Annotated in this window: 49 protein-coding genes, 1 other RNA gene and 2 pseudogenes (1 of these 52 only partly in view); 33 read left to right on the forward strand and 19 right to left on the reverse strand. The window is 65.3% G+C overall.

The window, feature by feature from the left end:
- The 12 genes from CFY91_RS02780 to CFY91_RS02835 form a co-directional block, all read left to right on the forward strand.
- Positions 1-3,368: Hpt domain-containing protein (locus tag CFY91_RS02780; RefSeq protein ID WP_133063664.1), on the forward strand; the 3,368-nt coding region annotated here is incomplete at its 5' end.
- Positions 3,361-4,380: a chemotaxis protein CheB gene (locus CFY91_RS02785; protein WP_093984823.1), complete on the forward strand. Its 1,020-nt coding sequence runs from the start codon at positions 3,361-3,363 to the stop codon at positions 4,378-4,380. The genes CFY91_RS02780 and CFY91_RS02785, both read left to right, overlap by 8 nt.
- A 16-nt stretch (positions 4,381-4,396) precedes the next feature.
- Positions 4,397-4,873, forward strand: coding sequence for a chemotaxis protein CheW (locus CFY91_RS02790; protein WP_093984824.1), 477 nt, complete (start codon positions 4,397-4,399; stop codon positions 4,871-4,873).
- A 43-nt stretch (positions 4,874-4,916) separates the two neighbouring features.
- Positions 4,917-5,531, forward strand: a complete 615-nt coding sequence (locus tag CFY91_RS02795; protein WP_093984825.1) for a YqiA/YcfP family alpha/beta fold hydrolase — start codon at positions 4,917-4,919, stop codon at positions 5,529-5,531.
- A gap of 15 nt (positions 5,532-5,546) precedes the next feature.
- Positions 5,547-7,436 (forward strand): DNA topoisomerase IV subunit B, encoded by a 1,890-nt coding sequence (gene parE, locus CFY91_RS02800; RefSeq protein ID WP_093984826.1) that lies wholly within the window; start codon positions 5,547-5,549, stop codon positions 7,434-7,436.
- Complete coding sequence (locus CFY91_RS02805; RefSeq protein WP_093984827.1) at positions 7,433-8,422, forward strand: esterase-like activity of phytase family protein; 990 nt, start codon at positions 7,433-7,435, stop codon at positions 8,420-8,422. Before parE ends, CFY91_RS02805 begins: the two co-directional genes overlap by 4 nt.
- Positions 8,419-8,940 carry a retropepsin-like aspartic protease family protein gene (locus tag CFY91_RS02810; protein ID WP_229727134.1) on the forward strand — a complete coding sequence of 174 codons (522 nt, stop codon included), beginning with the start codon at positions 8,419-8,421 and terminating at the stop codon, positions 8,938-8,940. Before CFY91_RS02805 ends, CFY91_RS02810 begins: the two co-directional genes overlap by 4 nt.
- A gap of 7 nt (positions 8,941-8,947) precedes the next feature.
- Positions 8,948-11,206 (forward strand): DNA topoisomerase IV subunit A, encoded by a 2,259-nt coding sequence (parC, locus tag CFY91_RS02815; RefSeq protein WP_093984828.1) that lies wholly within the window; start codon positions 8,948-8,950, stop codon positions 11,204-11,206.
- Positions 11,207-11,209: 3 nt separating this feature from the next.
- The gene (locus tag CFY91_RS02820) at positions 11,210-12,340 is read left to right on the forward strand and encodes an ABC transporter permease (RefSeq protein WP_229727150.1); all 1,131 of its coding nucleotides are present in this window, start codon (positions 11,210-11,212) and stop codon (positions 12,338-12,340) included.
- On the forward strand, positions 12,340-13,110 hold the full coding sequence (locus tag CFY91_RS02825; protein ID WP_093984830.1) for an ABC transporter ATP-binding protein: 771 nt from the start codon (positions 12,340-12,342) through the stop codon (positions 13,108-13,110). The genes CFY91_RS02820 and CFY91_RS02825 overlap by 1 nt, the downstream gene beginning before the upstream one ends.
- Complete coding sequence (locus CFY91_RS02830; protein WP_093984831.1) at positions 13,107-14,063, forward strand: MlaD family protein; 957 nt, start codon at positions 13,107-13,109, stop codon at positions 14,061-14,063. Before CFY91_RS02825 ends, CFY91_RS02830 begins: the two co-directional genes overlap by 4 nt.
- A 6-nt stretch (positions 14,064-14,069) precedes the next feature.
- Entirely contained in the window at positions 14,070-14,756 is a 687-nt protein-coding gene (locus CFY91_RS02835; RefSeq protein ID WP_093984832.1) for a PqiC family protein, read from the forward strand.
- Here CFY91_RS02835 and CFY91_RS02840 read toward each other — a convergent pair.
- Positions 14,746-15,726, reverse strand: a complete 981-nt coding sequence (locus tag CFY91_RS02840; RefSeq protein WP_093984833.1) for an NADPH:quinone oxidoreductase family protein — start codon at positions 15,724-15,726, stop codon at positions 14,746-14,748. The genes CFY91_RS02835 and CFY91_RS02840 overlap by 11 nt on opposite strands.
- 124 nt (positions 15,727-15,850) lie before the next feature.
- Here CFY91_RS02840 and CFY91_RS02845 point away from each other — a divergent pair, with 124 nt between their 5' ends.
- On the forward strand, positions 15,851-16,300 hold the full coding sequence (locus tag CFY91_RS02845; protein WP_093984834.1) for a flagellar basal body-associated FliL family protein: 450 nt from the start codon (positions 15,851-15,853) through the stop codon (positions 16,298-16,300).
- 18 nt (positions 16,301-16,318) lie between these two features.
- Here CFY91_RS02845 and CFY91_RS02850 read toward each other — a convergent pair whose 3' ends face one another.
- The 8 genes from CFY91_RS02850 to CFY91_RS02885 form a co-directional block, all read right to left on the reverse strand.
- Positions 16,319-17,437: an ABC transporter permease gene (locus tag CFY91_RS02850; protein WP_093984835.1), complete on the reverse strand. Its 1,119-nt coding sequence runs from the start codon at positions 17,435-17,437 to the stop codon at positions 16,319-16,321.
- Positions 17,437-20,166, reverse strand: a complete 2,730-nt coding sequence (rbbA, locus tag CFY91_RS02855; RefSeq protein WP_093984836.1) for a ribosome-associated ATPase/putative transporter RbbA — start codon at positions 20,164-20,166, stop codon at positions 17,437-17,439. The genes CFY91_RS02850 and rbbA overlap by 1 nt, the downstream gene beginning before the upstream one ends.
- Entirely contained in the window at positions 20,163-21,239 is a 1,077-nt protein-coding gene (locus CFY91_RS02860; protein WP_093984837.1) for an HlyD family secretion protein, read from the reverse strand. Before CFY91_RS02860 ends, rbbA begins: the two co-directional genes overlap by 4 nt.
- 176 nt (positions 21,240-21,415) lie before the next feature.
- On the reverse strand, positions 21,416-21,889 hold the full coding sequence (locus tag CFY91_RS02865) for an EVE domain-containing protein (protein WP_093984838.1): 474 nt from the start codon (positions 21,887-21,889) through the stop codon (positions 21,416-21,418).
- Positions 21,890-22,286: 397 nt separating this feature from the next.
- Positions 22,287-22,892 (reverse strand): 5-formyltetrahydrofolate cyclo-ligase, encoded by a 606-nt coding sequence (locus CFY91_RS02870; protein ID WP_093984839.1) that lies wholly within the window; start codon positions 22,890-22,892, stop codon positions 22,287-22,289.
- 8 nt (positions 22,893-22,900) lie between these two features.
- Positions 22,901-23,078: non-coding RNA, 6S RNA (gene ssrS, locus CFY91_RS02875), on the reverse strand.
- Positions 23,079-23,129: 51 nt separating this feature from the next.
- The gene (locus tag CFY91_RS02880) at positions 23,130-23,450 is read right to left on the reverse strand and encodes a cell division protein ZapA (RefSeq protein ID WP_093984840.1); all 321 of its coding nucleotides are present in this window, start codon (positions 23,448-23,450) and stop codon (positions 23,130-23,132) included.
- Positions 23,447-23,656: a TIGR02449 family protein gene (locus CFY91_RS02885; RefSeq protein ID WP_093984841.1), complete on the reverse strand. Its 210-nt coding sequence runs from the start codon at positions 23,654-23,656 to the stop codon at positions 23,447-23,449. The genes CFY91_RS02880 and CFY91_RS02885 overlap by 4 nt, the downstream gene beginning before the upstream one ends.
- A gap of 147 nt (positions 23,657-23,803) precedes the next feature.
- Here CFY91_RS02885 and CFY91_RS02890 point away from each other — a divergent pair, with 147 nt between their 5' ends.
- The 11 genes from CFY91_RS02890 to gcvP all read left to right on the forward strand — a co-directional run bounded on the left by CFY91_RS02890 (position 23,804) and on the right by gcvP (position 37,597).
- A complete protein-coding gene (locus CFY91_RS02890; protein WP_093984842.1) occupies positions 23,804-24,358 on the forward strand; it encodes a UPF0149 family protein in 555 nt (184 codons plus the stop codon).
- 10 nt (positions 24,359-24,368) lie between these two features.
- A complete protein-coding gene (gene pepP, locus CFY91_RS02895; RefSeq protein WP_093984843.1) occupies positions 24,369-25,703 on the forward strand; it encodes a Xaa-Pro aminopeptidase in 1,335 nt (444 codons plus the stop codon).
- Position 25,704: 1 nt separating this feature from the next.
- Positions 25,705-26,889: a 2-octaprenyl-6-methoxyphenyl hydroxylase gene (gene ubiH / locus CFY91_RS02900; RefSeq protein ID WP_093984844.1), complete on the forward strand. Its 1,185-nt coding sequence runs from the start codon at positions 25,705-25,707 to the stop codon at positions 26,887-26,889.
- Positions 26,890-26,896: 7 nt separating this feature from the next.
- On the forward strand, positions 26,897-27,379 hold the full coding sequence (locus CFY91_RS02905; RefSeq protein WP_093984845.1) for a DUF4442 domain-containing protein: 483 nt from the start codon (positions 26,897-26,899) through the stop codon (positions 27,377-27,379).
- A 9-nt stretch (positions 27,380-27,388) separates the two neighbouring features.
- Positions 27,389-28,606, forward strand: a complete 1,218-nt coding sequence (locus CFY91_RS02910) for a 2-octaprenyl-3-methyl-6-methoxy-1,4-benzoquinol hydroxylase (RefSeq protein WP_093984846.1) — start codon at positions 27,389-27,391, stop codon at positions 28,604-28,606.
- Between the two features lie 90 nt (positions 28,607-28,696).
- Positions 28,697-30,208 (forward strand): YiiX/YebB-like N1pC/P60 family cysteine hydrolase, encoded by a 1,512-nt coding sequence (locus CFY91_RS02915; protein WP_093984847.1) that lies wholly within the window; start codon positions 28,697-28,699, stop codon positions 30,206-30,208.
- Positions 30,209-30,301: 93 nt separating this feature from the next.
- On the forward strand, positions 30,302-31,303 hold the full coding sequence (locus tag CFY91_RS02920; RefSeq protein WP_093984848.1) for an extracellular solute-binding protein: 1,002 nt from the start codon (positions 30,302-30,304) through the stop codon (positions 31,301-31,303).
- A gap of 140 nt (positions 31,304-31,443) precedes the next feature.
- The gene (locus tag CFY91_RS02925) at positions 31,444-33,051 is read left to right on the forward strand and encodes an ABC transporter permease (RefSeq protein WP_093984849.1); all 1,608 of its coding nucleotides are present in this window, start codon (positions 31,444-31,446) and stop codon (positions 33,049-33,051) included.
- An 84-nt stretch (positions 33,052-33,135) separates the two neighbouring features.
- Positions 33,136-34,218: a glycine cleavage system aminomethyltransferase GcvT gene (gene gcvT / locus CFY91_RS02930; RefSeq protein ID WP_093984850.1), complete on the forward strand. Its 1,083-nt coding sequence runs from the start codon at positions 33,136-33,138 to the stop codon at positions 34,216-34,218.
- 53 nt (positions 34,219-34,271) lie between these two features.
- The gene (gene gcvH, locus CFY91_RS02935) at positions 34,272-34,661 is read left to right on the forward strand and encodes a glycine cleavage system protein GcvH (RefSeq protein ID WP_093984851.1); all 390 of its coding nucleotides are present in this window, start codon (positions 34,272-34,274) and stop codon (positions 34,659-34,661) included.
- 62 nt (positions 34,662-34,723) lie between these two features.
- Positions 34,724-37,597 (forward strand): aminomethyl-transferring glycine dehydrogenase, encoded by a 2,874-nt coding sequence (gcvP, locus tag CFY91_RS02940; RefSeq protein ID WP_093984852.1) that lies wholly within the window; start codon positions 34,724-34,726, stop codon positions 37,595-37,597.
- Between the two features lie 29 nt (positions 37,598-37,626).
- On the opposite strand, the gene CFY91_RS02945 is transcribed toward gcvP, so the two are convergent.
- From CFY91_RS02945 to CFY91_RS02960, 4 genes are all read right to left on the reverse strand, one after another.
- Positions 37,627-37,857, reverse strand: a complete 231-nt coding sequence (locus CFY91_RS02945) for a hypothetical protein (protein WP_093984853.1) — start codon at positions 37,855-37,857, stop codon at positions 37,627-37,629.
- Between the two features lie 28 nt (positions 37,858-37,885).
- Positions 37,886-38,335 (reverse strand): NfeD family protein, encoded by a 450-nt coding sequence (locus CFY91_RS02950; protein ID WP_093984854.1) that lies wholly within the window; start codon positions 38,333-38,335, stop codon positions 37,886-37,888.
- Between the two features lie 2 nt (positions 38,336-38,337).
- The gene (locus CFY91_RS02955) at positions 38,338-39,261 is read right to left on the reverse strand and encodes an SPFH domain-containing protein (RefSeq protein WP_093984855.1); all 924 of its coding nucleotides are present in this window, start codon (positions 39,259-39,261) and stop codon (positions 38,338-38,340) included.
- 82 nt (positions 39,262-39,343) lie between these two features.
- Positions 39,344-40,930, reverse strand: coding sequence for a L,D-transpeptidase family protein (locus CFY91_RS02960; RefSeq protein WP_093984856.1), 1,587 nt, complete (start codon positions 40,928-40,930; stop codon positions 39,344-39,346).
- A 127-nt stretch (positions 40,931-41,057) separates the two neighbouring features.
- On the opposite strand from CFY91_RS02960, the gene CFY91_RS02965 reads away from it, so the two are divergent.
- Together CFY91_RS02965 and CFY91_RS02970 are read left to right on the forward strand one after the other, a co-directional pair.
- Positions 41,058-41,765 (forward strand): murein L,D-transpeptidase catalytic domain family protein, encoded by a 708-nt coding sequence (locus CFY91_RS02965; RefSeq protein ID WP_093984857.1) that lies wholly within the window; start codon positions 41,058-41,060, stop codon positions 41,763-41,765.
- Positions 41,766-41,879: 114 nt separating this feature from the next.
- A pseudogene (locus tag CFY91_RS02970) lies at positions 41,880-42,839 on the forward strand (transporter substrate-binding domain-containing protein); the annotation flags it as partial.
- Between the two features lie 233 nt (positions 42,840-43,072).
- On the opposite strand, the pseudogene CFY91_RS16365 reads toward CFY91_RS02970, so the two are convergent.
- From CFY91_RS16365 to CFY91_RS02990, 4 genes and pseudogenes are all read right to left on the reverse strand, one after another.
- Positions 43,073-43,633, reverse strand: a pseudogene (locus CFY91_RS16365) (7TM-DISM domain-containing protein); the annotation flags it as partial.
- An 8-nt stretch (positions 43,634-43,641) separates the two neighbouring features.
- Positions 43,642-43,941 (reverse strand): hypothetical protein, encoded by a 300-nt coding sequence (locus CFY91_RS02980; RefSeq protein ID WP_093984860.1) that lies wholly within the window; start codon positions 43,939-43,941, stop codon positions 43,642-43,644.
- Between the two features lie 67 nt (positions 43,942-44,008).
- Positions 44,009-45,796 (reverse strand): type IV pilus assembly ATPase TfpB, encoded by a 1,788-nt coding sequence (tfpB, locus tag CFY91_RS02985; RefSeq protein ID WP_093984861.1) that lies wholly within the window; start codon positions 45,794-45,796, stop codon positions 44,009-44,011.
- 32 nt (positions 45,797-45,828) lie between these two features.
- Positions 45,829-47,187, reverse strand: a complete 1,359-nt coding sequence (locus tag CFY91_RS02990; RefSeq protein ID WP_093984862.1) for a CYTH domain-containing protein — start codon at positions 47,185-47,187, stop codon at positions 45,829-45,831.
- Positions 47,188-47,302: 115 nt separating this feature from the next.
- Here CFY91_RS02990 and CFY91_RS02995 point away from each other — a divergent pair, with 115 nt between their 5' ends.
- From CFY91_RS02995 to argA, 4 genes are all read left to right on the forward strand, one after another.
- A complete protein-coding gene (locus CFY91_RS02995) occupies positions 47,303-47,980 on the forward strand; it encodes a TIGR00153 family protein (protein ID WP_093984863.1) in 678 nt (225 codons plus the stop codon).
- 39 nt (positions 47,981-48,019) lie between these two features.
- Positions 48,020-49,282 (forward strand): inorganic phosphate transporter, encoded by a 1,263-nt coding sequence (locus CFY91_RS03000; RefSeq protein ID WP_093984864.1) that lies wholly within the window; start codon positions 48,020-48,022, stop codon positions 49,280-49,282.
- Between the two features lie 62 nt (positions 49,283-49,344).
- Complete coding sequence (gene argE, locus CFY91_RS03005) at positions 49,345-50,514, forward strand: acetylornithine deacetylase (protein WP_093984865.1); 1,170 nt, start codon at positions 49,345-49,347, stop codon at positions 50,512-50,514.
- Positions 50,515-50,582: 68 nt separating this feature from the next.
- Positions 50,583-51,881 carry an amino-acid N-acetyltransferase gene (gene argA / locus CFY91_RS03010; protein WP_093984866.1) on the forward strand — a complete coding sequence of 433 codons (1,299 nt, stop codon included), beginning with the start codon at positions 50,583-50,585 and terminating at the stop codon, positions 51,879-51,881.
- Here the strand turns inward: argA and CFY91_RS03015 are convergent.
- The gene (locus CFY91_RS03015) at positions 51,878-53,251 is read right to left on the reverse strand and encodes a GTPase/DUF3482 domain-containing protein (protein WP_093984867.1); all 1,374 of its coding nucleotides are present in this window, start codon (positions 53,249-53,251) and stop codon (positions 51,878-51,880) included. The genes argA and CFY91_RS03015 overlap by 4 nt on opposite strands.
- Positions 53,244-54,653: a DUF2868 domain-containing protein gene (locus CFY91_RS03020; RefSeq protein WP_093984868.1), complete on the reverse strand. Its 1,410-nt coding sequence runs from the start codon at positions 54,651-54,653 to the stop codon at positions 53,244-53,246. Before CFY91_RS03020 ends, CFY91_RS03015 begins: the two co-directional genes overlap by 8 nt.
- 101 nt (positions 54,654-54,754) lie before the next feature.
- On the opposite strand from CFY91_RS03020, the gene CFY91_RS03025 reads away from it, so the two are divergent.
- The 3 genes from CFY91_RS03025 to CFY91_RS03035 form a co-directional block, all read left to right on the forward strand.
- Positions 54,755-55,915: a GGDEF domain-containing protein gene (locus CFY91_RS03025; protein ID WP_093984869.1), complete on the forward strand. Its 1,161-nt coding sequence runs from the start codon at positions 54,755-54,757 to the stop codon at positions 55,913-55,915.
- A gap of 66 nt (positions 55,916-55,981) precedes the next feature.
- The gene (locus CFY91_RS03030) at positions 55,982-56,470 is read left to right on the forward strand and encodes a dihydrofolate reductase (protein WP_093984973.1); all 489 of its coding nucleotides are present in this window, start codon (positions 55,982-55,984) and stop codon (positions 56,468-56,470) included.
- Between the two features lie 158 nt (positions 56,471-56,628).
- Positions 56,629-56,982, forward strand: partial view of an AAA family ATPase gene (locus CFY91_RS03035; protein WP_165765293.1) — the beginning only. Its footprint extends 4,098 nt past the window's final position; 354 of the gene's 4,452 nt are visible here — the first part of the coding sequence; it begins with the start codon at positions 56,629-56,631; the stop codon falls past the right edge of the window.

Here is a 56,982-nt window from a genome sequence, read left to right on the forward strand (position 1 = left end):
AAGCCGAAGCCGAAGCCGAAGCCGAAGCCGAAGCCGAAGCCGAAGCCGAAGCTTCCCTGCCCCTTGCCGTCGAGGCTCCGGCTGAGGCACTGGAAATGGACTTGGGCGAGCTGCCCTCGGTCGATTTTCAGCTACCCGATCTGCCGGCCGTCGAGCCGGCGCAACCTGCCAGCGAGCCGCTCAACCAGGAGGCTGAGTTCAGCTTGCCGTCGCTCAGCGAAAGCGAGTGGGGTTTGCAGGACGCACTGCCGGAACTGGGCCATGCAGGACTGCAGACAGGCCTGCCAGACGCTGCTGACGTGGCGCCGCTGGGCGATTCAATAGAGATGGATTTGGCTGAGCTGGCGGATGCCGAACTCAGCCTGCCGGATCTGCCGCTGCCTGAAGAAACCGCGCAACCTGCTGCCGAGCTGAGCTTGCCGAACGATGCCAGCATGCCGGCACTGAGCGACAGCGAGTGGGCGATACAGGACAGTCTGCCGCAGCTGGGTGCCGAACAGTTGATGGACGAGATGGCACCTGTTGATGCTGAGCCAGAGCCAGAGCCCATGGCGGCGGCAGCAATGGATGAGCAGGATTTCGAGCTGGTGGAAATCTTCCTTGAGGAAGGTTTCGACATCATCGAAAGTGCGGGTGCAGCGTTGCAACGCTGGATGGCCGATACCGATAACAGCCTGGAACTGGAGTCGCTGCAGCGTGACCTGCATACCCTCAAGGGTGGTGCGCGCATGGCGGAAATCAGTGCCATTGGCGACCTGGCTCATGAGCTGGAGTTCCTCTACGAAGGCCTGGGCAATGGCCGGCTGCGTGCCAGCCCGGCGCTGTTCGGCCTGTTGCAGGACTGCCATGACCGTCTGGAGCAGATGCTCGAAGCCCTGCGTGAGCGGCGCGCGCTGCCTGATGGCCAGGCGCTCATCGAACTGATCCAGCGCTTCCGGGCCAATCCCGACGAGCAGCTGAGCATGCCCACGTCGGTGCACCTGCAACCGGCGAGCGAAGAAGAGCCGCTGGTCGAAGCCGATAGCGATATCCTCGACATCTTCCTCGAAGAAGCTGAAGACCTGCTGGAGTCCATCGAGGCCGCGATCGGTCGGATGAGCGGTGGCTCCGAGGATGGCGAGGCACTGGACGATCTGTTGCGGTTGCTGCACACCCTCAAGGGCGGTGCGCGGCTGGCCGGGCAGAAGCGTCTGGGTAATATCAGTCATGATCTGGAGCAGCATCTGACGGAGGCTCGCCGGCAGGGTCAGCCGTGGCCGGAAAGCCTGCAGGTCGACCTGCAATCGGCCTACGAAGGTTTGCAGGGCGAACTGCAACAGTTGCGCGCGCGTCTGGACGAGCAGGGCGAGCCGCCAGTGCCGGTTGCCGAGGTGGCCGCCGAGCCGTTGCGCAGCCAGCTTGCCCAGCCGATTGTCGCCGCTAGCAGTACCGCGCTGGCCCCTAGCCAGACTGCCAAGGTGCTGCCCTTTGTCCAGCAGGCCCGCGAGGCAGCCCAGGAAGCCCTGGCCCGTCGTGCGCCGCAGGAGCTGGTCAAGGTACCCGCGGAGTTGCTCGAAGGCCTGGTCAACCTGGCGGGGGAAACCTCGATTTTCCGTGGCCGCGTCGAGCAGCAGGTGAGCGACTTCAGCTTCACCCTCAGCGAGATGGAAGCGACTATCGAGCGGGTGCGCGACCAGTTGCGCCGCCTCGATACGGAAACCCAGGCGCAGATTCTCAGCCGTATCCAGGCCGAGGCGGAGCGCGTCGGCTACGAAGATTTCGACCCGCTGGAAATGGACCGCCACTCGCAACTGCAACAGCTGTCGCGTGCGCTGTTCGAATCGGCGTCCGACTTGCTCGACCTCAAGGAAACCCTGGCCACCAAGAACCGCGATGCGGAAACCCTGTTGCTGCAACAGGCACGGGTCAATACCGAGCTGCAGGAAGGCCTGATGCGTACCCGCATGGTGCCTTTTGATCGTCTGGTGCCGCGCCTGCGGCGTATTGTCCGGCAGATCGCTGGCGAACTGGGCAAGCAGGTGGAGTTCCATGTCGGCAACGCCGAAGGGGAAATGGACCGTACCGTGCTTGAACGCATCGTTGCGCCGCTGGAACACATGCTGCGTAATGCCGTCGACCACGGTATCGAGTCACAAGAGCAGCGCCAGGCGGCCGGCAAGCCGGCGGTTGGCAGTATTCGCCTGGAGCTGGGGCGTGAAGGCGGGGATATCGTCCTGACCCTGGCCGACGATGGCGCGGGTATCCGTTTGGATGCGGTCCGCCGCAAGGCCATCGAGCGCGGCCTGATGGATGCCGATGCCAGCTTGTCCGATCAGGAGATCCTCCAGTTCATTCTCGAGGCAGGTTTCTCCACGGCCGAGAAAGTCACGCAGATTTCCGGGCGTGGCGTCGGTATGGACGTGGTGCATTCGGAAGTGAAACAGCTGGGCGGCAGCATGAGCATTGCCTCGCAGCTCGGCCAGGGAACCACCTTCACCATCCGTCTGCCGTTTACCGTGTCGGTGAACCGTGCGCTGATGGTGCTCTCCGGTGAAGACCTGTATGCCATCCCGCTGAACACCATCGAAGGTATCGTGCGGGTCTCGCCCTATGAGCTGGAGGCCTACTACGCGCCTGATGCGCCGCGCTTCGAATACGCCGGACAGGCTTATGAACTCAAGTACCTGGGCGATCTGCTGGGTAACGGCCAGCAACCCAAGCTGGTCGGGCAAAGCCTGCCGCTGCCGGTGATCCTGGTGCGTTCCAAGGAGCATGCCATGGCTGTACAGGTCGACAGCCTGGCCGGCTCCCGGGAAATTGTGGTGAAGAGCCTTGGCCCGCAATTTGCCGGCGTGCACGGCATTTCCGGGGCGACCATCCTCGGTGATGGTCGCGTGGTGGTGATTCTCGATCTGCTGGCGACCATCCGCGCGCTGCATGCGCACCAGGCCAGCCTGCAGGCCCGCACGCGGCCGCAACTGGCGCCTGTGGCGGAGGTCGAGCAGGCCCGTCCGACGCTGGTCATGGTGGTGGATGACTCGGTAACCGTGCGCAAGGTCACCAGCCGTCTGCTGGAACGTAACGGTATGAACGTGCTGACCGCCAAGGACGGGGTGGATGCCATCACCCAGCTGCAGGAACACAAGCCCGACATCATGCTGCTGGATATCGAAATGCCGCGCATGGACGGTTTCGAAGTGGCGACCCTGGTGCGTCACGACGCACATCTCAAGGACCTGCCGATCATCATGATCACTTCGCGAACCGGCGAGAAGCACCGTGAACGCGCCATGGCGATTGGCGTCAACGAATACCTGGGCAAGCCCTATCAGGAAAGCCAGCTGCTTGAAACCATCCAGCAGCTGATCAAGGACCCGCGCAATGTCTGATAAAACCGCTGCACGGATTGCCGTGCTCGCCGACACCTCGCTGCAACGTCATGTGCTGCAACAGGCACTGACCGGCAACGGTTACCAGGTGGTGCTCAACAGCGACCCCGGGAAGATCGACCAGGACAGCCTGGCGGCCTGTGATACGGACCTGTGGCTGGTCGACCTGGCCCAGTCGGAAGACTCGCCACTGGTCGATGAGCTGCTGGAGAATGCCAGTGCTCCGGTGTTGTTCGGCGAGGGGCACGCTCCCGAGCGGCATTCGGAAAACTACCCGCGTTGGGAGCGCAGCCTGTTCAGCAAGGTCAAACGCCTGGTCGGTGATCCTACCGCGGCAGTTGGCCCCAGCTTGCAGGCCCTGCTTGACGAGGGGCAGCGACCGAGCCGCCTGAACCTTCCCGAAGCGTTGGCCGAAGCCCCCTTGCAGGCTGGCGCGCCGGCGCGCCAGGTATGGCTGCTGGCGGCTTCGCTGGGTGGTCCGGTAGCGGTCAAGGCGTTTCTCGATGCCTTGCCCGGTGGTTTGCCGCTGGCCTTTCTGTATGCCCAGCACATCGATGCGGCCTTCGAAGCCAGTCTGCCCCAGGCGGTTGGCCGGCACAGCCAGTGGAGTGTCAACCCGGTACGCCAGGGCGACCAGCCGCGCTGTGGCGAAGTATTGGTGGTGCCGGTCAGTCACGAACTGGCCTTTGGCGACGAGGGCCAGATGCTGGTCACCGAGCGCGCCTGGCAGGAGCCCTACAGCCCGTCCATCGACCAGATGATGCTTAACCTGGCACAGGCCTATGGCAGCCAGTGCGGCGTCATTGTGTTCAGTGGCATGGGCAGTGACGGCAGCGCAGCCGCTGCCTACGTCAAGCGCCAGGGTGGCGAGATCTGGACCCAGCGTTCGGAGAGCTGTATCTGCCCGAGCATGCCCGACAGCCTGCGTGAGGGTGGTTTCAGCAGTTTCAGCGGCGATCCGCGCGAACTGGCTGCTGCCCTTGTCGATCACCTTGCCGCCCAGTGCGCCTGAGCCGGAAACCACGCCCATGAGCCAAGCCGTAGCTACCCGTGACGAGGCCAGCGAAGTCCTGACCGCGCTGCTGATTCCCCTGGCTGACCGCCAGTTGCTGCTGCCCAACACGGCGGTTGCTGAACTGATTGCCTATCGCTCGCCGATTACCAGTGACGGCATGCCTGACTGGTTTCTTGGGCAGATCGCCTGGCGTGACCTGAGTCTGCCCCTGCTGTCCTTCGAGCTGGCCAGTGGGGGTTCGCAACCGCCGCGAGAGGACGTGCGGGTTGCCGTGCTGAACGCGATTGGCGGACGGCCGCTGCTCAAGTTCATTGCCTTGCTGGTGCAGGGTATCCCCCATGCACAGAAGGTTTCCAGCGATCTGCCGCGCGCCGACGTGGCCCTGGCACCCCTGGAGCTGGATGCCGTGCAGCTGGGCGAGCAGGTCGCGCGCATTCCCGATCTGCTGGCGCTGGAGCAGTTGCTGGCGGATGCCGGACTGATCGAATAAGCCGCGCTGCGCGGGTCGTCCGGCGGCCCGTCGCCCCGGGTAGATGACGGTGAGTCCGCTTCTTTATATCCATGGCCTGAACAGTTCTCCGGCTTCCAGCAAGGCGCGTATCCTGCAAGCGGTCATGCAGCGTATTGGTCTGGCCGGGCAATTGCGTATTCCCGCGTTGCATCATCATCCACGCCAGGCCATCGCCCAGTTGCAGCAGGCCATCGCCGAGCTGGGGCGGCCCTTGCTGGTCGGCAGCTCGCTGGGTGGCTACTATGCAACCTTCCTGGCCCGCCAGCACGACCTGCCGATGCTGCTGATCAATCCGGCGGTGTTGCCACACCGGCGTTTTGCCGGGTATCTGGGCGAGCAGTGCAACCATTACACTGGCGAGCGCTGGTGGCTGGATGAAACGCATGTACAGGCGCTGGCCGAGCTGGAGGTGCCGCCGCCCGAGGCGCCGGCGCGTTGCCAGGTCTGGCTGCAGACGGCCGACGAAACCCTCGACTACCGCGAGGCTGAGCGTTACTACCGTGCCTGCGCGCTGACCATCGAGGCCGGCGGTGAGCACGGTTTTGCCGGCTTTGCCCTGCACGTGCCACGCCTGCTGGCATTTGCCGGCATCGCCGCCGAACACTGGCGGCACCTGGATTTTTCCGCGTTCAACTGACAGACAAGAGAGCCCATGACTGCCTACAACGCCGACGCCATTGAAGTCCTCTCCGGTCTCGACCCGGTGCGCAAGCGCCCAGGCATGTACACCGACACCGCGCGGCCCAACCATCTGGCCCAGGAAGTCATCGACAACAGCGTCGACGAGGCCCTGGCCGGTCACGCCAAGGTCATCCAGATCATTCTCTACGAAGACAACTCGCTGGAGGTGCTCGACGACGGGCGTGGCATGCCGGTGGATATCCACCCCGAAGAAGGCATTCCCGGTGTCGAGCTGATCCTCACCAAGCTGCATGCTGGCGGCAAGTTCTCCAACAAGAACTACCAATTCTCCGGCGGCCTGCACGGCGTGGGCATTTCGGTGGTCAATGCGCTGTCCAACCAGGTCGAGGTACGCGTCAAGCGCGACGGCAACGAATACCGCATGACCTTCGCCGATGGCTTCAAGGCCAGTGATCTGGAAGTGGTCGGCACGGTGGGCAAGCGCAACACCGGCACCAGCGTGCGCTTCTGGCCCGATGCGCAGTATTTCGATTCGCCGAAGTTTTCCATCAGCCGTCTCAAACATGTGCTCAAGGCCAAGGCGGTGCTCTGCCCCGGCCTGGATGTCAGCTTCACCGACAAGAACACGGGCGAGACCACCCGCTGGTACTTCGAGGACGGCCTGCGCTCCTACCTGGTGGATGCGGTCAGCGAATGTGCCCGCCTACCCGAGGAGCCGTTCTGCGGCAGCCTGGCCGGTAGCAAGGAGGCGGTCGACTGGGCGCTGCTGTGGTTGCCGGAAGGTGGTGAGTCGCTGCAGGAAAGCTATGTCAACCTGATTCCCACCGCGCAGGGCGGCACGCACGTCAACGGCCTGCGCCAGGGCCTGCTGGATGCCATGCGCGAGTTCTGCGAGTTCCGCAACCTGTTGCCGCGTGGCGTCAAGCTGGCCCCGGAAGACATCTGGGAGCGCATTGCCTTCGTCCTCTCGATGAAGATGCAGGATGCGCAGTTCTCCGGGCAGACCAAGGAGCGCCTGTCCTCGCGCGAGGCCGCGGCCTTCGTCTCCGGCGTGGTCAAGGACGCCTTCAGTCTGTGGCTCAATGCGCACCCGGAGGTCGGTCAACAGCTGGCCGAGCTGGCCATCAGCAACGCCAACCGCCGCCTCAAGGCGGGCAAGAAGGTCGAGCGCAAGAAGATCACTCAGGGCCCGGCGCTGCCCGGCAAGCTGGCTGACTGCGCCGGGCAGGAGCCGATGCGCGCCGAACTGTTCCTGGTCGAGGGTGACTCCGCCGGTGGTTCGGCCAAGCAGGCCCGCGACAAGGAGTTCCAGGCCATCATGCCGTTGCGCGGCAAGATCCTGAATACCTGGGAAGTGGATGGCAGTGAAGTGCTGGCTTCCCAGGAAGTCCACGATATCGCCGTGGCCATTGGCCTTGATCCGGGCTCCAGCGACCTGTCGCAGCTGCGCTACGGCAAGATCTGCATCCTCGCCGACGCCGACTCGGACGGCCTGCACATTGCCACGCTGCTCTGCGCGCTGTTCGTGCGCCACTTCCGCCCGCTGGTGGAAGCAGGGCATGTCTACGTGGCCATGCCGCCGTTGTACCGCATCGACCTCGGTAAGGAGGTGTTCTACGCCCTGGATGATGCCGAGCGCGATGGCATCCTTGAGCGCCTGCTGGCCGAGAAGCGTCGTGGCAAGCCGCAAGTCACCCGCTTCAAGGGCCTTGGCGAGATGAACCCGCCGCAGCTGCGGGAAACCACCATGGACCCCAATACCCGGCGCCTGGTGCAGCTGACCCTGGATGACTTCGAGGGCACCCGGGAAGTCATGGACATGTTGCTGGCCAAGAAGCGCGCCGGCGATCGCAAGAGCTGGCTGGAGAGCAAAGGCGACCTCGCCGAGGTACTGGTGTGAGGGCTGGCCTACTCATTGGCAGCCTGCTGCTGGCTGCCAGCACCTGCGCCAGCGCCGCGCCGGAGCGCATTGCGCCGCTGGTCTTGCTGGCCGAATACCCGGTGCTCGGCATGCCGTCGGGCAACCTGTCGGGGCTGGCGCAGTGTGGTGATGAACTGCTGGCGGTCAGCGACCGCGATGACCGGCATATCTATCGCCTGCAGGTGCATGAGCAGACCCTGCTGGCCGAGGCACTGGCCATTCAGGTGCCGCCCGTACCGCCCAGCGCACTGCCCTGGGGCTTGCTGGCGCGTGCCTGGTTGGCCGGGCCATGGCGCGGTGGCCAGCTGGACTTCGAAGGCATCAGCTGCGATGCCGCCGGCAATCGTTACCTGCTTAGTGAGGCGCGGGCCAGTGTGCTGCGTGTCGATCGCCAGGGCCAGGGCGAGTGGTTGCGTCTGCCGCAGGCGCTGGTACGCCAGGCCCGCGCCAGCGGCATGCTGCTGCAGGCCAACGCCCTGCTCGAAGGCATTGCCGTGGCGGAGGATGGCCAGCGCCTGTGGCTGGCCGCCGAGCGACAGCGCCGGGGGCTGCTGCTGACCCATTGGCAGGGCGGACGCTGGCGTTGCCTGGGCAACTGTGTCCTGCTCAGCGAGAGTGCCCCGCTGCCCGCGCCAGCCGTGTATGGCGAACGCCGCTTGCCGAGCAGCTTCAATGCGCTGAGCCTGCACGGCGAGAAACTGTTTACCCTGGAGGGGCATCACTGGCGACTCTGCCGGCGGCATGCGCAGCGCGCCGAGGTTGAGCGCTGCTGGTCGTACGGCGAGTTTGCCCTGGACGCATCACGCCGCTATCGGCTGCCCTACGGCATGGCCGAAGCACTGCAGGTAGATGCCGAAGGCGCCTGGATCGGCGTAGACAACGGCGGTCAGCCACGCGGCGATGGTGAGCAGCGGCCGATCGTCTGGCGCGTCGCCGCGCCAGCGCACGGCTGGTTGGCGCCATGACGGCGACGACCCTGCGCTACGCCAACCGGGTGATGCTGATCGTTGCCTGGCTGGCCGCCTTGTTGCTGGCGACGCAATTCTTCGCCCGCTGGGAGGAGCGCCGCGAGCATCCCAATCGCGAGCCGCTGTCGCGTCAGGGCGAGGGTTTTGTTGAAGTTCAGCTGGCCAGCAGCCGGGGTGGTCATTACCTGTTGGACGGGCAGATCAATGGTCAGCGCGTGACCCTGTTACTGGATACCGGCGCCACCGCCGTGGCGGTGCCTCAGACGCTGGCCGCAACGCTCGGCCTGCAGCCTGGCGCAACGCTTAGCGTGCGCACGGCTAACGGCACGGTCCAGGCCTGGCGTACGCAGATTGACCGGCTGCAGCTGGGCGCCATCGAGTTACGTGACGTTGCCGCGCTGATCACCCCCGCCATGGAGGGCGATCAGGTGCTGTTGGGCATGAGCGCCCTGAAACGTCTGGAATTTACCCAGCGCGACGGCCAGTTGCTGTTGCGCCAAACCACCTTGCCATGAGGCCCGCATGAGCCAAACCCTCGACCTTAGCCTGGACGGCGTAGAGCGCCGCTCGTTGGCCGACTTTACCGAGAAGGCCTACCTCAACTATTCCATGTACGTGATCATGGACCGCGCCCTGCCGCATATCGGCGATGGCCTGAAGCCCGTGCAGCGGCGCATCGTCTATGCCATGAGCGAGCTGGGCCTGGACGCCGACGCCAAGCACAAGAAGTCGGCGCGTACCGTCGGTGACGTGCTCGGCAAGTTCCACCCGCACGGCGACATCGCCTGCTACGAGGCCATGGTGCTGATGGCGCAGCCGTTCAGCTACCGCTACACGCTGGTCGACGGCCAGGGCAACTGGGGTGCGCCGGACGATCCCAAGTCCTTCGCCGCCATGCGTTACACCGAGGCGCGGCTGTCGCGTTACTCGGAAGTGCTGCTCAGCGAACTGGGCCAGGGCACGGTGGACTGGGTGCCGAACTTCGACGGCACCCTGGACGAGCCGGCCACCCTGCCGGCGCGGTTGCCCAACCTGCTGCTCAACGGCACAACGGGGATTGCAGTCGGCATGGCCACCGATGTGCCGCCGCATAACCTCAGGGAAGTGGCGTCGGCCTGCGTGCGCCTGCTCGATGAGCCGAGCGCCACGGTCGAGCAGCTCTGCGAGCACATCCAGGGCCCGGACTTCCCCACCGAAGCCGAGGTCATCACGCCCAAGGCCGATCTGCTGAAGATCTACGAAACCGGCCGTGGTTCGGTGCGCATGCGTGCCGTATACCGCGTGGAAGACGGCGATATCGTGGTCACCGCGTTGCCGCACCAGGTCTCCGGAGCCAAGGTGCTGGAGCAGATCGCCGCGCAGATGCAGGCCAAGAAGCTGCCGATGGTCGCCGACCTGCGCGACGAGTCGGACCACGAGAACCCTTGCCGCATCGTGATCATCCCGCGCTCCAACCGGGTGGATGCCGACGAGCTGATGACTCACCTGTTCGCCACCACCGACCTGGAAAGCTCCTACCGGGTCAACACCAACGTCATCGGGCTCGACGGCAAGCCGCAGGTGAAAGACCTGCGCACCCTGCTCAGCGAATGGCTGGTCTACCGCGTCGGCACCGTGCGCCGCCGCCTGCAGTTCCGCCTGGACAAGGTGGAGAAGCGCCTGCACCTGTTGGAAGGCCTGCTGGTGGCCTTCCTCAACCTGGACGAAGTGATCCATATCATCCGCACCGAGGATTCGCCCAAGCCGGTGCTGATGGCGCGCTTCGGCCTGACCGAGGTGCAGGCCGACTACATCCTCGACACCCGCCTGCGTCAGCTGGCGCGGCTGGAAGAGATGAAGATCCGTGGCGAGCAGGACGAGCTGGCCAAGGAGCGCGACAAGCTGCTGGCCCTGCTCGGCAGCGAAGCCAAGCTGAAGAAACTGGTGCGTCAGGAAATCCTCGACGACGCCGAGAAGTACGGCGATGCCCGCCGCTCGCCGATCGTCGCCCGCGCCGAGGCCCGCGCCCTCAGCGAAACCGAGCTGATGCCGACCGAGCCGGTCACCGTGGTGCTCTCGGAAAAAGGCTGGGTACGCTGCGCCAAGGGCCACGACATCGACGCCACCGGCCTGTCCTACAAGGCCGGCGACGGCTTCAAGGCCGCCGCGCCCGGCCGCTCGAATCAGTACGCGGTGTTTATCGACTCCACCGGGCGCAGCTACTCGCTGGCTGCGCATTCGTTGCCGTCGGCGCGTGGCCAGGGTGAGCCGCTCACCGGCCGTCTGCAACCGCCGCCCGGCGCGACCTTCGAATGCCTGCTGCTGCCCGATGACAATGCCCTGTATGTGATCGCCTCGGACGCCGGCTACGGCTTCCTGGTCAAGGGCGAAGACCTGCAGGCCAAGAACAAGTCGGGCAAGGCCCTGCTCAGCCTGCCGGAAGGCGCGCGGGTGATGGCGCCACGTTTGGCCGGCAGCCGTGACAGCGACTGGCTGGCGGCGGTGACCAGCGAGGGCCGCCTGCTGGTGTTCAAGGTCGCCGACCTGCCGCAGCTGGCCAAGGGCAAGGGCAACAAGATCATCGGCATCCCCGGCGAACGGGTGGCCAGCCGTGAGGAGTACCTGACCGACCTGGCCGTGCTCGGCGAGGGCTGTGCCCTGGTCTTGCAGGCCGGCAAGCGTACCCTGACCCTCAAGCCGGATGACCTGGAACACTACAAGGGTGAGCGTGGCCGGCGTGGCAACAAGCTGCCGCGTGGCTTCCAGCGCGTCGATGGCTTGCTGGTCGAGGCATTGGGCTAAGTGATGGCCGGCCCTGGCGAACCCGCCGAGCTGCGCTGGCAGGCGGCCGCAGATGGCCAGTTGCTGCTCTGCCTGAGCGGTGCCTGGACCCTGCAGCAGGCCAAGCCGGACTTGCCGGCGCTCTGGCAGAGCCGCCCACGCGGGCAGACCGAGGTGCAGCTGGCGGTACAGCCTTCGGCCTGGGACAGTAGCCTGCTGGCTGCCCTGCGGCGTTTGCAGCAGCTGGCCGAGGCCGATGGCTTGCGCGTGCATTGGCTAACCCTCCCGGAGGGGGTGGAGCGCCTGCTGCAGATGGCCGCCACGCCTTCGGTGCAGGCCCAGGCCAAGGCACCGCCGCGTTACGGCTGGGTGGCTCGTCTGGGCTTGTTGCAGCTGGGGCTGCTGGGCAGTCTGCGTCAGGCCTGCCAGTTCGTCGGCGAGGTGGTGCTGGCGCTCGGTCGCCTGGCCAGCGGGCGGGCGCGTATGCGCAGCGGCGACTTCTGGCTGGCCCTGCAGCAATGTGGGCCGGGTGCCCTGCCGATTGTCGCGCTGATCGCCAGCCTGGTGGGGTTGATCCTCGCCTTCGTCGGTGCCGCCCAGCTGGAGGCCTTCGGTGCCCAGCTGTATATCGCCAACATGGTGGCCATCGGCATGACCCGCGAGATGGGCGCGCTGATGACCGCGGTGATCATGGCCGGGCGCACCGGCGCGGCCTATGCTGCGGAGCTGGGCAGCATGCAGGCCAACGAGGAAGTGGATGCACTGAAGACCTTTGGCTTTCCGCCGCTGGAGTTTCTCGTTCTGCCACGCCTGCTGGCGCTACTGGTGGCCATGCCGGTGCTCTGCGTGTTCGCCGATGTGCTGGGTATCTTTGGTGGCTTTGTCATCGGTGCCGGGCTGTTCGATATTTCCGCGCCGCTGTACCTGGCGCAAAGCCTGGAAATGCTCAGCCTGACCGACTTTCTCATCGGTATCTTCAAGAGCCTGGTGTTTGCCGTGCTGATCGGCCTGATCGGCTGTCACTACGGCCTGGCCAGCGGGCGTAACGCCCAGGCGGTCGGTCAGGCGACCACCCGTGCGGTGGTCAGTATCATCGTGGCCCTGGTGGTCAGCGACGCGCTGATCACCCTGATCTGTACACGGCTGGGCATCTGATGAGTACCCCGGTATTGCGCGCTGAACAGCTGAGTGCCGGCTATGGCAGCCTGGTTATCCAGCGCGATCTGAATTTCAGCATTGCCGCCGGCGAGGTGTTCGTCATCATGGGCGGCAGCGGGTGTGGCAAGAGTACCCTGTTGCGCCACCTGATCGGTCTGCAGGCACCGCTGGCCGGGCGCGTGCTGTTCCGCGGCGAAGACTTCTGGGCGCGCAGCGCGGATAGTCGTGCGGCCCTGCAGCAGCACTTCGGCGTGCTTTACCAGAATGGTGCCTTGTGGGGAGCGATGACCCTGCAGGAGAACATCGACCTACCGCTGGCCACCTATCGTCCGCAGCTGTGTGCCGCCGAACGGCGTGAGCTGGCGGAAATCAAGCTGGCCCTGGTCGGTCTGGCCGGGTGTGCCGAACTGTATCCGGCCGAGCTGTCCGGTGGCATGCGCAAGCGCGCCGCACTGGCCCGTGCGCTGGCGCTGGACCCGCAGGTACTGTTCTTCGACGAGCCCTCGGCGGGGCTCGATCCGCTCAGCTCGCAGGCGCTCGACGAGCTGATCCTGCAGCTGCGCGACAGCCTCGGTTCGAGCATCGTGCTGGTCACCCATGAGCTGCCGAGCATCTACCGGGTGGCCGACACCTGCCTGTTCCTCGATAATCAGACCCGTACGCAGATCGCCCTGGGCCCGTTGCAGCAGCTGCTCGACGAAGGGCCCGAGGTGGTCCAGCGATTTCTCCGCCGTGGCGACACGGCGCACGGCATGGAGCGCAGATGAGCGAAGCCCGCAAACCTTTCCTGATCGGAGCCTTCCTGCTGGCCGGCCTGGCGCTGCTGGCGGCAGGCGTGCTGCTGCTGTCGCGGGACAGCTGGTTCAGCCAGCCCAGCGAGTACGTGGTGTACTTCACCGGCGCGCTGGACGGCCTGGATGTCGGCGCCGACGTCACCTACCGCGGCGTCAAGGTCGGCACGGTGCGGGAGATCCGCCTGTCCTATGACCGCGAACTGCAGGATGTGGTGATGCCGGTGATCGTGCGTATCAACAACCCCGGCGACAGCTCCGGGCGGGGGCGTGGCTTCGAGCGGGTGCTGGGCCAGTTGATCGAGCGCGGCCTGCGTGCCCAGTTGCAGACCCCCAGTCTGCTCACTGGCAAGGCCATCGTGGCACTGGACATGTTTCCCGGGCAGCAGGGCTATGTTCACACACACACCGATCTGAACGACTTGCCGGTGATTCCCAGCGTGCCCTCGCGCATCGACCAGGCCGCCGACGTGCTGCGCGAACTGGTGGCCAGCCTGCGCGAGCTGCCGCTGCAGGCGATGATCGACTCGGCCAATCGCACCCTGAGCAGTATCGAAAAACTCACCAGTTCGCCGGATCTGCAGCAGGGCCTGGGCAACCTGAACAGCCTGCTGGCGCGTCTTGACCGGCTGAGTGCCAACCTGGAGCGCCAGTTGCCGCCGTTGCTGGACAGTGCGCAGAGCGGCAGCCACGACCTGGGTGCGGCGGTCGCCGACATTCGCCGGGCTGCCGAGCAGGCCGCCCAGGCCCTGCAGGAGGTCAATGCGCTGGCCAGCGACAGCCGGCGCAGCCTCGGCCCGCAGTCGGAGGTGCAATATGAAATGTTGCGCGCCCTGCAGGAGCTCAGCCAGGCCGGTAAGGCCCTGCAACGTACGGCGGAGGGGCTGGACCAGCAGCCGCAATCGCTGATCTTTGGCAAACAACGGTAACCGTTCATGACTGTCTTGCGTTATTCCCTGTGGCTGCTGCTGCTTGCCCTGCATGGCTGTGCGCTGCAACCCCCCGCCCAGTTCTACCAGTTGCAGGATGGCGCGCCGCCGCTGCCGGCGGCTGACCAGGGGCCGGCGTTGTTGCTGGGGCCGTTGCAGCTGGCCGACTATCTGCAGCGCGAGAACCTGGTGCAGCGCCAGGCCGACGACAGCCTCAGCCTGAGCCAGGAGGCCCGCTGGGCGGGCAGCCTGCAGGATGATGTCGGCCAGTTGCTGCTGCGCCAGCTGGCCAGTCGCCTGCAAACCAGCCGCATTGCCCTGTATCCGGATCGGGTGGGTTTCGATAACCAGTTGCAGGCGGTGCTGAGCATCAGCCGCCTGGACTCCGGTGCCAGCCAGCCGGCTCGCCTGCAGGCGCAGTGGCGCCTGCTGGATGGCCAAGGGCAGTTGCGTGGCAGCCGGCTGCTCAGCCTGCAGGCCGAGCACGATGGCACAGCGCGCGATCAGGTGCGTGCGCAGAGCGAGCTACTGCAACAGCTGGCCGCCGAGCTGGCCGCAGCAATCCGTGCTTTGCCGCCGAGCACGCCGCCGCCGCGGCCCGGCAAGCGAGCGCCCGCGGCCAAGGCGGGTAGCGGCAGCGCCCCTGCGCCGCTGCCGCCGGTGTTGCAGGCGCCGGGGCGGATCAGCTTCTGACGTCGATCACCAGCTTGCCCACGGCACGGCGCTCGGTCAGGGCATCGATGGCCTGGCCGGCCTCGGCCAGGCTGTAGCGCTGGGATACCAGCGGCTTGAGCTTGCCTTCGGCATACCAGGCGAACAGTTGCTGGAAGTTGGCAACGTTGTCCTGCACCTGGCGCTGGGCGAACGCACCCCAGAACACCCCGACCAGCGACGCGCCCTTGAGCAGCGGCAGGTTGGCCGGCAGGGCGGGAATCTCCCCGCTGGCAAAACCGATCACCAGCAGACGGCCATTCCAGGCGATGCAGCGGAAGGCCTCCTCGAACAGCGGACCGCCCACCGGGTCATAGATCACGTCGACGCCCTTGCCGCCGGTTAGCTTCTTCAGCTCGTCCTTGAGGCTTTGCTCGCGGTAGTTGATCAACTGGTCGGCGCCGGCCTGGCGGGCCACCTCCAGCTTCTCGGCACTGCTTGCTGCGGCAATCACCGTGGCGCCCATGGCCTTGCCGATTTCCACGGCGGCCAGGCCCACCCCGCCGGACGCCCCCAGTACCAGCAGGGTTTCGCCTGGCTGCAGGTTACCGCGCTGCTTGAGGGCATGCATGGAGGTGCCGTAGGTCATGCCGAACGCCGCCGCACTGGCGAAGTCCATGCCGTCGGGCATCGGTAGCAGATTGTAGGCGGGCACGCAGACCTGCTCGGCAAAGCTGCCCCAGCCGGTGAGGGCCATGACCCGCTGGCCGACCCGGTACTGGCTGACCTTGTCGCCGACCGCGCTGATCACCCCGGCCGCTTCACCGCCCGGAGCAAAGGGGAAGGGCGGCTTGAACTGGTACTTGCCCTGGATAATCAGGCTGTCGGGGAAGTTCACCCCGGCGGCGTGGACATCGAGCAGCACCTCGTTGGCCTTGGGCGTGGGGCTGGGGATGTCTTCCAGCTGCAGGCTGGAGGCGGGGCCGAAGGCCTTGCACAGCAGTGCTTTCATCGCGGTATTCCTTAACGGGGATGGCTGCCTCAGTGTAGGGGGCGTTGGGGGGCGGTCAATCAGCATGCCGTCAGCTGATGGCGGGGCATAAGCGTTGGGCTTGGGTGTGCGTCGGGCAACGGCTATGCTTGGGCGCATTGCCCTTGGAGGAATTGCCGTGAAGATCACCCGTAGCCTGTTGCTGGCCCTGTTGCTGCCCTTTGCCCTGTTCGCGCAGGCCGAGGAGGAGAAGGAAGGTGAGGCGGCCAAGCCCGCCGCCGCCTATGTCACGCTGTTCCCCGCGCTGGTCGGCAACTTTGGTCCGGGGCCGCGCCTGCAGTACTACAAGGCCGATATCGCCCTGCGTGTCAGCGGTAGCGAGGCAGAGACCAAGGTGGCCTATCACGAGCCGTTGATCCGCAATCAGCTGATCGAGCTGTTCTCCCAGCAGACCCAGGAGTCGCTGGCCACCCTGGAGGCCAAGGAAGCGCTGCGCCAGGAGGCCTTGCGCCTGACCCGCCAGGTCCTGGAGCAGGAAGAGGGGCAGCCGCTGGTCGAGGACCTGTTGTTCAACAACCTGATCGTCCAGCCCTGAAACCCGGCGCGGCGGGCCTCAGGCCATCTGCGCCAGGGTCTTGCGAAAGCGCAGTAGCGCGGCGAGGAAGAACAGGCTGCCGATGACGATGATCGCCAGCAATTGCGGCCAGACGATCGACAGCCCGGCGCCTCGGTAGAGAATGGCCTGCGCCAGACTGACGAAGTGCGTGGTAGGGGCCGCCAGCATGAGCTGCTGGACCAGTTCGGGCATGCTCTCGCGCGGCGTGGTGCCGCCGGAGAGAATCTGTAGCGGGATCAGCACAAGGATGATCAGCAGGCCCAGTTGCGGCATCGAGCGCGCCACGGTGCCGAAGAAAATACCCATCGAGGTCGTGGCGAACAGGTGCAGCGCGGTAGCGCCGAGGAACAGCAGTAGCGAGCCGTGAATCGGCACCTGCAGCCAACCCTGCACCACCAGCAGTAATGACAGCGCGGTGGCCAGCAATACCACCAGCCCCATCGACCAGACCTTGGCCAGCATGATTTCCAGCGGCGTCACCGGCATCACCAGCAGGTGTTCCACGGTGCCGTGCTCGCGCTCGCGGATCAGCGCCGCCCCGGTGAGGATGATCGACAGCATGGTGATCTGGTTGATCACTTCCATCACCGAGCCGAACCAGGCCCGGGTCAGGTTGGGGTTGAAGGACACCTTGACCTGCAGCTCGGCGGCCTGCGCCGGCGTGCCCCGGTAGTGCTGGAGGAATTCACTGACTTCCGCCAGGCCGATGCTCTGGATATAGCCGGCGCCGGTGAAGGCCTGGCTGACCTGGGTGGCATCGACATTCAACTGCACTGCCGGCCGCCGCCCGGCCAGCACATCACGCTGGAAGTTGGCCGGAATATTCAGGGTGAAGGTATAGCGCCCGCCATCCATGCCGCGATCCATCTCGGCCAGGTCGATACGCTGCGGGGTGCGGAAGTACGGCTCCTGGAAGGCATCGACCAGGCGTTGCGAGAGCGCTGAACGGTCCTCGTCGACCACCGCGATGCTCGCGTGGTGCAGGCTTTCCGGCATGCTGCTGGCCGCGGTGTAGACGCCAAGGCTGAAGGCCCAGAGGATCAGCAGCAACAGGGCATAGTCGCGCTGCAGGCTGCGCAGTTCCTTGAGGCCGAGCTGGAAGATGTTGGACAGCATCAGACCTCCTGTTTTTTCAGCAGTCGGGCGCTGAGCAGGGTCAGTAGCGGGATGGTCAGCAACAGGGCCAGGAACTGTGGGTACAGGTCACTCAGCTGCAAGGCCTTGGAGAAGGTGCCACGGCTGATCACCAGGAAGTGCGAGGTCGGATACAGGTGGCCGATCAGCGCGCCAAAGCCTTCCAGTGACGACACCGGGTAGATCAGCCCGGCGAACTGGATGGCCGGGACCAGTGTGGCGATGGCGGTGCCGAACACCGCAGCGATCTGGCTGCGTGTGAAGGTCGACATGAGCAGGCCCAGGCCGGTGGCGCAGAAGATGTACAACAGGCCACCGAGCAGCAGGGTGGCCGGGCTGCCCTTGAGGGGGACGTCGAACACGCCGACCGCCAGCAGCACCAGCAGCAGGAAACTGAGCATGCCCAGCGCGACATAAGGCAGCTGTTTACCCAGGAGAAATTCCAGGCGGGTAACCGGGGTGACGTAGAGGTTGATGATCGAACCCAGCTCCTTTTCGCGCACCACGCCCAGCGCGGTGAGCATGGCCGGGATGAGCATCAGCAGCAGCGGGATGACCGCCGGCACCATGGCCTTGAGGCTTTCCACGTCGGGGTTGTAGCGGTAGCGCACCTCCAGGTTCACCGGCAGCGCTGCGCTGGCCTGGCTGGACTGGCGGGCCAGTTCCTGCAGGTAGCTCTGGTGCATGCCCTGCACATAGCCCTTGATGGTTTCCGCACGGGTCGGCATGGCGCCGTCGATCCACATGGCGACCTGTGGGCTGGCGCCGCGTTTCAGGTCACGGGCGAAGTTCGGCGGGATTTCCACGGCCAGGCTGATTTCGCCGCTGCGCATGCGTCGTTCCAGCTCGGCATAGTCGTGCAGGGGCGGGCGCTCGATGAAATAGCGTGAGCCCACCAGGTTGAGCAGGTATTGCTGGCTGCTGCCGCTCTGGTCGCGGTCGAGCACGGCGAAGGACAGGTCTTCGACATCCAGGCTGATGCCGTAGCCGATGATGAATAGCAGCAGCACGGTACCGAACAGCGCCATGCTGCCGCGCAGTAGGTCGCGGCGCAGCTCCAGGGCCTCACGCCAGGCATAGCTGAACAGGCGCAACAGGCTGAAGCGCGGGCTGGCCGCCGACGGACGTGGACTGGCCGGCGTGGCCGGGTTGTCGGTTGGCGCGGGCGGACTGCCCACGGCTTCCTGCAGATAGGCGACGAAGGTGGCTTCCAGGCTGGGCAGACCGCGCTTGGCCATCAGGCCGGCCGGGGTGTCGCTGTCGAGCACCTTGCCGGCATGCATCAGCGAGATGCGGTCACAGCGCTGGGCTTCGTTCATGAAGTGGGTGGAGATGAAGATGGTCACCCCGTCGCGGCGCGACAGGTCGATCATCAGCTGCCAGAAGCCGTCGCGGGCCACCGGGTCAACCCCCGAGGTGGGTTCGTCGAGGATAAGGATTTCCGGCTGGTGGATCACCGCCACGGCCAGTGACAGGCGCTGGCGCAAGCCAAGCGGCAGGCTGTCCGGCAGGCTGTCGAGCACCTCGGCGAGGTCGAAACGCTCGACCATCTCGGCGACGCGCCCGGCAATCTGTGCCGCGGGCAGATGGAACAGCCGGGCATGCAGCTCCAGGTTCTGACGCACGCTCAGTTCGCTATACAGCGAGAAGGCCTGGGACATGTAGCCGACCCGCCGACGAGTCGCCATGTCGTGCGGGTCGATGGCCTGGCCGAACAGGAAGGCTTCGCCGGAGCTGGCCGGCAGCAGCCCGGTGAGCATCTTCATGGTGGTCGATTTGCCGCAGCCGTTGGAACCGAGGAAACCGAAGATTTCCCCGCGCTCGATGCGGAAATTGACCCGGTCGACGGCCACGAAGTCGCCGAAGCGGCAGGTCAGTTCGCGTGCCTCGATGGCGATCTGCGCGGCTGCATCGTGCTGGGTTCGCGGCGGGATGTGCAGGGCCTGGTGATTGCGCCGTCGTGCTTCCGGGAGCAGGGCGATGAAGGCCTCTTCCAGGGTGGCGCAGGCGGTGCGCTGGCGCAGTTCGGCGGGGCTGCCGGCGGCCAGCAACTGACCGTCGTTGATCGCCAGCAGGTGGTCGAAGCGTTCGGCTTCCTCCATGTAGGCGGTGGCCACCAGCACGCTCATGTGCGGGCGCTGCTGACGGATGCGTGCGATCAGCTCCCAGAACTGGTTGCGTGACAGCGGGTCGACGCCGGTGGTCGGTTCATCGAGGATCAGCAGGTCGGGATCGTGGATCAGCGCGCAGCACAGTCCGAGCTTCTGTTTCATGCCGCCGGACAGCTTTCCGGCCGGGCGTTCGCGAAAGGCTGCCATGCCGGTGCTGCGCAGCAGTTCATCGATGCGCGCCTCGCGTTCGGCGCGGTCCTGGCCGAACAGCCGGCCAAAGAAGTCCAGGTTCTCGAACACCGACAGCGTCGGGTAGAGATTCTTGCCCAAGCCCTGCGGCATGTAGGCGATATGCGGGCAGACCTGGCGGCGGTGGCGACTGCTGGCCATGTCGCCGCCCAGCACGTCGACCTGGCCCTGCTGGATTTGCCGGGCGCCGGCGATCAGCGCCAGCAGGCTGGACTTGCCGACGCCATCCGGGCCGATCATGCCGACCATCTGCCGGGCGGGGATCTCCAGGCTGACCTGGTCCACCGCCAGCTTGTCGGCATAGCGCAGGCTGACCTGTTGCAGCCTGGCGACCACCTCCGCGCTGTTCATTCAGGCACGCGCAGGGCCAGTTCGTCCGGCCACTGCAGGCTCTCGTCCAGGCGCAGGTAGGCCATGCCGGGAACCCCGGTCTTGACCTGCTGCAGGTGCTTTTGCAGGAGCGCCGGGTCGAGGCGCGCCTTGACCCGGAACATCAGTTTCTCCCGCTCGTTGGCGGTTTCCACGGTCTTCGGTGTGAATTGCGCGACGCTGGCCACGTAGCTGACACGGGCAGGAAGCACATACTGCGGCGCGGCATCTATCACCAGGCGTACCTCCTGGCCGAGGGCCACGCGTCCGGCGACGCGCTCCGGGAGGAAAAAGGTCATGTAGACATCGCCCAGGTCGACCAGGTTGAGTACCCGGCCGCCCGCCCCGAGTACCTCGCCAGGTTGGGCCAGGCGGTACTGGATGCGTCCGGCGCGCGGTGCCTTGAGCTGGCTGTCGTCGAGGTCCGCCTGCAGGCGTGCCACGCTGGCGCGCGCGGCTTCGATGGCCGACTCGGCTTCGATGACCTGCGAGCGTGCGGCGCTGATGCCGGCTTCGGCGGAGAGCACTTGGGCGCGTGCCGCGGCCAGAGCGGCCTCGGCACTCTGCCGACGGGCCAGGTCGTCGTCCAGTTGTTGCTGGGCCAGGGCATTGCGTGCGACCAGCGCGGCGCTGCGCACATGGCGCTTGCGTGCGGCGTCCAGTTCGGCCTGGCGCTGGCGGACGATGGCGGCGGCGGTCACGGCCTCGCTTTCGCGCAGGCTGACCTGCGCCTCGGCAGTGCGCCGGCTGTTCTCGGCCTGGCGCACCTGGGCTTCGGCCTGGGCCAGTTGTGCCTGCAGTACCTGGGTATCCATGCTGGCCAGCACATCACCGGCGCTGACGAAGTCACCTTCCTCGACGGCAATGCTGGCGATGCGTCCGCCCAGCTTGCTGGCGATATCCACTTCGGTGGCTTCGATACGCCCGTTGCCGCTGGCAAAGCCTTCACCGAGCCCCTGCGGGCGCAGTTCATACCAGGCCAGCGCCACGGCCGCACACACGGCGGCGCCTATGGCCAGACGGCTTATCCAGGGGGTGCCGTTACGCGTGTTCATCCATTTGCCTCGTGCCAAAAGGTGCGCGACACGGCCAGCGGCCTGCCGGGCACGGAACATCGATCAGAAAGGGTGTTGTTATTGTGCGCCTCTGCAGGGCGGCTGACGGCGCCATTGCGGCTTGTCGACTGTGCGCGGAGTATGGCCGAACAGTCAACAACGCGCGTTGATGTGCATCAACCTGGCGGAACGTCGGCCAGCGTGCAGAGGGCCTGCCAGGCCGCTGTACTGACCGGCATGACGGACAGGCGGCTACCCTTGCGCAGCAGTTCCAGGTCGGCGAGCGCTGCCTGATGGGCCTGGGTGCGCAACTGGCGCAGGCTCAGCAGGGGTTGGAAACGGCAGACGAAAGCGACCTCGACGGCTGACCAGGGGTTCTCGCCGCGCAGGCAGCGCGGGTCGTGATAGACACTCTGCGGGTCGCAGGCGGTGGGGTCGGGGTACGCCGTCCGGACGATTTCGCCGATCCCTGCCAGGCCTGGTTCGGCACAGCTGGAGTGATAGAAGAAGAACCGCTCACCCACCTGCATCTGGCGCAGGAAGTTGCGCGCCTGGTAGTTGCGTACGCCATCCCAGCGAGCCTGGCCGCGCTCGGCCAGGTCGTCGATGGAGAATTCGTCGGGCTCGGATTTCATCAGCCAGTAGGGCATCGGCTTTGCTTCCTAGTGCGATTCAGTGCACAGAATAGATTGTCAGACAAGGATCATACTGCGGCGATTACTGGAGTTTGACGCCAGAAATTTGCATTGTTCCGCCAGCTTTTCGGAGAATGCCTCGCCTGGCTTGCCAGGCCAACCGCACAGGGTTTGTGGCGGCTTTGGGGAATGGACAGTCCCTGCCATAAACAAGAGCAACAAGGTCGTCATAACGACTGCGTGCAGCTCCGCCGGCGCTGATTGCGTCGCGGGAACTGAACGACTTCGCGGGGGCAGGTATGCAAGGCAAGAAACCGGATCTTCTCTGGGTATTGGTCATTCTTCTCGGGCTCGGCCTAGTAACCACGGCCTACAGCCAGGCACTTTGGCAGCCACAGGCCGAGACCGTCATTCAGCAACCGTAGCGGCGTTGCGCGGTGATCACGCCGTGCAACGGTACGTCCCAGCTGGCCAGCGGCAGGCAGGCAACCTTCTGGCACTCATGAGCCAGGCCGAACAGACGCGGCCCGAGCAGGCGCTTGCGGCGCTGGCGATAGGCCAGGCTGCGGTCGTAGAAGCCGCCGCCCATGCCCAGGCGGCCACCCTGTTCATCGAAACCCACCAACGGCAGCAGCAACAGGTCGAGTGCCCACAGTGGGCGTTGCCGGGCGCGATTCGGGCGCGGTTCGGCTATGCCGAAACGGTTGCGTTGCAGGCGCTCGCCAGGCAATAGGCGCTGCATGCGCATGTGCGTGCGCGGCCAGCTGGCCAGTACCGGCAGGTAGGTATGCTTGCCGCGGCGCTGAGCGGCGCGCAGCAGGGGTTGCGGGTCGATTTCGCCATCGTTGGGCAAATACAGCGCGATGTGTCGGGCGCGGCGGAAATTGGGATGTTGCGCCAGTTGCCGATACAGACCGAGGCTGGCCTGCCGTTGTTCCAGCCGGCTCAGCGCGCGGCGCGCTTCGCGCAGCTGGCGGCGCAGGCTATGGCGGGTAGGCTGTTCGGTAGGGATGGACATCCTGAAAGAGGCTCCCCGGTAGTGCCGCTGTCGGTTTAGCCCTTGAACCCGAAAGTTCAAGGTGGAGGTGACACAAGGCGTTAAGGCTTTCCGTCGGGCGGACATGCACACCGGCCTTGGTGGCACCCCCGTGGTTGTGCGTATCGGCTCAGGGACATCACCGACTGGCCAACACCCCAGGGATGTGCGGATTATACCGCCATCTGCCTGCGCGTCGGTTGCCGTTTGCTAAAAAACTCAGAACAGGCTGCGGGTGTCCTGCTCGCTATCGCCCAGCGCCTGTTCGACCTTGTCGAGCAGATCACGTACCTGTTGCTGGGTATCGCTGGCTTCTTGGTCGAGGCGATCCTGCTTGTGCAGCAGGTCGTGGGTGATATTCAGTGCGGCCATCACGGCAATCCGGTCGGCGCCGATCACCTTGCCGCTGGAGCGGATCTCGCGCATTTTGCCGTCCAGATAGCGCGCCGCGCTTTCCAGGTTGCCGCGCTGCTCTGGCGGGCAGGCAATGCAGTATTCCTTGTCGAGAATGTGCACGGTGACGGTATTGGCTTGGCTCATGTGTCCTGCTCCAGGGCCTTGAGGCGAGAAATCATCGCTTCGACCTTCTGACGGGCGGTTTCGTTCTTTTCGATCAGTTGGGCACGTTCCTCGCGCCAGGCCTTCTCGTTGGCCTGCAACAGGCGATTGTGTGCCTTCAGCTGCTCCACGCGACGCAGCAACTGGTCCAGCTTGGCGGTCAGACTCTGCAGGTCGGTATTGGGCATGGGGTCTTTCTTCGCTGCCAAATGGCGCGACTATAGCGCAAGCCAGGCGTGGGCGCATGGGCTGGCGTGATTGGTCTTGGCCCGTGGCGGGGTGCTAGGATAGCGGCCTTCCAATCCAGTGATTGCGCCGAGTGGCGTCCCTTGCCCATGTCCGAATCCCGTTCTGCCTATTCCGCCTTTGCCGACCTGCTGGCCACCTGCGAGCAGCCTGTTTCCCCCGCCGAACTGCATGGCCTGCTGGTCGGGCGCAGTTGTGCCGGCGCGGGCTTTGCCGCAGAGGGTTGGTTGCAGGATGCTGTCGAGCTGCTCGGCGAGCCACTGCCCGATACGGTACGCCAGGCCCTGCTGGGCTTGCAGGACATGCTCCGCAACGAGCTGGCCGGCGGCGAGATGGCGCTGCTGGTGATGCTGCCCGACGACGAGCAGCCGTTGTTGCAGCGCGCCCAGGCCATGGGCCAGTGGTGTCAGGGCTTCCTCACCGGCTTTGGCCTGACCGCCGGTGACCGCGCGCTGTCTGGCGAAGCGGTCGAGGTGCTCGAGGACCTGGCGTCGATTGCCCAGGTCGAGGAAGCGCTGGAAGAGTCCGAGGACGGCGAGAGCGATTTCATGGAGGTCATGGAATACCTGCGGGTTGCCCCGCTGTTGCTGTTCGCTGAGTGTGCCGCGCCCCTGGCGGCCGAGAATAAGCCGGCCCTGCACTGAGGTTGTTCGCATGTCGCGTATTCCCAAGGCTGAATATGCCCGTCGGCGCAAGGCGCTGATGGCGCAGATGGAACCCAACAGCATCGCCATCCTGCCGGCGGCGCCGGTGTATATCCGCAACCGCGACGTCGAGCATGTGTATCGCCAGGACAGCGACTTCCAGTACCTCACCGGCTTCCCCGAACCGGAGGCGGTGCTGGCGCTGATTCCCGGCCGCGAGCATGGCGAGTACGTACTGTTTTGCCGCGAGCGCAATCCCGAGCGTGAGCTGTGGGATGGTCTGCGCGCCGGCCAGGAAGGTGCGGTCAGCCAGTATGGCGCCGACGACGCCTTCCCGATTGGCGATATTGACGACATTCTGCCCGGGTTGATCGAGGGGCGTGATCGCGTCTACTACGCCATTGGCTGTAATCAGGAGTTCGACCACCGGCTGATGGAGTGGATCAACCTGATCCGTTCCAAGGCCCGCCAGGGCGCGCAGCCGCCCAACGAATTTGTCGCCCTCGACCATCTGTTGCACGACATGCGCCTGTACAAGAGCGCGGCCGAGGCCAAGGTGATGCGCGAGGCCGCTGAGATCAGCGCGCGTGCCCATGTCCGGGCCATGCAGGCGTGCCGCGCCGGCCTGTACGAGTACCATCTGGAAGCCGAGCTGGACTACGAGTTCCGCAAGGGCGGGGCGAAGATGCCGGCCTACGGCTCGATTGTCGCTGCCGGACGCAATGCCTGCATCCTGCATTACCGCGAGAATGATGCACCGCTCAAGGACGGCGACCTGGTGCTGATCGACGCCGGTTGCGAGATCGACTGCTACGCCAGCGACATCACCCGCACCTTCCCGGTCAGCGGCAGCTTCTCGGCCGAGCAGAAGGCGATCTACGAGCTGGTGCTGGCCGCCCAGGAGGCCGCTTTCAAGGAAATCGCTCCGGGCAAGCACTGGAATGAAGCGCACGAGGCGACGGTACGGGTGATCACCGCCGGCCTGCTCGAGCTGGGCCTGCTCGAAGGTGCGCTCGACGAGCTGATCGCCGCCGAGGCCTACAAGCCCTTCTACATGCACCGCGCCGGCCACTGGCTGGGCATGGATGTGCACGACGTCGGCGACTACAAGGTCGGCGGCGAATGGCGCGTGCTCGAGCCGGGCATGGCGATGACGGTCGAGCCGGGTATCTATATCGCCGTGGACAACGAGCAGGTCGCCAAGAAATGGCGCGGCATCGGCGTGCGCATCGAAGATGACGTGCTGGTGACCAGGAGCGGCTGCGAGATCCTCACCGGCGGCGTGCCGAAAAGCATCGCCGAGATCGAGGCGCTGATGGCCGCCGCGCGCAACGGGGCTGCCTGAGATGAGTCGTGTGCAGATCGCCATCGTCGGTGGGGGCCTGGTCGGTGCCAGCCTGGCGCTGGCGTTGCAGCAGGGCGCATTGCAGCGCGGCTGGCAGATCGTGCTGATCGAGCCCTTTGCCCCGGGCAGCGATTACCAGCCGAGCTATGACGCGCGCAGCAGTGCGCTGTCCTACGGCACACGGCAGATCTACGAGCGCCTGGGCCTGTGGCCGCTCATCGCGCCGCGTGCCGAGCCGATCGACAGCATCCATGTTTCCGACCGTGGGCACTTTGCTGCGGCTCGCCTGTGCGCGGCGGATGAGGGCGTGCCGGCGCTGGGCTACGTGGTGGAAAACGCCTGGCTGGGGCACTGCCTGTGGCAGGCGCTCGACAAACGCGTGGTGCAGTGGCGCTGCCCGGCGCAGGTCGAGTCGTTGCAGCCGCTGGCCGATGGTTATGCCCTGCAGCTGGCCGACGGCCAGCGCCTGGAGTGTGATCTGGCGATCCTTGCTGACGGCGGGCGCTCGAACCTGCGCGAGCAGCTGGGTATCGCCGTGCGCGCCACGCCCTACGGGCAGACGGCGCTGATCGCCAATGTCAGCCCGGCCGAGCCACATGCCAACCAGGCATTCGAGCGCTTCACCGATGCCGGGCCGATGGCCTTGCTGCCGCTGTCGGACAACCGCTGCGCGCTGGTCTGGACACGCCCGCATGACGAAGCCTTGCGTCTGCAGCAGCTGGATGAGCGGGCCTTTCTCGGCGAACTGCAGGAGGCCTTCGGTTATCGCCTCGGCGCGTTGCGCCAGGTAGGCAGCCGCCACCTCTACCCGCTGACGCTGATCGAGGCCGAGGAACAGGTGCGTTCCCATCTGGTCTTGCTGGGCAATGCCGCGCACAGCCTGCATCCGATTGCCGGGCAGGGCTACAACCTGTCGCTGCGCGATGTGCTGGCGCTGGCCGACACCCTGCTCGCTGGCGACCCGCAGAACCTGGGAACACTGCCCGTACTGCAGGCCTATGTGCAGGCCCAACGCCTCGATCAGGACATGACGGTGGGCTTTTCCGACCGGGTGACCCGGCTGTTTTCCAATGCCCAGCCGCTGCTGGTCAGTGGGCGTAATCTCGGTTTGCTGGGGCTCGACCTGCTGCCGCCGGCCAAGCGCTGGTTTGCCCGCCAGGCCATGGGCCTGGGCACACGCTATTAGGATGACCATGAACAAGCAACGTCTGGCTCGCAAGGCGCGCTTTCTGCGCTGGGCCATGAACTTCTACCCGCCGTACCTCGGCGCAGGTATCCGCATCCAGTCGCTGGCCGCAGACATGCGCCAGATCAGGGTGCGTATGGGGCTGGGCTGGTACAACCGCAATTACGTCGGCACCCAGTTCGGCGGTTCGTTGTATTCGATGACCGATCCGTTCTTCATGCTGATGATCATGGAGAACCTCGGGCGCGACTACATCGTCTGGGACAAGGCGGCCAACATCGAATTCGTCAGCCCCGGCAAGGGGCCGGTATTTGCTGACTTCCACATTGACGAGCACCTGCTGGAGGAAATTCGCCAGCACACTGCCGCTGGCGACAAGTACCTGCCCAAGTTGCATGTGGAAGTGCGCGATGGCGCCGGTACCCTGGTGGCGCGGGTGCAGAAGACTCTTTATGTGCGGCGCAAGCCGCAGGCGCGGCAGGCCGCGTAAGGACCAAGGATGCAAGCGGATCTGATCATCGTGGGCGCGGGGATGGTGGGCAGCGCCCTGGCCCTGGCGCTCAAGGACAGCGGCCTGAATATCCTGCTCCTGGATGGCGGCTCGATGGCGGTACGTCCGTTCAGCGGCGAAGCGCCTTTCGAGCCACGGGTCAGCGCCCTGTCGATGGCCAGCCAGCGCCTGCTGGAACGTTTGCAGGTCTGGCCGGGCGTGCAGGCCAGGCGGGCCAGCCCTTATGCGCAGATGCAGGTATGGGACGGCTCCGGTACTGGCAGCATCCACTTCTCCGCGGCCAGCGTGCATGCCGAGAGCCTCGGGCATATCGTCGAAAACCGTGTGGTGCAGGATGCCCTGCTGGAAGCCTTGTTCGACAGTGAGGTTGGCCTGTTGCCCAATGCACGCCTTGAACAGTTGCGCCGGGATGGCGATGACTGGCTGTTGCAGCTGGTCGATGGCCGGCAACTGCGTACGCCCTTGCTGGTGGCTGCCGATGGTGCCAATTCCAGCGTGCGGCAGATGGCCGGCTGTGCCACCCGCGAGTGGGACTACCTGCATCACGCCATCGTGACCAGCGTACGCTGCGCCGACGCGCATCAGGCTACGGCCTGGCAACGCTTTACCGATGACGGCCCGCTGGCCTTCCTGCCGTTGCGCCGGGGCGAGGATGAGCGCTGGTGCTCGATCGTCTGGTCGACTGTGCCGGAAGAAGCCCGGCGTCTGATGGCGCTGGACGACCAGGCGTTCCGCCAGGCGTTGGGCAAGGCTTTTGAATGGCGCCTCGGCGAGGTACTGGAGGTCGATCCGCGGCTGTGCATTCCGTTGCGCCAGCGGCATGCCAAGCGCTATATCCAGCCTGGCCTGGCGTTGATCGGTGATGCCGCGCATACCATCCACCCGCTGGCCGGGCAGGGCGTCAACCTAGGCTTTCTGGATGCCGCCACCCTGGCCGAGGTGTTGCTGCATGCGTTGCGCCGTGGCGAACCGCTGGCCAGCGAGAAGACCTTGAGTCGTTTCGAGCGGCGGCGCATGCCGCACAACCTGGCCATGATGGCCGCCATGGAAGGCTTCCAGCGCCTGTTCCAGGCTGACCCGCTGAGCGTGCGCTGGTTGCGCAACAGCGGGCTGAACCTGGTCGATGGCCTGGCCGAAGCCAAGGCGTTGTTCGTGCGCCAGGCACTGGGCCTGAGTGGCGACCTGCCGGAGCTGTCCCGCCCCTGATTGCGCGCTTTATGGTGGCCGCGTGATGTGTTGCCGAATGGGCGTTGCGCTGGCCGGCTAGAATGCCTGCCGATCGACAGGGAGGTGGGTATGCCAGGCAAGCCGGGTGTTTTCGGGTGGATAGTGGTCGGGCTGTGCCTGTGGCTGGGCGCCGGGCTGGCCCATGCGGCGCCACTGGGGCTGTGCCTCGGGCAGCGCGGGCCGGCGCTGGACAGTGCGCCGGCGATGGCTGCCAAGGTCGAGCGTTTTCAACTGCTGGTCGAGGAGAACCTCAGCCTGCGCGCCCGTGCCCTGGTGTTCTTCCGTCAACTGAAAGCCCGCGAGCAGGCCGGCGAGCCGTTGTCCGGCGGCGACCTGCGTCGCCTCAACGAAGGCGCCGCGCAGTTGCTGGCGCAGCGCCAGGCGCTGTTGGCGCTGGCCCGCGAGCATGAGTGCTGGCTGGAGCGCGAGTTGCCCGGCGACGCCGCCCAAGCGCAGGTGCAGGCCAGCGGTATCGGCATGTCGCTGGCGGCGGCGCTGCTGCTCTACGACAACTACCTGACCGTGGTCACGCTGTACAGCAGCAACCTGGAAATCCGTCAGCACCTCAATCGCCGTGACAGTGGCTTCGCCTTGCCGGCCGGCGCGCTCAATCGCATCGAGCGCTCCTTCAATTCGCCGCTCAAGCGTGCCCGCGTGCGGCGCGGCCTGGACTGGCTGGACGCACATGCCGCACAGCTGGCTGTGCTGGACGATGAGCAGCATCGCTACCTACGCGGGCTGATCGAACAGAGCCCGTCGCGGCGGCTGATCGGTCAGTTCCGCCCGGTGGGTTACGTGGGTGGGTTGGTGGACTTCTACAGTGGCTATTCGCTGGACACCCTGAACCTGCTGAAGAACGAAGGCGTCAACTTCTCCAGCCTGCTGTTCGGCAATGCCGTGGGCCTGGTGGAAACGCGCCGCGGCAAGCTATATGACCGGCGGGAGGTGCTGCTGGAGGTGTATGGCAGCCTGCAACCGGGCGACATTCTCCTGGAGAAAACCCCGTTCCGTCTGACCGATGCCTTTATCCCCGGGCATTGGGGACATGTGGCGGTGTGGGTGGGTAATGAGCAGCAGCTACGCGAGCTTGGGCTCTGGGAGCATCCGCTGGTGCGGCGCTACCACAAGGATATCCGCAAGGGCCGTGGCGTGGTCGAGGCCCTGCGCGCCGGGGTGAGCATGAGCAAACTCAAGCACTTCCTGAATGTCGATGACCTGGCGGTGCTGCGCCACGAGCAACTCAGCCCGGCACAGCGCCGTGACGTGGTGTTGCAGACCTTGCGCCAGGTAGGCAAGGCCTACGACTTCAACTTCGATGTGGAAACCACCGACCGTATCGTCTGTTCCGAGCTGGTCTACCACGCCTATGGTGACCTGCGCTGGCCGGTGGCGCGGCACCTCGGCCGAGCCACCATCAGCCCGGATAATGTTGCGGTGCTGGCCACCGGGACCGGTCCCTTCGCGGTCACTCTGCTGTATCACCGTGGCCAGGCGGTGCGCGAGGACCCGCGCCAGCGCATGGCCGAACTGGTCCGAGATGAAGTGGTGCGGCGTGCGCGGGGTGAGCTAGCGCAGCGCTAGGCAGGCGTGACAGCCTGTCGCACAAGTTTTATTGAGAAGGCAAATAGGATTCACTATTATCACCCTCGAATTTTACCTATCGAGGGGACTCCCATGCAGGTTCGCAAGACGCTTCTCGCTGCACTGACACTTTCCGCCCTGGCCGCTCCGGCGTTTGCTGCCGATGAAGTCGTGGTCTACTCCGCGCGGATCGATGAGCTGATCAAGCCGGTGTTTGACGCCTACACCGCGAAGACCGGGGTCAAGGTAAAGTTCATCACCGACAAGGAGGCGCCGTTGCTGGCCCGCCTCAAGGCCGAAGGGCAGAACACCCCGGCTGACCTGCTGATCACCGTGGATGCCGGCAACCTCTGGCAGGCCGAGCAGGAAGGTGTCCTGAAGTCCCTCGCTTCGCCGGTCATCGAAGCCAACATTCCCGCGCAGTACCGTTCCAGCACCGGTGCCTGGACGGGCCTGTCGCTGCGCGCCCGGACCATTTTCTACTCGCCGGAACGCGTCAAGCCGGAAGAACTGTCGACCTACGAAGCGCTGGCCGACAAGTCGTGGGAAGGCCGCCTGTGCCTGCGTACCAGCAAGAAGGTCTACAACCAGTCGCTGACCGCCACGCTGATCGAAACCCATGGCGCGGAAAAGACCGAGCAGATCGTCAAGGGCTGGATCAACAACTTGGCGACTGATGTATTCGCCGACGACACGGCGCTGCTGCAGGCCATCGATGCCGGGCAGTGCGACGTGGGTATTGCCAACACCTATTACTACGGTCGTCTGGCCAAGCAGCAGCCGGGCCTCAAGGTCAAGCCGTTCTGGCCGAACCAGGCTGACCGTGGCGTACACGTCAACCTGTCCGGTGCCGGTGTGACCCTGCATGCGCCGCATGCCGCCGAAGCGCAGAAACTGCTGGAGTGGATGACCAGTGCCGAGGCGCAGAACCTGTTCGCTGATGCCAACCAGGAATACCCGGCCAACCCGGCGATCAAGCCGTCTGCCGAAGTGGCGGCCTGGGGTGAGTTCAAGGCCGATGCCGTAGCCATGGAAGTGGCCGGCAAGCGCCAGGCCGAAGCGACCATGCTGATGGATCGCGCCGGCTGGAAATAAGTCTGCCGGCGGGAGGCCGAATTGTTCCGCTATCCCGCTCGGGCTTGACTTTCCGCAAGCCGTAACAGCCCCTGCTTGCGGTTATACTGCTGCGCCCCGGCCGGTCCGGGGCGTGGTCTTTTCTGCGCCGAGGAGTCTGCGTGGCCCATCCCGTTCAGTACCGCTGGTATCCCATCGTCTGTGCCATTGCGGCCCTGGTGCTGCTGCCGCTGTCGGTGCTGCTGTTGTCCTGGCATGAGGTCGACGCGACGATCTGGGCGCATCTCTGGCAAACCCAGTTGCCACGGTTGATCGGCAATACCCTGGTGCTGGTGCTCGGGGTGGCCGTGGGGGTGACCCTGCTGGGTGTCAGCCTGGCCTGGCTGACCAGCCTTTGTGAGTTTCCCGGGCGGCGCTGGCTGGATTGGGCGCTGATGCTGCCGTTTGCCATTCCCGCCTATGTGCTGGCTTTCGTGTTTGTCGGTCTGCTGGACTTTGCCGGGCCGTTGCAGACGCTGCTGCGCGAGTGGCTGGGCAGTGACCTGCGCCTGCCGCGGGTGCGCTCCACCGGCGGGGTGATCATCGTGCTGGTGCTGGTCTTCTATCCCTATGTATACCTGCTGGCGCGTGGTGCCTTCCTGGCCCAGGGCAAGGGGTTGATGGAAGCGGCACGGGTCCTCGGTCTGTCACCCTGGCAGGCCTTCTGGCGGGTGGCGTTGCCGATGGCGCGCCCGGCCATCGGTGCCGGCCTGGCCCTGGCGATCATGGAGACCCTGGCCGATTTCGGCGCGGTCGCAGTATTCAATTTCGATACCTTCACCACGGCCATCTACAAGACCTGGTACAGCTTCTACAGCCTGTCCAGCGCCACCCAGCTGGCCAGCCTGTTGCTGTTGTTCGTCGCCCTGGTGCTATATGGCGAGAAGCGCGCGCGCGGCCATGTGCGCAGCGCCAACGAGCGGCCACGCAGCAAGGCGCTGTATCGCCTGCGCGGCTGGCGGGCCTGGGCGGCCAGTGCCTGGTGTGGCCTGGTGCTGTTGTGTGCCTTCATTATTCCGCTCCTGCAGTTGCTGGTATGGTTCTGGCAGCGCGGGCGTTTTGACCTGGATGAGCGGTACACGGCGTTGATCCTGCATACCCTGTACTTGGGCGGCATGGCGGCATTGCTCACGGTCACCGTGGCCTTGTTGCTGGTCTTTGCCCTGCGCCTGGCGCCGCGCCGGCCGGTGCGTGCGGCGGTCGGCCTGGCCAACCTGGGCTATGCGTTGCCGGGTTCGCTGCTGGCCGTGTCGATCATGCTGGCCTTCAGCTACCTGGATAACCAGCTGGTCATCCCGCTTTCGCAGTGGCTGGGTGGCGCGGCCAAGCCGCTGTTGTTGGGGAGTGTCGGTGCCCTGTTACTGGCTTATCTGATCCGTTTCATGGCGGTGGCCTTCGGCCCGCTGGAAAACGCCCTGGGGCGTATCCGTCCGTCGCTTCCGGAAGCCTCGCGCAGCCTCGGGGTGGGTAGCTGGCGGCTGTTCCTGCGCGTCTATTTGCCGCTGTTGCTGCCCGGGGTGCTGTCTGCCGCCCTGTTGGTGTTCGTCGATGTGCTCAAGGAGATGCCGGCCACCCTGCTGATGCGCCCATTCGGCTGGGATACCCTGGCTGTGCGGGTATTCGAGATGACCAGCGAGGGCGAATGGGCGCGTGCCGCGCTGCCGGCACTGACCCTGGTGCTGGTTGGCCTGTTGCCGGTGGTGCTACTGATTCGCCGATCCCGTCGCTGAGCGCATCGGTCAGGCGGGATGACCGGGCGGGGGGTTGCGGCTACAATGCGCGCCACCTGAAACCCGGTACTTGCGGAGTCATGCATGGGACAGCGCACACCTCTCTACGACCAACATGTCGCCCTGGGCGCCAAGATGGTCGATTTCGGCGGCTGGGATATGCCGCTGCACTACGGCTCGCAGGTCGAGGAGCACCATCAGGTGCGTCGCGACTGCGGGGTGTTCGATGTCTCGCACATGACCGTGGTGGATGTCTGCGGTGCGCAGGCCAAGGCCTGGCTGCAACACCTGCTGGCCAATGACGTCGAGCGCCTGCAGACGATGGGCAAGGCTCTGTACAGCGCCATGCTCAACCCCGCAGGCGGGGTGATCGATGACCTGATCGTCTACCTGACGCCGCACGGCTATCGCCTGGTGGTGAATGCCGGCACCCGCGATAAGGACCTGGCCTGGATGCAGTCGCAGCTTGGCGACTATGCGGTGGAGCTGCGTGAGCGTGCCGAGCTGGCCATGCTGGCCATTCAGGGCCCGCACGCACGTGCCCGCACCGCCGAGCTGGTCAGCCCGTCGCGCGCCGAACTGATCCACAGCCTCAAGCCTTTCCAGGGCCTGGCCGATGGCGAATGGTTCATCGCACGCACCGGCTACACCGGTGAAGATGGCCTGGAGATCATCCTGCCGGCCAGTGAAGCGGTGGACTTCCTCGGCGAGCTGCTGGGCGCCGGCATCGCCCCGATTGGTCTGGGGGCACGCGATACGCTGCGCCTGGAAGCCGGCATGAACCTGTATGGCCAGGACATGGACGAGCAGGTGTCGCCGCTGGTCGCCAACATGGCCTGGACTATTGCCTGGGAACCGGCCTCGCGTGATTTCATTGGCCGCGAGGCCTTGCAGGCCGAGCGCGCGGCCGGCGTGGCCAGCAAGCTGGTCGGCCTGGTGCTGGAAGAGCGTGGCGTGCTGCGCGCCCACCAGGTGGTGCGTGTCGAAGGCGTGGGCGAGGGGGAGATCACCAGCGGCAGCTTTTCCCCGACCCTGGGCAAGTCGATTGCCCTGGCCCGCGTGCCGTTGGCCACCGGCGAGCGTGCTGAAGTGGAAATCCGTGGTAAGTGGTATCCGGTGCGTGTCGTTCAGCCGAACTTCGTGCGCCATGGCAAAGCGCTGATCTGAATTCCCTTTTTTGCCGGTGGCCAGGCTGCCGGCGCTTTCTTGAGGACACAAGCATGAGCAATATCCCCGCTGATCTGCGTTATGCCGCGAGCCACGAATGGGCGCGCCTGGAAAATGATGGCACGGTGTTCGTGGGTATCTCCGATCATGCCCAGGAAGCCCTGGGCGACGTGGTCTACGTCGAGCTGCCGGAAGTCGGCGCCCAGCTGGCCGCCGGCCAGGAAGCCGGTGTAGTGGAGTCGGTGAAGGCCGCATCGGACATTTACGCACCGCTGGCGGGCGAAGTACTGGCAGTCAATCAGGCGCTGGTCGACAACCCCGAGCTGGTCAATAGCGATCCCTATGGCAGCTGGTTCTTCCAGCTCAAGCCGAGTGATGTCAGCGAGCTGGATGCGTTGCTCGATGCCGATGGCTACCGGGCTGCGGCTGAAGCCGACGCCTGATTCCCTGCTGTGTGCAAAGCCCTGACTTGTCGGGGCTTTGTCTTTTCTTGAGGTCACCCCGCATGTCGCAAAATCCTTCGCTGGCCCAGTTGCAGCAAGCCGATGCCTTCCTGCAGCGCCACCTGGGGCCGGATGCCACCGAGCAGCAGGCCATGCTGCAACGCCTGGGGCTGGACAGCCGTGCCGCCCTGATCGCTCAGACCGTACCGCCCGCCATTCACCTGCAGGCGCCGCTGGCCCTGCCGGCCGCGCTGGACGAGCAGGCCGCACTGGCCAAGCTCAGCGGTTATGCCGCGCAGAATGAGCTGTGGACCAGCCTGATCGGCATGGGCTACCACGGCACCCTGACGCCGACAGTGATTCTGCGCAACGTGCTGGAAAACCCGGGTTGGTATACCGCCTATACCCCGTACCAGCCGGAAATCGCTCAGGGCCGCCTGGAGGCGCTGCTGAATTTCCAGCAACTGAGCATCGACCTTACCGGCCTCGACCTGGCCAGTGCCTCGCTGCTCGATGAAGCCACCGCGGCGGCCGAGGCCATGGCCATGGCCAAGCGCGTGGCCAAGAGCAAGAGCAACCTGTTCTTCGTCGACCAGAACTGCCACCCGCAGACCATTTCCGTGGTGCAGACCCGCGCCGAAGCCTTTGGTTTCGAGGTGGTGGTCGATACGCCGGATAACCTCGGCAACCATCAGGTATTCGGTGGCCTGCTGCAGTACCCGGATACCTACGGCGAGATCCGCGATATCCAGCCGCTGATCGAGCAGCTGCATGCCCAGCAGGCACTGGCCTGCGTCAGCGCCGACATCCTCAGCCTGGTGCTGCTGACGCCGCCCGGCGAGCTGGGCGCCGATGTGGTGTTCGGCTCGGCGCAGCGCTTTGGCGTGCCGATGGGCTATGGCGGCCCGCATGCGGCCTTCTTCGCCTGTCGTGACGAATACAAGCGTGCCCTGCCGGGGCGCATCATTGGTGTGTCCAAGGATGCCCGCGGCAACAACGCCATGCGCCTGGCGCTGCAGACCCGCGAGCAGCACATCCGCCGCGAGAAGGCCAACTCGAACATCTGTACCGCGCAGGTGCTGCTGGCCAATATCGCCAGTTTCTATGCCGTTTACCATGGCCCGCAGGGGCTCAAGCGGATTGCCCAGCGGGTCCACCGGCTGACTGCCATCCTGGCCGCGGGGCTGACCCAGGCTGGTTTGCCGCCGCTTAACCGGCAGTTCTTCGATACCCTGACCGTGGATGTCGGCGCACGCCAGGCGGAGATCCTCGCCCGTGCGCATATCCAGTGCATCAATCTGCGGATCATCGACGAGCGTCGCCTGGGGGTCAGCCTGGACGAAACCTGCGACGCCGACACCCTGGCCAACCTGTTCGACCTGTTCCTCGGCGAAGCGCATGGTCTGCAGGTCGACGTGCTGGATGCCGGCAGCCTGCCCGCCGGCATTCCGGCCACGCTGCAGCGCCAGTCGGCGTTCCTCGAACACCCGGTGTTCAACAGCCATCACAGCGAAACCGAGATGCTGCGTTACCTCAAGCAGCTGGAGAACAAGGACCTGGCGCTCAACCAGGCGATGATTCCGCTGGGTTCCTGCACCATGAAGCTCAACGCGACCAGCGAGATGATTCCGATCACCTGGCCGCAATTCGCCAACCTGCACCCCTTCGTGCCGCGCGAGCAGGCCGAGGGCTACCGCCTGATGATCGACGAGCTGGAAGCCTGGTTGTGCACCATTACCGGCTTCGACGCCATCAGCATGCAGCCCAACTCCGGGGCGCAGGGCGAGTACGCCGGTCTGCTGGCGATTCGCAAATACCATGAGAGCCGTGGCGAGGGGCATCGCAACATTTGCCTGATCCCGGCCTCGGCACATGGCACCAACCCGGCATCGGCACAGATGGCCAGCATGCGTGTGGTGGTGGTCAACTGCGACGAGCAGGGCAACGTCGACTTTGCCGACCTGCAGGCCAAGGCCGCGCAAGCCGGTGAGCAGCTGTCCTGCCTGATGATCACCTATCCCTCCACCCACGGGGTCTACGAGGAGGGCATCCGCGAGATCTGCGCGCTGATCCACAGCCATGGCGGCCAGGTGTACATGGACGGCGCCAACCTCAACGCCCAGGTTGGCCTGGCGCGTCCGGCCGATATCGGCGCGGATGTGTCGCACATGAACCTGCACAAGACCTTCTGCATTCCACATGGCGGGGGTGGTCCGGGCATGGGGCCGATTGGCGTCAAGGCGCACCTGGCGCCCTTTGTCGCCAATCACCCGGTGGTGCCGCTGCACGGGCCCAATCCGGGCAATGGTGCGGTGAGTGCGGCACCCTGGGGCAGTGCGAGCATCCTGCCGATCAGCTGGATGTATATCGCCATGATGGGGCCACAGCTGCGTGATGCCACCGAAGTGGCGATCCTCAACGCCAACTACCTGGCGACCGCGCTGGGCGAGGCCTATCCGGTGCTCTACAGCGGTCGTAATGGCCGCGTGGCGCATGAGTGCATCCTCGATCTGCGGCCGCTCAAGGCGGAGACCGGAATCAGCGAGGAGGACGTGGCCAAGCGTCTCATGGACTATGGCTTCCATGCGCCGACCATGAGCTTCCCGGTGCCTGGCACGCTGATGATCGAGCCCACCGAGAGCGAGTCCAAGCACGAGCTGGATCGTTTCATCGAAGCCATGCTGTGCATCCGCGAAGAGATCGCCAAGGTGGCGCGTGGCGAGTGGCCGGCGGACAACAACCCGCTCAAGCACGCACCGCATACCCTGGCCGATGTCACGGCAGCCTGGGATCGTCCCTACAGCATCGCCGAGGCGGTGACGCCCAGCGCGCATACCCGCGCGCACAAGTACTGGCCGGCGGTGAACCGTGTCGACAACGTCTACGGCGACCGTAACCTGTTCTGTGCCTGTGTGCCGATGGACGCCTACCAGTAATCAGGCCTGTCGTCTCAGCCAACAGTTGCTCAGTCAGCCGGCTTGAGTTGCAGGCGGGGCAGCAGGAGCAGTAGAAACAGGTTCATCAGTAGGTAGATCACGCTTTGCAGGGTGCTGAGCAGGCGCATCAGCGGCTCAGGCAGCAATTCGTAGAAGGAAAAACCGCTGAGGGTGCGCAGGGCATCGTCGCCCAGCCAGAACAGGTTGAAGGCAATGGCGGCGATGAAGATGGCGCGCAGCAGAGGGATGGGGTCGTGCATGGTGGCTCCTTGCCAAGAGAGTGAGAGGTCAGCAGGCTTCGACGTGCAGGATCACGCCTTGCTGGCTGACCACGCGTACCGTTGCACCGGCTGGCAGGTCGTTCCCGGCCACCAGCCAGAGGCTATCGCCGGCTTTGATCTTGCCATGCCCGGCGACTATCGCCTCATGCAGGGTGAAGGTGCGTCCGAGCAGTTCGCTGCCGCGCTGGTTAAGCCCGGGCTGGTCACTGCTGCGGGCCTGGCTGCTGCGCTGGCGCCGCCACCAGACGATGGCGGTGCACAACGAAAACAGCGCGAACAGAATGTATTGCGCCGCCCAGGGCAGTTCGGGAAACAGGTAGCCGAGCAGGCCAACGCCGGCTGCGGCAATGCCCATCCACAGCAGGTAGCCACCGGTGCCGAACACTTCGAGGATCAGGAGCAGGGTGCCGAAGGCCAGCCAGTCCCAGAATGTCAGGTTCTGCAAGTACTCAAGCATGCTTACTGACCTTCCCGCGCGTTGAAGGTGGCCTTGACGATCTCACCGATACCGCCGACTGCGCCAATCACCTGGCTGGCCTCCAGCGGCATCAGCACGACCTTGCTGTTGTTGGCGCTGGCCAGCTTGCCCAGGGCGTCCACGTATTTCTGCGCGACGAAATAGTTGACTGCCTGCACATTGCCTCGGGCAATCGCCTCGGACACCATGCGCGTAGCCTCGGCTTCCGCCTGCGCGGCGCGCTCGCGGGCCTCGGCTTCGAGGAAGGCTGCCTGGCGCTCACCCTCGGCCTTGAGAATCTGCGCCTGCTTCTCGCCCTCGGCGGTGAGAATTTCCGCGGCGCGCTTGCCCTCGGCTTCGAGGATCTGCGCGCGCTTGAGTCGTTCAGCCTTCATCTGGCTGGCCATGGCTTCGACCAGATCGGCGGGCGGGCTGATGTCCTTGATCTCGATGCGGGTGATCTTGATGCCCCAGGGGGCGGTGGCTTCGTCCACGGTCTTGAGCAGGCGCTCGTTGATCGCGTCGCGCTGGCTGAGCATGGCGTCCAGCTCCATGGAGCCGAGTACGGTGCGGATATTGGTCATCACCAGGTTGCGGATGGCGTGTTCGAGGTTGTTGACCTCATAGGCGGCCTGCGCGGCATTGATCACCTGATAGAAGCACACCGCATCGATCTGCACGATGGCATTGTCGGCGCTGATCACTTCCTGGGGCGGGACATCCAGCACGGTTTCCATGACGTTGAGTTTGCGGCCGATACGATCCATCACCGGGATGATGATGTTCAGTCCGGGACGCAGGGTGTGCGTGTAGCGACCGAAGCGTTCGACTGTCCACTGGTCGCCCTGCGGGACGACCTTGAACCCCATGAAAATGATGGCGATGGCAAGCCCGACGAAGAGAAAAACGACACTGGCAAGCTCCATGGCAACACTCCTTGTGACTAGTTGATAGGCAGTCTAGCGCGGCGCGCATGCTGGCACTGGGCCTGCTTCGCCGCGTCCTCGATCAGTGGGCCTGGCGCAGGCGGGCCGATAGCTGGGCATCGCGTGCGTAGATGTCCTTGCGCAGGATCAGCCGCCCTTGTTCATCCACCGCTGCCGTCCAGTAGGCCATGAGGATAGTGACCGGCTGGCGCAGGTTGTACTGGCTGGTCTTGCCGCTGTCCAGGCGTGCAGCCAGTGGCGCGCGCTCCGCTTCGTCAAGCAGCAGCGGGAGCAACTGCAGGATGCCTTCGACCCGCACGCAGCCGGAGCTGAACGCGCGTGGTGATTTCTCGAACAGGCGCTGACTGGGGGTGTCGTGCAGGTATACGGAGAACGGGTTGGGGAAGCGGATGGCCAGTTTTCCCAGTGGGTTCCGCGGCCCGGCGGCCTGGCGCAGGATGATCGGTCCGGGACGTTGCCAGTCGATGAAGTAGGGCTCCAGCAGGTTGCCCTGCTGGTCGAGTACCTGCAGGTCGTTGCGCGCGAGGAATTCGATGTCGCGGCGAATTTCCGGCAGCTTGTCTTCGCGCAGGATGGTCGGCGGGACGGTCCAGGTCGGATTGAGGGTCAGGCGGTTGACCCGTGATTTGAGCTGCGGGGTCTGGCGTACGGCGCGGCCGACCTGGGTACGCCCCTGCCATTGCAGTTGGCCACCCTGGTAGTAGCTGAGCAGGCCGCCGGCGATGTCCACCAGCAGCAGGTCAGGCTCCATCTCGGCGCTCAGCCAGCGCCAGCGTTCAAGGTTGGCGCGCAGCTGCTCAAGGCGCGCGGCGAACGGCTGGTTGAGGGCCGCCAGGGTGTCGGCGCCGATGATGGCGTCGTCCTGCAGGCCATGCAGTTGCTGGAACTGGCGTACGGCGCTGGCCACGCTTTCGCTGTACAAGGTCGCGCTGGGCGTATCGGCGGGCAGGTAGCCGTCGGCCTGCAGACGCTGGATCAGGATAGGGATGCGCGGGTCGTGCATGCCCGGCTTGAGCAGGCGTCCGGCCTCGATGAGCGGCCACTCTGCGGGGCTCTGTTGGCGCAGGCTGGCATAGGCGCGGCGCAGTTGCAGATAGTGCGACTGGCTGGGGCGGGCGGCCGCAAAGGCGTTGGCTACCTTGTCCAGGCCTTGCCAGGCAATGCTCAGCAGGCTGGGACGTGTGCTGGCAGGAAGGCTTTCCGCGCGCCACAGGCTCTCGCGCTGCTCAAGCGGCAGGCGCCCCTGGTAAAGGTGTTGGAGTGCCAGCAGGTAACTGTGGCTGGCCAGCAGCTCGGCGCACGCCTCGGCCTGGCTGTCCGCCTGGCGCTGTAGTTGCGCTTGCAGCAGGGAAAGCTGGTAGGGGGTAAGATCGAGGCCGTCGTCAGCCAGTTGCTGCAGTTCATGCAGCAGATCCAGGCGACGGCCCGCGTCTTGCCAGAGCGGGACAAATTGTCGCTGGGCATAGAACTCGTGAAGCAGGCCGGGAGCCTGCAGGGCCACAGCCGGCAGCGCCGCAGTACAAGCCGTGGCGTGGCCGGAAAAGGCCTCGCGCAGGGCATCCTGGGTAGCCTGTTGATTGGCCAGCAGGGATACTGGAAGCAGTAAACCGACCAGTAGCCCTAGGCAGGCTGCATGTTTTTTGTACAATCGCTCGCTCCAATCCGTGGCACAGTGACGGGCCTGCTGGTGCAGGGCCGCGCTGCCATGAAGTATAAGCAAGTAGACCAACAAGACAGGATGTCACGGCGCGTCTTTTTTCTGGGGCTCTCCACGCATGATCCGTTTGTTCGGCCAATTCATCGGCTGTCTGGCCCTGTCCGGCCTGTTGTGGCTGCCTGCACAGGCTGCCAGCAATGTGCGGCAGGCGGCCTCGCCGCTATTCAACGAGCTGTCGCGTGCGGCACCGGGGCTGGATCGCGAAGTCCTGCGGCATGCCCTGGCGGCCATGCAGTGTGCGGTGAACAATGGCCAGCCGGCGGCGCAGCGCTTGGCCGTCATCGATTATTCCCGTCCTTCTACCGAGCGTCGCCTGTGGCTCTTCGACCTGCAGCGCAAGCGCGTCCTGTTGCGCGATTACGTGGCGCATGGCCGGCGTTCCGGGGAGAACTACGCGACGCAGTTTTCCAATAGCCTGGGTAGCTATCAGACCAGCCTGGGCCTGTTCCGTACCGCCGAAAGCTATCACGGCAAGCATGGCTATTCGTTGCGTATGGATGGTTTGCAACCGGGGGTCAACGACCGTGCCCGCGAACGGGCCATCGTCATTCACGGGGCGCCTTACGTCGATCCGCGCCTGGCGCAAAGCCAGGGGCGCATTGGGCGCAGCCTGGGCTGTCCGGCGGTGCGCCCGGAAGTGGCGCGCATGGTGGTCGACAAGCTCAAGGGCGGGCAATTCCTGTTTGCCTGGCATCCGCGTCAGGCCTGGGCACGCAACGCGGCCTACTTCAACTGCAAGCCCCAGCAGCTGGCCGGCTTACGCTGAGTTGCCGGCGCGGCGCGCGCGTGCTGGCTGCGGGTGCGTAGCGGGCAGGCGACAAGCCGCCCGCCGACTGGCTAGACTCTGCCATGACCGACCTTTTCCTGCCGCAGGTGTCCGTTGCGTCTCCTTGTCCTTTCTCTGCTTTTGCTCAGCCTGCCGCTGAGTGCTGCGTTGCCACTGACTGAGGCGCAGCGCGACTATCTGCGCCGCAATCCAGAAGTCAGCCTGTGTGTCGACCCGGATTGGCAGCCGTTCGAGATCATCGATGCGCGTGGTGAGCATCAGGGGATTGCTGCCGACCTGCTGCGCCTGGTCGCCGAGCGCGCCGGCTTGCGGCTGCGGATTCTGCCCACGGCCGACTGGGAGGCTTCGCTGGCGGCCTCGCGGGCTGGGCGCTGCCAGTTGCTCAGTTTTCTCAACCAGACAGCGGAGCGTGATGCCTGGTTGCTATTCACTGAGCCCTTGTTCAACGACGTCAATGTGTTGATCAGTCGCGAGGAGTATCCGCCGGTGCGTGATCTTGCGGCGCTGGTTGGCGCACGGGTGGCTTTGCCCAGCGGTACCTCGATCGAGGAGCGCCTGCGTCGCCAGTACCCAGGGTTGCAGATTGTCCATACGCAGAACGAGGCGCAGGCGCTGTCACTGGTCAATCAGCGTGAAGCCGAACTGACCATGCGTTCACTGACCGTGGCCGCCTATACCATCAAGCAGGAAGGCTGGTTCAACCTGAAGATTGCCGGCCAGGTAGAAGGTTTCGATAACCTCTTCCGTATCGGCGTGCTGCGCAGCGAGCCGCTGTTGCGTGATCTGCTCAACCTGGCGATTGCCAGCCTGACGCCGGCCGAGGTCAATGCCATCGTCAATCGCCATGTGCCCATCCGTATCGAGTCGCCAACCAATTATCGGCTGGCCGCGCAGGTGACACTGGTATTTGCCCTGGTGTTGCTCAGCAACCTGTTCTGGATTCGTCGCTTGCGGCGACTCAATCGCCGTTTGCAACACAAGTCCAGCACCGATGTGCTGACCGGCCTGGCCAATCGCAGCGAGCTCAATCGCCGTTCGCAGATATGTTTCGAGCATGGCGCTGGCTGTCCTGCCACAGTTGCTGGCCCTGTTCGAGAAAGGCACGGCGATTGAGCAGCCCGGTCAGCGGGTCCTGGCGGGCCAGGCTTTCTGCCTGGCGACGGGCTTGCTGATGCTGGCGCATCTGGTAGGCCAGGGCCAGGGCCAGCAGGCTGGCTTCGAGCAGAATGCCCAGGTCGACGGCCCGATAGGTCAGTGGGTTGAAGGGGATTACCCCCCCACACGGCCAGGTCGGTCAGTGCCGTGCCGAGCATGCCGCACAGCGTCGCGGCGAGGAAATAACGTGCGGCAACGCGACCATGATGCAGGCTGAGCCAGCCTGCGGCGACCATCAGCAGGGTGTACAGCAGTACGCTGGCGAAGGCTAGGTGATTGGCCAGGGCGTGCCAGTCGGCCAGTACGCAAAGGATCAGCAGCAGCACGGCCAGGCGGCTGCCATGACGCAGAGCCTGGTCGAGGCGCGGTGCGTGGCTGGCCAGGTCGAGAAAGTGCCGGGCAAAGCGCAAGCCGGTCCAGGCCAGGGCCATCATCAGCAGTAGGGTGGAGTAGCGCTTGAGGTACAGCGAATCCGGCCACAGCCAGGCTCCGGCATGGCCGGTGTAGGACAGGTTGAGGAGAATGAACGTGGCCAGGTACAGCGAGTAGTAGAGGTTGCTGGTTTCGCGCAGGCCGGCATACAACATCAGGTTATAGGCGATCAGTGCCAGCAGAAAGCCGTACAGGGCGCCATAGCTGTACTGGCTGAGCTGTTGTGCCAGGTCGACCTGTTGGCTGTCGAGCAGGCGCATCGGCAGGATCAACGCATCAGCGGTAGCGACGCGCAGGTACAGCGCGCTATCGGGGGAATCTGCACATCGAGCAGGAACCCCATGCCTGGGCTGGCCTGTTGGCTACGCTGTAGTTGACCGCTGGCCTGCGCCTGGCTGAGTGTCTGCAGATCCTTGCCGCTGGCGGGTCCCAGGTACAGCTGGCGCCCCAGATAACCGCTATTTGCCTGACTGACGTCCACGCGTGCTTCGGCCGGGCCGGCCACCAGGCAGACCAGCAGGCAGGCCAGCTTGGCCAGCCGGCGGTGAAGGGGGCATGCAACGAACATGGCGACCTGGCAAACGGGAAGGTGCCTTGCAGTCTAGTCGCTGCCTGGCACATGGCCAGCAGCCTACTCAGCGCTGCTCGCTTTGCGGGGTGACGCGCAGCACTTCCTCGATGGTGGTCTGTCCGGCGGCGATCTTCTGTGCGCCGGACAGGCGCAGACTGCGCATGCCTTCCTTGAACGCCTGGCGGCGCAAGGCGCTGATATCGGTGTCGGGCTGGATCAGCTGCTTCATGCTGTCCGACAACAGCATGATTTCGTAGACCCCGGCGCGCCCTCGGTAGCCGGTATCGCGGCACTCCAGGCAACCGACAGCGCGTTGCGCGCTGCTCGGCAGCGGTGCGCTCCACGGCCGGGTGAGTGCCTGCCAGTCTTCAGCATCCAGTTCCTGCGGGGCCTTGCAGTGCGGGCACAGGGTGCGCACCAGACGCTGCGCCATGACGCCGAGCAGCGTGGCCTTGAGCAGGTAGTAGGGCACGCCCAGCTCCAGCAGGCGGCTAATTGCGCTGGGCGCGTCATTGGTGTGCAGGGTCGACAGCACCAGGTGGCCGGTGAGTGCCGCCTGGATGGCCATTTCCGCGGTTTCCAGGTCGCGGATCTCGCCGACCATGATGATGTCCGGGTCCTGGCGCATCAGCGCGCGCACGCCGCTGGCGAAGCTCAGGTCGATATTGTGCTGTACCTGCATCTGGTTGAAGGCCGGCTCGATCATCTCGATGGGGTCTTCGATGGTGCAGACATTCACTTCGTCGGTGGCCAGTTGCTTGAGCGTGGTGTACAGGGTGGTGGTCTTGCCCGAGCCGGTGGGGCCGGTAACCAGGATGATGCCGTTGGGCTGGCTGGTCATGCTCTGCCAGCGGCGCAAGTCGTCAGCGGAAAAGCCCAGCTGGTCGAAGCCCTTGAGCAGCACTTCGGGGTCGAAGATACGCATCACCAGCTTCTCGCCGAAGGCGGTGGGCAGGGTCGACAGGCGCAGCTCCACCTCGCCACCGTCCGGGGTCTTGGTCTTGATGCGGCCGTCCTGCGGCTTGCGTTTTTCCGCGACGTTCATGCGCCCGAGGGTTTTCAGGCGGCTGACCATGGCCATGGTGACCTGCGGCGGGAACTGGTAGACGTTGTGCAGCACGCCGTCGATGCGAAAGCGTACGTTGCCCTGCTCGCGGCGCGGCTCGATGTGAATGTCGCTGGCGCGCTGCTGGTAGGCGTACTGGAACAGCCAGTCGACGATATTGACGATATGCGCGTCGTTGGCATCCGGCTCCTGATCGCTGGCGCCGAGGCTGAGCAGCTGCTCGAAGTTGCCGATGCCGGTGATTTTCTGTTCGTTGCTGCTGGCCCCGCTGACCGAGCGTGCCAGGCGGTAGAACTCGTTGGTAAATCGCTGGATGTCCGCAGGATTGGCCACTACCCGGTGGATCGGTCGCTTGTGGATATGCGCCAGGTTGGCTTCCCAGCTGCTGACGAAGGGTTGTGCGCTGGCAATGCTGATCTGTTCGCTGTCCACCGCTACGGCGAGGATTTTGTGGCGTTGCGCGAAGGCATGCGACATGAGTGCCGTGGTGGCGGCGACGTCGATCTTTAGCGGGTCGATGCGCAGGTAGGGCTGGCCGGCCAGTTCGGCCAGCCACAGAGTCAGTCCTTCCAGTTCCAGGCGGCGGCCGGGGTGGGCCAGGTCGTCCAGCTGTTGCGCGGCGATGAATTCCAGCGGGTGCTGGGCACTGGCGGCACTGCTGGCGCGGCGCAGGTTCAGGCACTGCTCGGCATTGGCCGGGCTGAGCCGGCCCTGCTCGACCAGCAGGCGCAGCAGGTCGTTGAGGTCGAGCCAGCGGTCGGGCGCGGTGGGTGCGAGGTTGGACATGCGAACTCCTTGTGCCGGTGCGCCGCGCCAGCTTAGCGGATCAGTTGCTTCCAGGCCTTGAGGCCGGCCACAGTCTGCGCCTGCAGGCGACGTTGCTCGTTGTCGGCGTTCGATTGGGCGGCCAGTTGTTGCAGCTTGTGCAGCTCGCCATACAGGCGGTCGCTCTCCTCCAGGGGCAGCGTGCCGCGTGCCAGACGCAGCCAGGCACATAGGCGGTCGAGGCGGGGCAGTTGTTCGGCCAGTGCAGCCGGTTCGTGCAGGTAGCGTGGCAGGCGCAGTTCGCCGGCTTCTTCGCTCAACAGGCGGGGCAGCCAGCTGGCCAGGGCGGCCTGGCCCTGGCGGGTACCGCGGGCCGTGCGGTTGACGGTCCAGGCGCGCAGCCACAGCCATTGCGAGAGCTGCAGGGAGAGCAGGCCCCAGCGGGTGTTCTGCAGCTCTGCGGCGAACTGCGCCACCGCCTGTTGGCGTACCTGTTCATCTTCGCCGCCGGCCTGCAGGCGTGGCCGCCAGTCGGCGAGCAGGGCATCCAGGCCTTCGCGCAGCATGCGGCTGCTGCTGCGGGGGGCGGCTTGGCCCAGGCTGGCGAGCAGGGCGCGCAGGTCGATCAGTTGTTGCAGCCAATGCTGCAGCTGGCGCCAGTGGCCGCTATGCCGGTACTGCTCGGCCAGCCGCTGACTGCTGCCCAGCAGGTGCCAGGCCAGCTCGGCAAAGGCCTGGTCAAGGCTGCACTCGGCGCTCAGGCTGGGCAGTGTGGGTAGGTTGTCGTAGCTGTCCGCGTCGAACAGGCGGTAGCCGCGTTCGGCCTTGCTGATATCACAGGGCATCAGCGGCAGGCTGGCCGCCAGCTCCACGGCCAGCTCGAGAAGGGCGGCGGGTTCACCCTGGCGCAGTTCCAGTTCCAGCTCGCTGATGGCCTCGCTCTGGCTGCCGGCGATCACCTGGCCCTGGTCAAGGGCGGCCTCGATGACCACCCGCGTCTTGCCGCGACCCCAGGCGATTTCCGCCTTCTCGCGGACGAAGTCGGTGCGGAAGATTGGCTGCAGCTGGCGTTTGTCCAGGTTGGCCAGGCTGGCCGGCCAGCAGCTGTCGTCGAGCAGCGTCAGATCGAGCTGCGCGCTGCCCAGCATCCAGTCCCATTCGTTGCGTTCGGATAGCCCGGCCACGCTGTTGCCACGGCTTTTCAGGGTCTGGATCAACTGTTCGCCATCACGCCGTACGCGCAGCGCTACGCGGGCGTGCGCCAGGTCGCGGGCGGCGGTGTCGTAGTACTGGTTGAACAGTTCGACCCGTTGCCAGCCGGACTTGTTGCGTTTTTTCAGCAGCGGATGATCACGTAGCGTCTGCAGGGTGGCCTGGCTGGCGCGCAGTTTGATTTCGGTTTCTTTGCCCATGATGGTCGAGGTCTTGCCTGCAAATAAAGTGTTAACGTCAGGTTACAGCCTGCTGGCGAGGCCTGGGGGCGAGCTTTATACTTGCGCCCTTCTCAATAGCGGGGCTTGCCCTCTTATGCCAATCAATCCCTTTGTCAGCCTGTTCGGTCGCTCGCCCATCGGGCCGATGCAGCGCCATATCGCCACGGCGCACGAATGTGCCGCCAACCTGGTGCCCTTCTTCGAGGCGGTGATGGCCGCTGACTGGGCCAAGGTCGAACAGGTGCAGCAGGAAATGGCGCGCCTGGAACACGAGGCCGACAAGCTGAAGAAAAGCGTGCGTCTGCACCTGCCCAAGAGCCTGTTCCTGCCCGTGCCGCGCTCGGACTTGCTGGAGCTGCTGAGTGTACAGGACAAAGTTGCCAACCGCGCCAAGGACATTGCCGGGCTGATGCTCGGCCGGCAGATGCATATTCCGCATAGCCTGCAGCCGCAGATGCTGGCCTATGTGAAACGTGCCGTGGATGCCAGCGCGCAGGCGCTGAAGGCCATGAACGAGCTGGATGAGCTGCTGGAGACCGGTTTTGGCGGTCGTGAAGCGACCCTGGTGGAGTCCATGGTCGAGGAGCTGGAAGCTATCGAGCGGGATACCGACCGCATGCAGATCGAGGTGCGTCGTGCCCTCTATGCGCTGGAAAAGGAACTGCCTCCGGTCGACGTGATGTTTCTCTACAAGATCATCGACTGGGTCGGTGATGTGGCCGATCGCGCCGAGCGCGTCGGCAACCGATTGGAACAGTTGCTGGCGCGCTAAGCGCCAGTGTTCTTTCTGGCTATTACGGATTTAACTGTTATGACTCTTATCGCGGATTACGGCCTCGTACTCCTGGTGCTCGCCTGCCTGTTCGGTTTCTTCATGGCCTGGGGCGTCGGCGCCAACGATGTAGCCAATGCCATGGGTACCTCGGTGGGTTCACGTGCACTGACCATCAAGCAGGCGATTATCATCGCCATGGTCTTCGAGTTCGCGGGCGCCTACCTGGCGGGCGGGCAAGTCACCGAAACCATCAAAAGTGGCATTGTCGATGCCTCGGTCATCCCGCCACAGCTGATGGTGCTGGGCATGATGTCGGCGCTATTGGCTGCCGGCACCTGGCTGCTGATTGCCTCCACACGTGGCTGGCCAGTATCCACTACGCACTCGATTGTCGGTGCGGTCATCGGTTTTGCCGCCGTGGGCATCTCCATGGACGCGGTGCACTGGGAGGGCGTTGGCCCCATCGTCGCCAGTTGGGTCGTTTCGCCGGTGCTCTCCGGCCTGGTCGCTTTCGGGATTTTCGTCAGCGTGCAGAAGCTGATCATCGATACCGATAACCCGTTCCTCAATGCCAAGCGTTTCGTGCCCCTGTACATGTTTGCCACCGGCTTCATGGTCAGCATCATGACGGTAACCAAGGGGCTCAAGCATATCGGCCTCAACCTGTCGCCTTTCGAGGGTTTCCTGCTGGCCGTGGGGATTGGTGTGGCGGTGATGCTGCTGGGTGTGGCCCTGCTGAGTCGTATTCGCGTGGATGCCGAAGCCGACAAGGACTTCCACTATGCCAGCGTGGAAAAAGTGTTTGCCGTGCTGATGATCTTTACCGCCTGCTCCATGGCCTTTGCCCATGGCTCGAACGATGTGGCTAACGCGGTAGGCCCGCTGGCAGCCATCGTCGGGGTGATCCAGTCCGGTGGCGAAGCAGTCGGTGCCAAGGCGGCGCTGCCGAGCTGGGTGTTGCTGCTCGGTGCGGTGGGTATCGTGATTGGCCTGGCCACCTATGGCTACAAGGTGATCGCTACTATCGGCAAGGAAATCACCGAGTTGACGCCGAGCCGTGGCTTTGCCGCCGAACTGGCTACTGCGACGACGGTAGTCGGCGCTTCGGCTATCGGCCTGCCGGTATCCACCACGCACACTCTGGTGGGTGCGGTGCTGGGGGTAGGTATTGCGCGGGGTATTGGTGCGCTGAACCTGGGCGTGATCGGTTCGATCTTCATGTCCTGGGTTATCACCCTGCCGGTAGGGGCTTTCCTGTCGATCGTGTTCTTCTTCGTGTTGCGCAGCATCTTCACCTGATTGGCGGTTTCCTCGGCGCGAGTGATCGCCCTATCATGGGCCATCACTCGCGGAGAGCGCCGATGTCGCTACCACCCCTCAAGGAACAATTCGCTGCGCTGATCGCCGCGCCTTCGGTGAGTTGCACCCAGCCTGGATGGGATCAGTCCAACCTGGCGGTCATCGAGCTGCTGGCCGCCTGGCTGGGCGAGCTGGGCTTCAGTTGCGAGATCCAGTCGGTAGCGCCGGGTAAGGCCAACCTGTTGGCCAGCCTGGGCAGTGGCCCGGGTGGCCTGGTACTGGCCGGACATTCCGATACCGTACCTTTCGACGCGGCGCTCTGGCAGAGCGACCCGTTGCGCCTGAGCGAACAGGGCGACCGTTGGGTCGGCCTGGGCGTTTGCGACATGAAGGGCTTCTTTCCGCTGGTCATCGAGGCCGTGCGTGGCTTGCAGGGCCAGCCGTTGCAGCAGCCGCTGTTGGTGCTGGCCACCTGTGATGAAGAGAGTTCGATGAGTGGCGCGCGGGCCCTAGCGGACGCTGGCCGCCCCCTGGGGCGTGCCGCGGTGATCGGCGAGCCGACTGGATTGCGGCCGATTCGCCTGCACAAGGGGGTGATGATGGAGCGCATCGACATCCTCGGGCAAAGCGGTCATTCCTCCGATCCCAGCCTGGGCCGCAATGCCATGGAAGCCATGCATGACGTGATGAGTGCGCTGCGCGCGCTGCGCGGGCAGTGGCAGGACACCTTTCGCAATGCGCAGTTTTCCGTGCCGCAGCCGACGCTCAACTTCGGCTGCATCCATGGGGGCGACAATCCCAACCGCATTTGCGGGCAGTGTTCGCTGGAGTTCGACCTGCGCCCGCTACCGGGTATGGATGCCGAGTGGTTGCGTGCGGCGATTCGCGAGAAATTGCAGCCGATTGCCCACCAGCATCAGGTGCGTATCGACTACGGGCCGCTGTTTCCCGGTGTGCCGCCCTTCGAGGAGCCGGCTGACAGTGAGCTGGTGCGCCTCGCCGAGCGCCTCACCGGGCATGCCGCCGAGGCGGTGGCCTTCGGCACCGAGGCGCCTTACCTGCAACAGTTGGGTTGTCAGACCCTGGTGCTGGGGCCGGGCGATATCGCCTGCGCCCATCAGCCAGGTGAGTACCTGCAACTGGCGCGCATCGCGCCGACCGTCCAGCTGTTGCGTCAACTGATCAGCCACTATTGCCTGACCCCGGCCAGCCTGCCGGCAGCGCGACGATGAGGCCTGCCTGCCGCTGTCCGTCGCGCCCCGTCGTGGGCTGAATCAACGCTGCGTCAAATGGATTGTTCATGCACGACTACGTCAACTGGCTTCGCCATGCTTCGCCCTACATCAACGCCCACCGTGACTGCACCTTCGTGGTCATGCTGCCCGGCGAGGGGGTTGCCCATGCCAACTTCGGCAATATCGTCCACGATCTGGTGCTGCTGCACAGCCTGGGCGTGCGCCTGGTGCTGGTGCATGGTTCGCGCCCGCAGATCGAGGCACGCCTGCAGGCGCGCGGTTTGCCGCCGCGTTATCACCGCGACCTGCGGATTACCGACAGCCCGACTCTGGAGTGCGTGATCGACGCTGTCGGCTCACTGCGCATCGCCATCGAAGCACGCCTGTCGATGGACATGGCCGCTTCGCCGATGCAGGGCGCCCGGCTGCGCGTGGCCAGTGGCAACTTCGTCACCGCACGGCCCATCGGGGTGCTGGATGGCGTGGATTATCACCACACGGGTGAGGTGCGCCGGGTCGACCGCAAGGGCATCGGCCGCCTGCTGGACGAGCGCAGCATCGTGCTGCTCTCGCCGCTGGGCTACTCGCCGACCGGGGAAATCTTCAACCTGGCCTGTGAGGACGTGGCCATGCGCGCGGCGATCGATCTGCAGGCCGACAAGCTGGTGCTGTTCGGCAGCGAGGCCGGCCTGCTCGACGAACAGGGGCGGCTGGTGCGCGAGCTGCGTCCGCAGCAGGTGCCGGGGCATCTGGCGCGGCTTGGCCACAACTATCAGGCCGAGCTGCTGGATGCCGCGGCGCAGGCCTGTCGTGCCGGGGTCAAGCGCAGCCACCTGGTCAGCTATGCGGCCGACGGCTCGCTGCTCACCGAGCTGTTTACCCGTGATGGTGGCGGCACGCTGGTCGACCAGGAGCAGTTCGAGTCGCTGCGCGAGGCGAGTATCGAAGACGTCGGCGGGCTGATCGAGCTGATTACCCCGCTGGAAGACCAGGGCATTCTGGTGCGTCGCTCACGGGAAGTGCTGGAGCGCGAGATCGAGCAGTTCAGCATTGTCGAGCGTGACGGGCTGATCATTGCCTGCGCCGCGCTGTATCCAATTGCCGACTCGCAGTCGGGCGAACTGGCCTGCCTGGCGGTCAACCCGGAGTATCGGCATGGCGGACGGGGTGACGAGTTGCTGGAACGCATTGAAACGCGTGCCCGGGGGCTGGGGCTGAAGACGCTGTTCGTGCTGACCACGCGTACTGCGCACTGGTTTCGCGAGCGCGGCTTCGTGCCCAGCAGTGTCGAGCGCCTGCCGGCGGCGCGCGCCTCCCTGTACAACTATCAGCGCAACTCCCAGGTCTTCGAGAAAGCGCTCTAGCCGGCGTGGCGGGCGGATAGGTCCGCCTGCAGCTGCTGCAAGGCCGCCTGGCGACGTGGCTGGGCGGGATTGAAAGGTGTATCCAGGCTGCACCACTGCGGGTGGGCGCGCGCCTGCTGCAGAGCAGCGGGCAGTTTTCCCTGCTGCCAGTGCGCCGGCTCGACCTGTACCTGTAGCGGCTGCTGGGCAGCATGTCCGCGACGCTGCAGGGCGCTGAGCAGCTGTAGCTGGCGCAGGCCCAGCAGGCGCAGGATGCTGTCGTCCACGCTCAGTTCGCGTTGTCCCTTGAGCTTGCCGAGCAGGCGTGCGCCGTAGTTGCGCACGGTTTGTACGCCGCCACCGGCCAGGGCGCCGAGCGCGGCCGCGGCACCGAGGGTCATGCCGCCGACCAGCAGGTCGACGCCGACCCCGGCTGCGGCGCCGGCGGCCATGCCGCTACCCAGGTGAATGCCCAGCTGGCGCAGGGTTTCCGGATTGAACAGGTCGTCACCCCAGCGCCCGTCGAGCAGTGGCAGTGCCTCGGCCTGCGCGTCGCTGCTGTCGAAGGCATACAGCTGCAGCAAGGCGTCCACGCAGCGCTGCTCGCGCTGGCGCACGCTGTCCTGTAGCTGCTGCAGGACACGCTCGGTTTCCTGGCTGGCGGCGCGGCGGCGTAGCGCTGCACAGTCCAGCAACAGTTCGGCAATCAGCCGCAGGCCGGCCTGCTGGCGTTGCTGTTGCTGCAGCCGCAGGTCGTCGAGCAATACCTGAAGAGGCTCGCGCGCCTTCTCCAGCAGCAGTGTCAGGCTCTGGTACAGGCGTTGCTCGCCATCGGCGGGTGGCGTCACGCTGTCGAAGCACACCAGGGCGTGCAGGCCCAGGCGCGCCAGGGCTTGCCGCCAGGCCAGCTGGCGCGGCGTGTCGACCGCGCTGAAGTTGAGCACCGGCAGCAACGGCTTGCCACACAGGGCGAGGATGGCCAGTTCATCGCGGTACTTGGCCAGCACCGGCTCGCGGGCGTCGATGACATACAGCCCGGCATCGGCACTCAGCAACTGGCGCAGCACCTTGGCTTCCTGCTCGAAACGCTGGCGTGCTTCGCTGCTGTCAAGGAAGCGGCTGATGCGTGTCGGGCCGTCCTGGCGCGGTGCCTGAGCGGCCTGGCGGTCGAGCAGTTCCAGCAGGGCGATGGCGTCCTCCATGCCGGGGGTGTCGTACAGCTCCAGCAATGCCCGGCCATTGGCCGACAGGCGTGCACCCTCGACATGCCGGGTGGTGCTCGGGCGGTGCGAGACCTCGCCAAACTGGCGATCACGCAGCAGGGTACGCAGCAGCGAGGTCTTGCCAACATTGGTGTGGCCGACCACGGCCAGGCGGATCGGCTCACGCATCGCTGTGCTCCAGCCAGCGTGGCAGTTCGTGCTGTGCCTGCCAGGGCAGGCCGGCGGCCTGCAGTGCCTGTTGCCAGTCGAGCAGGCGCTGCGGGTCCTCGCCGGGCAACAGCCACACGCAGCTGGCCGTGGCATAGCTGGCCAGCTCGCGGAGCAAGGCCAGGCTGCCCCGGTCTGGCGAGCGCCGGGCGTCGCAGGCTATCAGCAGACGGCTCAGCGGCCGGGCGGCCAGTTGCTCGAGCAGTTGCTGGCGTTGTTCGCGGCTGTCGAGTACGGCGCTGCAGGGAATATCTGCCGCCAGCCCGGCGGGTGGCCAGGGGCGCTCGGGGTCCAGCTCCACGGCGCAGAGCAGGCGGCCTTGACCGACCTGGGCTGCGTGGTGGCTGCTCAGGAGTGGTGGTGGCGGTGCAGCGTCGAGTACGCCGAGGGTTTCATGGCGCGGCTGCAGGCGTTCGGCGAGCAGTTGATAGGCCGGCAGTTGCAGGTCTAGCTGCAGGCGGCGCAGGCCACTGGCCAGGCGGGCCAGGCTGAACAGCAGCAGGGCCAGGCGGGGCAGCAGGCCGAAGGTTAGCAGTTGGCCGAGCAGCCACAGCGACCATAACTGGCGACTGGCCTCATCGACCAGCGCCTGGCCGCCGCTGGTCTGGATGAGCGCCGGCGGCGGTGCCGGGAAACCCAGCAGGGCCGGCAACCGGCTGAGCAGTTCGATGCCACGGACAAAGTGGCTGCTGTCCAGCAGGGTGCTTTCCCAGACAAACCCGTAGTGCCGACTGGCCAGCAACAGCAGCAGGCCAGCCAGCGCACCGAGTAACAGGAGCAGCCACAGCGTATGACTGAGCACGGCAAACAGCCAGCGGTTGAGACCCCGGCTCTGCAGCAGGAGCAACAGTGACGGAGCCAGTTGCACGGCCTGGGCATCGCGGGCCAGGCGCGCGCTCAACCAGAGCCACAACTGGCCACTGGGCGCCGGGCCTTGCGCCAGACAGGCAGTGACCAGCAGCCAGAGCAGCAGGCTGAGCAGATGCAGGCCGAGCAGGCTGCCCAGTGCCCAGAGCAGGTTGACCGGGCGCAGGCCGTCACCGAGGGCCGCCAGCGCCATGCTGAAGCCGCCCGCCACGGCCAGCACGGCGAGCAACAGCAGCGCCAGGCGTGCGCCCTGCATGGCGTGTTGCAGAGCGCCGGCCTGACCGTCGCGCGCGGCCAGGCGTAGCGCACGCTGTTCGATGCGCTGCGGCAAATCCAGCGCTTCATGACGCAGCTGGCGGACGATGGCGCTGTCATCGAGCAGGCCGGCCTGTTCTTCACGCAGGCGCACGGCTTCGCAGAGCCATAGACGTTGCAGGCGAGAGGGGTTGGCAAGCGGGTTCAAGGCGCGATCCCTGACGAAAGTTCCGGCAAGCATACCTGTGCCTCCTGCCCTTGGGCAGGTTTCGCCCGGCGGCGGCTAGGCCTACACTGGCAGAAAAAAGACAGCCTGCGGGCTGCCATGACCATGGAGCCAGGATGAAACCGGCTTATCTGTCCCAGGTGCACGCCGAATCGCCCTATCTGCTGCAATTGCAGGCGGGCTTCCGCCGTCTGGCCTTTGCCGGCGCCCTGGAGGCGGAGTTTGCCGAGCATCACAACCGGCAGTTCCTGCGCCGCATGCGCGGGGCTTTCCTGGTGGCCATGCTGCTCATGTTGCTGTTCGTCGTGCCGGATGTGCTGACCCTGCCGGATGGTGTGCGCCAGGCAGTGCTGGGGGTGCGCCTGGGGCTGTTGGTGCCGTTGATCAGCCTGGCCTGGCTGCTTAGCTACCTGCCCGCGGTGCGTCGCCATCTGCAATGGCTGGGGGGCGGCATTACCCTGGTCGGTGGGTTGGGCGTCAATGCGATCATCTGGCTGGCCCAGCGTGAGGGCGTGGCTCTGCCTTACGAGGGCATCATCCTCGCGACCTTCTTCTTCTACTTTCTCACCGGGCTACGTTTTCGCACCGCCGTGCTGTGTGGCTGGCTAGTGTTTGCCGGTTATGTCTGGGTGGCTCTGGACGTCGGCCTGGCGGGCGAGCCGTTGCTGTACAACCTGTTCTTCCTAGCCACCGCCAACCTGATCGGCTCGGTAGGTTGCTATTTCATGGAATATGCCGCGCGGGAAAACTTCTTGGGCCAGCAGCTGTTGCGCGAAGTGGCCGAGCGCGACTTCCTCACCGGGCTGCTTAATCGGCGAGCCTTCAACGAGCAGGCACAGCGCGTCTGGCGACTCGCCCAGCGCGAAGGCAAGGCACTGGCAGTGGCCTTGCTGGATGTCGACTATTTCAAGCGCTACAACGACTATTACGGGCATGCGGCGGGAGATGAGGCGCTGCGTACCGTGGCGCAGGTGCTGCAAGGCTATGCACGTCGGCCGCTGGACAGGCTGGCACGTTTTGGCGGCGAAGAGTTTGTCGGCCTGTGGTACGACCTCAGCCAGGCCGAGGCCGAGCAACGGTTGCAGGCGCTGCGCCAGGCCATCCAGGCGCTGGCCCTGGCGCATGTCGGGTCGGAGGTGGCCGAGGTGCTGACCCTGAGTATCGGCCTGGCCTATGTCGCCCGGCCTGCCGAGCTGAGCCTGGCACAAGCACTGCAGCAGGCAGACAGTGCGCTGTACCGGGCCAAGGAGCAGGGGCGTAATGCCCTGTGCCAGTGAGCTGGCTTGCTGTGCCGCCATGGCCGCCGCTATGCTGCCGCCATGAAAACGACGCTCCCCCTGTGCATGATTGCCGCTCTGGCGGAAAACCGCGTGATTGGCCGCGATAACCAGTTGCCCTGGCACCTGCCGGCCGACCTACGCCATTTCAAGGCCCTGACCCTGGGCAAACCGGTGATCATGGGGCGCAAGACCTGGGATTCGCTGGGCCGTCCCTTGCCGGGGCGTCTCAATCTGGTGGTCAGTCGCCAGGCCGGCCTGCAGTTACCGGGTGCCGAGGTGTTCGCCGACCTGACGGCAGCGCTGGCTCGGGCCGAGCAGTGGGCACGCGAACAGGCTGTCGACGAGCTGATGCTGATCGGCGGCGCGCAGCTTTACCAGCAGGCATTGCCGCTGGCGCAACGCCTGTACCTGACCCGCGTGGCCTTGCAGCCCGAGGGCGATGCCTTCTTCCCTGATGTGCCGCTCGCCGACTGGCAGTGCCTGGTGGAGGAAGTGCACGAAGCCGAAGACGCGCTACCGGCTTATCGCTACCAGACCTGGCAGCGCCGCTGAGCCGCGCCTGGCGTTATGGCATGATGCTTTACCGACTACGGCCATGAGGGACGTAGCGTTGCAAGACCTGTCATGGAAGACCTGCTGCGGGACTTCCATGCATTCCACTGAAAACTGCCATTGCCTGGCGATGGCTATGCGAGTGTGCGATGCGGCCGATGTCTCGATGCGTTCCTGCCCTGTTTTTGCTGGCCTTGCTGGCTGGCCCGGTTCTGCCGGCGAGTGCTGGTGAGCGAACCTTGTTGCGCCATGCTGGTGTCGAGGTACGTGTTGCCGAGGATGATTGGTGTGCGGCGCAGGTGACGCTGCGTATTCATGGGCGGCGCAGCACCTTCACCGATCAGGCGCTGCTCGACAAACTGTATGGCGGCATCCGTAGTGTCCTCGGCATGGAGTGTGCCGAGGCCCGGCGTCTGCAGTTGTTGGGCCTGGTGGGGGGCAGGGAAGTCTATGCTGCGCAGGCGGCAGCCAGTGACGGCTGGCAGCTGAAGCCCCTGGACGATAGCGGTGCC

This window comes from Pseudomonas fluvialis (assembly GCF_002234375.1).
GTDB lineage: Bacteria > Pseudomonadota > Gammaproteobacteria > Pseudomonadales > Pseudomonadaceae > Aquipseudomonas > Aquipseudomonas fluvialis.

Coding starts and splice junctions, on each gene's coding strand:
- CFY91_RS02955 (WP_093984855.1), bottom strand. CDS start 39,261: ATGGAGCTTGCCAGTGTCGTTTTTCTCTTCGTCGGGCTTGCCATCGCC.
- CFY91_RS02980 (WP_093984860.1), bottom strand. CDS start 43,941: ATGTTCGTTGCATGCCCCCTTCACCGCCGGCTGGCCAAGCTGGCCTGC.
- CFY91_RS02945 (WP_093984853.1), bottom strand. CDS start 37,857: ATGCACGACCCCATCCCTCTGCTGCGCGCCATCTTCATCGCCGCCATT.
- CFY91_RS02860 (WP_093984837.1), bottom strand. CDS start 21,239: ATGAACACGCGTAACGGCACCCCCTGGATAAGCCGTCTGGCCATAGGC.
- CFY91_RS02880 (WP_093984840.1), bottom strand. CDS start 23,450: ATGAGCCAAGCCAATACCGTCACCGTGCACATTCTCGACAAGGAATAC.
- pepP (WP_093984843.1), top strand. CDS start 24,369: ATGTCGCGTATTCCCAAGGCTGAATATGCCCGTCGGCGCAAGGCGCTG.
- CFY91_RS03025 (WP_093984869.1), top strand. CDS start 54,755: ATGAAACCGGCTTATCTGTCCCAGGTGCACGCCGAATCGCCCTATCTG.
- CFY91_RS02905 (WP_093984845.1), top strand. CDS start 26,897: ATGAACAAGCAACGTCTGGCTCGCAAGGCGCGCTTTCTGCGCTGGGCC.
- CFY91_RS02915 (WP_093984847.1), top strand. CDS start 28,697: ATGCCAGGCAAGCCGGGTGTTTTCGGGTGGATAGTGGTCGGGCTGTGC.
- ubiH (WP_093984844.1), top strand. CDS start 25,705: ATGAGTCGTGTGCAGATCGCCATCGTCGGTGGGGGCCTGGTCGGTGCC.
- CFY91_RS02870 (WP_093984839.1), bottom strand. CDS start 22,892: ATGTCCATCCCTACCGAACAGCCTACCCGCCATAGCCTGCGCCGCCAG.
- CFY91_RS02785 (WP_093984823.1), top strand. CDS start 3,361: ATGTCTGATAAAACCGCTGCACGGATTGCCGTGCTCGCCGACACCTCG.
- CFY91_RS02795 (WP_093984825.1), top strand. CDS start 4,917: ATGACGGTGAGTCCGCTTCTTTATATCCATGGCCTGAACAGTTCTCCG.
- CFY91_RS02820 (WP_229727150.1), top strand. CDS start 11,210: ATGGCCGGCCCTGGCGAACCCGCCGAGCTGCGCTGGCAGGCGGCCGCA.
- parE (WP_093984826.1), top strand. CDS start 5,547: ATGACTGCCTACAACGCCGACGCCATTGAAGTCCTCTCCGGTCTCGAC.
- CFY91_RS02890 (WP_093984842.1), top strand. CDS start 23,804: ATGTCCGAATCCCGTTCTGCCTATTCCGCCTTTGCCGACCTGCTGGCC.
- CFY91_RS02845 (WP_093984834.1), top strand. CDS start 15,851: ATGCTTGGGCGCATTGCCCTTGGAGGAATTGCCGTGAAGATCACCCGT.
- tfpB (WP_093984861.1), bottom strand. CDS start 45,796: ATGTCCAACCTCGCACCCACCGCGCCCGACCGCTGGCTCGACCTCAAC.
- argE (WP_093984865.1), top strand. CDS start 49,345: ATGTCGCTACCACCCCTCAAGGAACAATTCGCTGCGCTGATCGCCGCG.
- CFY91_RS02920 (WP_093984848.1), top strand. CDS start 30,302: ATGCAGGTTCGCAAGACGCTTCTCGCTGCACTGACACTTTCCGCCCTG.
- gcvT (WP_093984850.1), top strand. CDS start 33,136: ATGGGACAGCGCACACCTCTCTACGACCAACATGTCGCCCTGGGCGCC.
- CFY91_RS02910 (WP_093984846.1), top strand. CDS start 27,389: ATGCAAGCGGATCTGATCATCGTGGGCGCGGGGATGGTGGGCAGCGCC.
- CFY91_RS02835 (WP_093984832.1), top strand. CDS start 14,070: ATGACTGTCTTGCGTTATTCCCTGTGGCTGCTGCTGCTTGCCCTGCAT.
- gcvH (WP_093984851.1), top strand. CDS start 34,272: ATGAGCAATATCCCCGCTGATCTGCGTTATGCCGCGAGCCACGAATGG.
- CFY91_RS02885 (WP_093984841.1), bottom strand. CDS start 23,656: ATGCCCAATACCGACCTGCAGAGTCTGACCGCCAAGCTGGACCAGTTG.
- CFY91_RS02950 (WP_093984854.1), bottom strand. CDS start 38,335: ATGCTTGAGTACTTGCAGAACCTGACATTCTGGGACTGGCTGGCCTTC.
- CFY91_RS02965 (WP_093984857.1), top strand. CDS start 41,058: ATGATCCGTTTGTTCGGCCAATTCATCGGCTGTCTGGCCCTGTCCGGC.
- argA (WP_093984866.1), top strand. CDS start 50,583: ATGCACGACTACGTCAACTGGCTTCGCCATGCTTCGCCCTACATCAAC.
- CFY91_RS02840 (WP_093984833.1), bottom strand. CDS start 15,726: ATGAAAGCACTGCTGTGCAAGGCCTTCGGCCCCGCCTCCAGCCTGCAG.
- CFY91_RS03015 (WP_093984867.1), bottom strand. CDS start 53,251: ATGCGTGAGCCGATCCGCCTGGCCGTGGTCGGCCACACCAATGTTGGC.
- CFY91_RS02810 (WP_229727134.1), top strand. CDS start 8,419: ATGACGGCGACGACCCTGCGCTACGCCAACCGGGTGATGCTGATCGTT.
- rbbA (WP_093984836.1), bottom strand. CDS start 20,166: ATGAACAGCGCGGAGGTGGTCGCCAGGCTGCAACAGGTCAGCCTGCGC.
- CFY91_RS03020 (WP_093984868.1), bottom strand. CDS start 54,653: ATGCTTGCCGGAACTTTCGTCAGGGATCGCGCCTTGAACCCGCTTGCC.
- CFY91_RS02865 (WP_093984838.1), bottom strand. CDS start 21,889: ATGCCCTACTGGCTGATGAAATCCGAGCCCGACGAATTCTCCATCGAC.
- CFY91_RS03030 (WP_093984973.1), top strand. CDS start 55,982: ATGATTGCCGCTCTGGCGGAAAACCGCGTGATTGGCCGCGATAACCAG.
- CFY91_RS02830 (WP_093984831.1), top strand. CDS start 13,107: ATGAGCGAAGCCCGCAAACCTTTCCTGATCGGAGCCTTCCTGCTGGCC.
- CFY91_RS03000 (WP_093984864.1), top strand. CDS start 48,020: ATGACTCTTATCGCGGATTACGGCCTCGTACTCCTGGTGCTCGCCTGC.
- CFY91_RS02995 (WP_093984863.1), top strand. CDS start 47,303: ATGCCAATCAATCCCTTTGTCAGCCTGTTCGGTCGCTCGCCCATCGGG.
- CFY91_RS02790 (WP_093984824.1), top strand. CDS start 4,397: ATGAGCCAAGCCGTAGCTACCCGTGACGAGGCCAGCGAAGTCCTGACC.
- CFY91_RS02850 (WP_093984835.1), bottom strand. CDS start 17,437: ATGCTGTCCAACATCTTCCAGCTCGGCCTCAAGGAACTGCGCAGCCTG.
- CFY91_RS02825 (WP_093984830.1), top strand. CDS start 12,340: ATGAGTACCCCGGTATTGCGCGCTGAACAGCTGAGTGCCGGCTATGGC.
- gcvP (WP_093984852.1), top strand. CDS start 34,724: ATGTCGCAAAATCCTTCGCTGGCCCAGTTGCAGCAAGCCGATGCCTTC.
- CFY91_RS02990 (WP_093984862.1), bottom strand. CDS start 47,187: ATGGGCAAAGAAACCGAAATCAAACTGCGCGCCAGCCAGGCCACCCTG.
- parC (WP_093984828.1), top strand. CDS start 8,948: ATGAGCCAAACCCTCGACCTTAGCCTGGACGGCGTAGAGCGCCGCTCG.